The following is a 57,671-nucleotide window of genomic DNA, read 5'->3' on the forward strand; positions in this document are numbered from 1 at the left end:
GGCACGCAGGTGGACTGGCCGGCCGTCCTGGCCGGTCAGGGCGCGCGCCGTGTCGACCTGCCGACCTACGCCTTCCAGCGCCGGCGCTACTGGCTCGAAACCCGGCCCGCCGCCGGCGACCTCGCGAGCGCCGGGCTGGGCTCGGCCGATCACCCGCTGCTGGGCGCCTCCGTCGCACTGGCCGACGGCGAGGGTCTCGTCCTGACCGGACGGCTCTCCCTCACGGCCCAGCCCTGGCTGGCCGAGCACCGGGTCATGGGAGCGGCCCTGCTCCCCGGAACGGCCCTGGTGGACCTGGCGATCCGGGCCGCCGACGAGACCGGCTGCGACCGGGTCGAGGAGCTCACCCTCCAGGCCCCGCTGGTCCTGCCCGCCCAGGGCGCCGTACAGCTCCAGGTCACGGTGGCCGGCCCCGACGGGAACGGGCGCCGGAGCGTCAGCGTCCACTCCCGGCCTGAGGGGACGGGCTCCGACGAGCCCTGGGCGACCCACGCCGTCGGCGTGCTCGCCCCACCGGCCGGCACCGCGGCCGCACAGGACCTGTCGCAGTGGCCGCCCGCCGACGCCCGGGCCGTCCCGCTGGAAGGCTACTACGAGCGGCTGACCGAGCTCGGCTTCGGCTACGGACCCCTGTTCCAGGGGCTCCGGGCCCTGTGGCGGCGCGGTGCGGAGGTGTTCGCGGAGGTCTCCCTCCCGCAGGACACCGCGGACGACGGGTTCGGCGTCCACCCGGCGCTCCTGGACTCCGCCCTGCACGCCGTCGGCCTGGGCGGCCTGCTGCCCGACACGGGCCAGGGGCGCATCCCCTTCGCGTGGAGCAATGTACGGCTGGAGGCGACCGGCGCCACCGCGCTGCGGGTCCGGCTGACCTCGCCCGCCCCGGACACGGTGTCCCTGATCGCCGCCGACGGCACCGGCAGGGCGGTCGTCGCCGTCGACTCCCTCGCCCTGCGGACCGTGACGGCCGATCAGCTGCCCGCCGCCGGAGGAGTCGAGCACCAGGACGCGCTCTACCGCCTGGACTGGCCCGTCCTGCCGCTGGACGCCGAAACCGTCTCCCGGGACACCGCGGTGCCCCTGGTCCGGGTCGAGGACCGGGAGGGCCTGCTCGCGCTCCTGGAAGGCCTCGGAGGCGCGGACCGGCTCGCGGACACCGTCCTGGTCCCGGCACCCCGAGGCACCCGAGGCGCACCCGAGGCGGAGCAGGTCCACACGGTCACCCGGGAGGGCCTCGCGCTCCTGCGGACCTGGCTCGGCGACGACCGGACCGCGGGCTCGCGGCTGGTGCTGCTGACCCGGGGCGCCGTCGCCCCCGAGCCCGGGGCCACCGTCACCGACCCGGCCCAGAGCGCCCTGTGGGGTCTGGTGCGCTCCGCCCAGTCGGAGCACCCCGGGCGTCTGGTCCTCGCCGACCTGGCACCCGCACCCGCACCCGCAGAAGTAGCCGCGGACGAACGGCTGCTGGCCGCGGCGCTGGCCGGCGCCGAACCGCAGTTCGCCCTGCGCGGCAGCACCGCCCGCGTCCCCCGGCTCGCCCGCCGGACCGCCGCCGACGCCCTGCGCCCCGCCCCGGGTGCGACAGGCTGGCGGCTGACCACCGGCGCCGCCGGCACCCCCGGCGCGGCCGGCACCCTCGACGCCCTCGCGCTCACCGACAACCCCGCGGCCACCGCCCCGCTCGCCGAGGGCCAGGTCCGGATCGCCGTACGCGCCGCCGGCGTCAACTTCCGCGACGCCCTGATCGCCCTCGGCATGTACCCGGGCGAGGCCACCCTCGGCAGCGAAGCCGCCGGCGTCGTCGTCGAGACCGGACCGGGCACCGTCGGCCTGGCGGTGGGGGACCGGGTGTTCGGGATGATCCCCGAGTCGTTCGGGCCGCTCGCCGTCGCCGACCACCGGATGGTGGCGCGGATGCCGCGCGGCTGGACGTTCACCGAGGCCGCCTCCGTGCCCGTCGTCTTCCTGACGGCCTACTACGCGCTGGTCGACCTGGCCGGGCTGAAGGCCGGGCAGACGCTGCTGGTGCATTCGGCGGCGGGCGGCGTCGGCATGGCCGCCACCCAGCTCGCCCGCCACCTCGGCGCCGAGGTCCACGGCACCGCGGGGCCCGGGAAGTGGGCGGCCCTGGCGGCGGCCGGCGGTCTGGACGCCGGCCACCTCGCCTCCTCCCGCGACCTCGGCTTCGAGGAACGGTTCCTGGACGCGACGGCCGGCCGCGGGGTGGACGTCGTGCTCAACTCCCTCGCCGGGGAGTACGTCGACGCCTCGCTGCGGACCCTGGCCGACGGCGGCCGCTTCCTGGAGATGGGCAAGACCGACGTCCGCGACCCCCGGCAGGTCGCCGAGGAGCACCGGAGCGCCGTCTACACCGCCTTCGACACCATCGAAGCCGGCCCCGACCGGATCGGCGCCATGCTCCACGAGCTCGTCGCGCTGTTCGAAGCCGGCGCCCTGCGGCCCCTGCCCGTCACCTGCTGGGACGTCCGCCAGGCCCCCGCCGCCCTGCGCCACCTCAGCCAGGCCCGGCACATCGGCAAGCTCGTCCTCACCGTCCCGGCCGCACCCGACCCGGAGGGCACCGTCCTGGTCACCGGCGGCACGGGGGCACTGGGCGGGCTCGTCGCCCGCCACCTGGTCGCCGAACACGGCGCGCGCCACCTGCTGCTCACCAGCCGCCGCGGCGCCTCCGCCGACGGGGCCGGCGCGCTGCGGGAGGAACTCCTCGCGGCGGGCGCGCGGACCGTTACCCTCGCGGCCTGCGACACCGCCGACCGGGAAGCGCTCGCCGCCCTCCTGGCCACCGTCCCCGCCGACCGACCGCTGACCGCCGTGGTCCACGCCGCGGGCGTCCTCGACGACGGCCTGGTCACCTCTCTCACCCCGGACCGGCTGGAGGCGGTCCTGCGCCCCAAGGCGGACGCCGCCCTCCACCTGCACGAACTGACGCGGGGCGCGGACCTGTCGGCTTTCGTGCTGTTCTCCTCGGTCGCCGCGACCCTGGGCAGCGCGGGCCAGGGCAACTACGCCGCGGCCAACGCCTTCCTCGACGCGCTCGCCCAGCGCCGCGCCGCGGCCGGCCTGCCCGCCGCCTCCCTGGCCTGGGGCCCCTGGGCCGACAGCGGAATGGCCTCGGGCATGGACACGTCCGGGCAGGAGCGGATGGTCCGCTCCGGGCTGGTCCCCTTCAGCGCGGCGGAGGGCCTCGCCCTCTTCGACGCGGCCCGGACCGGCGAGCAGGCCGTCGCCGTACCCGTGCGCTTCGCCGCCGCGGCCCCGGCGGCCGCGGACCCCGACGCGGGGCGGTCCGTACCGGCGGTGCTGCGGGGCCTGCTGCGCCCGGCCGCCCGGCGCACGGTGCGGGAGTCCGTACCCGGCGGCGGGCCGGAGGCCCTGCGCGAGCGGCTGGCCCGGCTGTCGGGGCCCGAACGGGACGCCGCCGTACTGGACCTGGTGCGCACCCAGGTGGCGGCCGTCCTCGGTCTCGGCGGCCCGCGCGAGGTGGACCGCGACCGGGAGTTCAAGCTGCTGGGCTTCGACTCCCTCACCTCGGTGGAGCTGCGCAACCGGCTGAACTCCGCCACCGGGCTGCGGCTCCCGGCCACCCTGGTCTTCGACTGCCCCACGCCCGTGGCGCTCGCCGCCCGCATCGGCACCGACCTCGCCCCGGAGCCGGCCCCGGCCCCGTCGGCCATGTCGGTCTTCGGGGAGCTCGACCGGCTGGAGCGGGTCCTCGCCGCCGTCGGGGCCGACGACGACCTCGTCCGCTCCCGGATCAGGACCCGCCTGCACGGTGTGCTCGCGGCCTTCTCCCAAGGCCCCGCCCCCACCGCCGCCCGGCCGGGCGGAGCCACCCCCGACGAGACGTCCGACGAGCGGCTCCGGAGCGCCACCGTCGACGACATCTTCGCGCTCGTCGACCAGGAGCTCGACGGCTCCTGAGCACCCCCGGAAGAGCCCGGACCAGCAGGTGCACACCACCGCGGCCGCACCACCGCACCCTTTCCTGACACTTCTTGACGGGTGAAGAAACATGCAGAACGAGCAGAACGAGCAGAACGAGAACGAACAGAAGCTGCTGGACTACCTCAAGCGCGTGACGGCGGACCTCAAGCAGACCCGGCGCCGCCTGCACGAGGTGGAGGCCAAGGACCAGGAGCCGATCGCCATCGTCGCGACGAGCTGCCGCTACCCCGGCGGCGTCGACAGCCCCGAAGCCCTGTGGCGGCTGGTCGACAGCGGATCCGACGCCGTCACCGGCTTCCCCGACAACCGCGGCTGGGACCTGGAGGGGCTCTACGACCCCGACCCGGGCGTCCCCGGGAAGTGCTACACCCGCGAGGGCGGCTTCCTCCACGACGCGGGCCGTTTCGACCCGGGCCTGTTCGGCATGTCCCCCCGCGAGGCCCTGGCCACCGACCCGCAGCAGCGGCTGCTCCTCGAAGTCGCCTGGGAGGCCTTCGAACGGGCCGGGATCGCCCCCACCTCCGTCAAGGGCAGCCGCACCGGCGTGTTCGTCGGCCTCGCCTACCAGGGGTACGCGGGCAGCGGCGACACCCGGGAGGAACTGGAGGGCTTCCTGCTGACCGGCACCGCCCCCAGCGTCGCCTCCGGCCGCCTCTCCTACACCTTCGGGCTCGAAGGTCCCTCGCTGACCGTCGACACCGCCTGCTCCTCCTCCCTCGTCGCCCTGCACCTGGCCGTCCAGGCCCTGCGCCGCGGCGAATGCACCATGGCCCTGGCCGGCGGCGCCGCGATCATGGCCGCCACCGGCATGTTCACCGAGTTCAGCCGCCAGCAGGGCCTGGCCGCCGACGGCCGCTGCAAGTCCTTCGCGGCCGGCGCCGACGGCACCGGCTGGGGCGAGGGCGTCGGCATGCTGCTCGTCGAGAAGCTCTCGGACGCCCTGCGCCACGGCCATCCCGTCCTCGCGGTCGTCCGCGGCTCGGCGGTCAACCAGGACGGCGCCTCGAACGGGCTCACCGCCCCCAACGGCCCCGCCCAGCAGCGGGTGATCGAGCAGGCTCTGGCGAACGCCGGGCTCTCCGCGGCGGACGTGGACGCGGTGGAGGCGCACGGCACCGGCACCCGGCTCGGCGATCCGATCGAGGCGCAGGCGCTGCTGGCGACGTACGGCCGGGAGCGGGAGGCGGAGCGGCCGCTGTGGCTGGGGTCCCTGAAGTCGAACATCGGGCACACCCAGGCGGCGGCGGGGGTGGGCGGGATCATCAAGATGGTCGAGGCGATGCGCCACGGCGTCCTGCCCCGGACCCTGCACGCCGAGGAGCCCTCCCCGCACATCGACTGGACCTCGGGCGCCGTGCGGCTGCTCACCGAGCCCGTGGAATGGGCGCAGGACGGCCGGCTGCGCCGGGCCGCCGTCTCCTCCTTCGGGGTGAGCGGCACCAACGCCCACACCATCATCGAGCAGGCCCCGCCGGTCCCGGACGTCCCGGAGGAGCCCGTCGCGGCCGGCGCCGCCGCCGGCCCGCTGCCGGTGGCCTGGACCCTCTCGGGCCGCGACACCACCGCCCTGCGCGAACAGGCCGAACGCCTCCTGCGGCACGTCCTGGGCCTCGGCGACGTCAGCCCCGTCGATGTGGCGCACTCCCTGGCCACCTCCCGGGCCGTCCTGGAGCACCGGGCCGCCGTGGTCGGCACCGGCCTGCCCGAACTCGTCGCCGGGGTCACGGCGCTCGCCGCGGCCGAGCCCGCCGCCCAGCTCGTCGAGGGCGCCGGCGGGCACGAGAGCGCGACCGCGTTCCTGTTCTCGGGCCAGGGCAGCCAGCGCCTGGGCATGGGGCGTGATCTGTACGCGGCCCAGCCGGTGTTCACCGAGGCCTTCGACACGGTGTGCGCCGCCCTCGACCCGCACCTCGAACGCCCCCTGCGCGACGTGGTGTTCGGGCAGGACGAGGACCTGCTGGAGCGCACCGAGTACACCCAGCCGGCGCTGTTCGCCGTCGAGGTGGCCCTCTTCCGGCTGCTGGAGTCCTGGGGGGTGCGCCCCGACTTCCTGGCCGGGCACTCCGTCGGCGAGTACGCGGTCGCCCACGCGGCGGGGGTGCTCGCGCTCCAGGACGCGGCGAAGCTCGTGGCCCTGCGGGGCCGGCTGATGCAGGCGCTCCCGGCCGGCGGGGTGATGGTCGCCGTCCAGGCCTCCGAGGCGGAGGTGCGGGAGCTGCTGGCGGGCCTGGAGGACCGGGCCGGCGTCGCCGCCGTCAACGGGCCCGGGTCCGTGGTCGTCTCGGGCGCCGCCGACGCCGTCTCCGAGGTCGTGGACCGGCTCTGCGCCCAAGGCCGCAAGACCAAGGGCCTCGCCGTCTCCCACGCCTTCCACTCGCCCCTGATGGAACCGGTGCTGGCCGGATTCCGGGCCGCCGTCGAATCCGTCGCCTTCGCACCCCCGAGGCTGCCGGTCGTCTCCACCCTCACCGGCGGCCCGGTCACCGCCGAGGAGTTCTGCTCGGCGGACTACTGGGTCCGCCACGTCCGCGAGGCGGTCCGCTTCGGCGACGCCGTGGACCACCTGGCCGCCGAAGGCGTCGGCACCTTCCTGGAGGTGGGCCCCGGCGGCGTGCTGACCGCCCTCGCCCAGCACCTCCTCGACGACACCCGCGTCCTCGTCCCCCTGCTGCGCGGCGACCGCCCCGAGCACCTGGCCCTCACCACCGCCCTCGCCCGGCTCCACGTCCACGGCACCGCCGTCGACTGGGCCGCCGTCCACGCCGGCCGCGGCGCCCGCCGTATCGACCTGCCCACGTACGCCTTCCAGCGCCAGGACTACTGGCTCGAACCCGCCGCCCCCGCCGCCCGCCGGCCCGCGATCGAGGACTGGCAGTACGAGACCACCTGGAAGCCGCTGCCCGTCCCCGCCGCCGGCCCCGTCGACGGGCACTGGCTGCTGCTGGAGCCCGCGGACGGCGCCGACCCCGCCGCCGCGGAGCTCGCCGCCGCGCTGCGGGAGGCGCTCGCCGCCCGCGGGGCCCGCACCACCACCCTCACCGCCGACCCCGCCGAGGACCGCGAGGCCCTCGCGGCCCGGCTGCGGGAGGCCGCGGCCGGCGCCGCCCCCCGTACCGTCGTCTCCCTGCTGGCCCTGGACGAGCGCCCCGCCGCCGGCCTGGCCGCCCTCGGCAGCGGGGACGCCGCCACCCTCACCCTGATCCAGGCCCTCGGCGACGCCGGAGTCGAGGCCCCCCTGTGGTGCGCCACCCGCGGCGCCGTCACCACCTCGCCCCAGGACCCGCCGACGGCCCCGGCCCAGGCCCGGATCTGGGGCCTGGGCCGGGTCGCCGCACTGGAACACGCGGGCCGCTGGGGCGGACTCGTCGACCTGCCCGCGCACTGCGACGCCACCGCCCTGGACCGGCTGCTCGGCGTGCTCACCGCCGACGGCCCCGAGGACCAGCTCGCCGTACGCCCGGACGGGGTGTACGCCCGCCGCCTCACCCGCACCCCCGACACCGAGGCGCGGCGCGCCGCGCAGTGGCGGCCCCGCGGCACGGTCCTGATCACCGGCGGGACCGGCGCCCTCGGCGGGCACGTCGCCCGGCTCCTGGCCGCCCGCGGCGCAGCCCACCTCGTCCTGGCCGGCCGACGCGGCCCCGCCGCCGAGGGCGCGGCCGAACTGACCGCCGAACTGGAGGCGCTGGGGGCCCGGGTGACCGTCGCCGCCTGCGACGTCGCCGACCGGGACGCCCTCGCCCGGCTCCTGGGCGACCTGACCGGCCCGGACGCCGAACAGCCCCTCACCGCCGTCGTGCACACCGCCGGCGTCGACACCCCCGGACTGCTGGCCGACACCGGCCCGGCCGCCCTCGACGACGTCCTGGCCGCGAAGGCCGCGGGCGCCGTCCACCTCGACGCGCTCCTGCGGGAACTGCCCGACGGCCACCCGCTCGACGCGTTCGTGCTGTTCTCCTCCATCGCCGGGGTGTGGGGCGCGGGCGGCCAGGCCGCCTACAGCGCCGCCAACGCCCACCTCGACGCGCTCGCCGCCGCCCGCCGCCGCGACGGCCTGCCCGCCACCGCCCTGGCCTGGGGACCGTGGGCCGATTCCGGCATGGCCGCCACCCCCGAGATCGCCGAGAGCCTGCGCAAGCGCGGCCTGGAACCCCTGCCCGCCGAGGCGGCGCTCACCGTCCTCGACCGGGCGGTCGGCCGCGGCGCGACCGCCGTGACCGTCGCCGACGTCGACTGGACCCGCTTCGCCCCGACCTTCACCATCGGCCGCCCCAGCCCCCTCCTCACCGGCCTGCCCGAGGTCCGGGACGCGGCCGAGGGCCCCGCCACGGGCTCCGGCGCGGCCGACGACACCGCCCTGGCCCTGCGTCGCACCCTCGCCCAGGCCGACCCCGCCGACCGGGACCGCACCCTCGTGGAACTCGTCCGCGCCGAGGCCGCCGCCGTACTCGGCCACCCCGGACCCGAGGCCGTCGAACCCGGACGGGCCTTCCGCGACCTGGGCTTCGACTCCCTGACCGCCGTGGAACTGCGGGGCCGGCTGGTCCGCGCCACCGGACTGGACCTGCCCACCACCCTCGTCTTCGACCACCCGTGCGCCCTCGACCTCGCCGGCCGGCTCCTCGTCGAACTCCTCGGCACCCGGGAGCCGTCCGAGGCCCCCGCCCCCCGGACTCCCGCCGACGGGGAGCCCGTCGCGATCGTCGCGATGAGCTGCCGCTACCCCGGCGGCGTCCGCTCGCCCGAGGAGCTGTGGCGGCTGGTCGCAGAGGGCACCGACGCCATGTCGGTCTTCCCCGACAACCGCGGCTGGGACCTCGACGCGCTCTACCACCCGGACCCCGACCACCCCGGCACCACCTACGCCCGCGCAGGCGGCTTCCTTTACGACCTGGCCGACTTCGACGCCGCGTTCTTCGGCATCTCGCCCCGCGAGGCCACCGCCATGGACCCGCAGCAGCGGCTGCTCCTGGAAACCTCCTGGGAGGCCTTCGAACGGGCCGGCGTGGACCCGGCCACCGCACGCGGCAGCCGCACCGGCGTGTTCGTCGGCTCCGGCTACCAGGACTACCTCCGGCGCGGCCTGGCCGTCCCCGACGGCGTCGAGGGCTACCTCGGCACCGGCAACGCCGCCAGCGTGGCCTCCGGACGCATCGCCTACACCCTCGGGCTCGAAGGCCCCGCCGTGACCGTGGACACGGCCTGCTCCTCCTCCCTCGTCGCCCTGCACATGGCGGCCCAGGCCCTGCGCCAGGGCGAATGCGACCTGGCGCTCGCCGGCGGCGTCACCGTCATGTCCAGCTCCGGCGCCTTCGTCGAGTTCAGCCGCCAGCGGGCCCTGTCCGCCGACGGCCGCTGCAAGGCCTACTCGGCCGACGCCGACGGCACCGGCTGGGGCGAGGGCGTCGGCATGCTGCTCGTGGAACGGCTCTCCGACGCCTGCCGCAACGGCCACCCCGTCCTCGCCGTCATCCGCGGCTCCGCCGTCAACCAGGACGGCGCCTCCAACGGCCTCACCGCGCCCAGCGGCCGGGCCCAGCAGCTCGTCATCCGCCAGGCCCTCGCCAACGCCGGCCTGTCCACCGCCGACGTCGACGCCGTCGAGGGACACGGCACCGGCACCCGCCTCGGCGACCCCATCGAAGCCTCCGCCCTGCTCGCCACCTACGGACAGGAGCGCGACGCCGACCGGCCCCTGTGGCTGGGCTCCCTGAAGTCGAACATCGGCCACACCCAGGCCGCCGCCGGAGCCGGCGGCATCATCAAGATGGTGCAGGCGCTGCGGCACAACCTGCTCCCCAGGACCCTGCACGCCGACGAGCCCACCCCGCACGTCGACTGGACCGCGGGCGCCGTCCGGCTGCTCACCGCACCGGTCGCCTGGCAGCCGGACGCCGACGGACGGCCCCGCCGCGCCGGCGTGTCCTCCTTCGGCATGAGCGGCACCAACGCCCACGTCATCATCGAGGAGGCGCCCCGCCCCGACCCCGCCGACGCGGCGGAGACCGGCCCGGCCGCCGCCCCCGCGCCCCGGCCCCTGCGGTCGGCGGCCACCGCGCTGCCGCTCGCGGCCCGCACCGTGCCCGCCCTGGAGGAGCAGGCGGCCCGCGTCGCCGCCCTCCTGCGCGAGGACCCCGCCGCCGACCTGCGCCGGACCGGCCACGCCCTCGCCACCACCCGCACCCCCTTCGCCGAACGCGCCGTGGCCCTCGGCGAGGACCGCGACGAGCTGATCGCCGCCCTCGACGCGCTCGCCTCCGGTGCCTCCCACCCCGGGGCCGTCCGCGGCACCGCCGCCGCCCCCGCCCAGCCGGTGTTCGTCTTCCCCGGCCAGGGGTCCCAGTGGCCCGGCATGGCCGTCGGACTCCTCGACACCTCCGAGGTCTTCCGCGACCGGATCGCCGCCTGCGGCCGGGCCCTGGCCCCGCACGTGGACTGGGACCTCGAAGACGTCCTGCGCGGCGCGGACGACGCCCCCGCGCTGGAGGCCCCCGACGTCGTCCAGCCCGTGCTCTGGGCCGTGATGGTCTCCCTCGCCGAACTCTGGCGCTCCTGCGGGGTCCGCCCCGCCGCCGTCGTCGGCCACTCGCAGGGCGAGATCGCCGCCGCCGTCGTCGCCGGGTCCCTCACCCTGGAGGACGGCGCCCACCTCGTCGCCCGCCGCAGCGCCCTCCTGCTGCGCCTGTCCGGACAGGGAGGCATGGTCTCCCTGCCACTGTCGGAGACCGAGGCCGGCGCACGCATCGCCCCCTGGGAGGGCCGCCTCGCCGTCGCCGCCGTCAACGGCCCCCGCACCGTGGTCGTCGCCGGGGAACGCGAGGCCCTGGCCGAACTCCTCGAAGCCTGCGCCGCCGACGGCGTACGCGCCAAGCGGGTCCGCGTCGACCTCGCCTCGCACTGCCCCCAGGTCGAATCCCTGCGCGAGGACCTCGCCGCGGACCTCGCCGCCCTGGCACCCGCCGCGCCCGCGGTCCCGTTCTACTCGACGGTCACGGGCGAACCCCTCGACACCCCGCCCGACGCCGCCTACTGGTACGGCAACCTGCGCCGCACCGTCCGCTTCGAGCGGACCGCCCGCAGGCTGCTGGCCGACGGACACAGGGTGTTCATCGAGATCAGCCCGCACCCCGTGCTGGTCTACGGGCTCCAGGACACCGTCGACGACACCCCCGCCGAGACCCCGGCCGCCGTCCTGACGACCCTGTCCCGCGCCGAAGGCGGCGCCCGCCGCTTCCTCACCTCCCTCGGCGACGCCCACGCGCACGGGGTCCCCGTCGACTGGACTACCGTGCTGGGCGAGGGCGCACCCGCCGACGGCCCGGCCGTGGCCCTGCCCACCTACCCCTTCCAGCGGCAGCGGTACTGGCTCGACGCGCCCGACGCGGCCGACGACCCGGCCCCCGCCGCCGGATCCGCCGCCGACGCCGGGTTCTGGGCGGCCGTGGAAGGCGAGGACCTCACCACCCTCGCCCGGGAACTGGGCATCGACGAGGACGCCGGCCTGCGCACCGTCGTCCCGGCCCTCAACGCCTGGCACCGGGGCCGCACCGACGAGGCCGCCACGCAGGCCTGGCGCTACCGCATCGCCTGGAAGCCCGTCGCGGACCCGGCGCCCGCCACCCCCGCCGGGGTCTGGCTCGCCGTCGTCCCCCGCGACCTGCCCGGGGACCCCGCCGTGGACCTGGCCCTGGACTCCCTCGCCGCGCACGGCGCCCGGATCGTCCGCCTGGACGTGGCGGGCGACGCCGACCGGCAGGGCCTCGCCGACGCACTGCGCGCGGCCGGACGAGAGGCGACCGGCGTCCTGTCCCTGCTGGCCCTCGACGAACGGGCCCACCCCGAGCACCCCGCCGTCCCGCTCGGCCTGGCCACCACCCTGCACCTCGTCCAGGCGCTCGGCGACGCGGGCCTGGACGCCCCCCTGTGGTGCCTGACCCGGGGCGCGGTCTCCACCGGCCCCGCCGACCCCGTCCGCTCCGTCCGCCAGGCACCCGTCGCCGCCCTGGGCCGGGTCGCCGCCCTGGAACACCCCGGCCGGTGGGGCGGCCACATCGACCTGCCCGACGGCGTACGGGCCACCGACGGCCGCACCGGCCGCAGGCTGGTCGCCGCCCTCACCGGCGGCGGCGAGGACCAGCTGGCCCTGCGGGCCGACGGTCTCCTCGCCCGCCGGATGCTGCGCGCCGACGGCGCCGAGGCCCCCGACGGCCCCGGCTGGCAGCCGCGCGGCACCGTCCTGGTCACCGGCGGCACCGGCCACATCGGCGGCCACGTGGCCCGCTGGCTCGCCGGCGCCGGCGCCGCCCACCTGGTGCTGGCCGGCCGCCGCGGCCCCGACGCCGAGGGCGCCGCGGAACTCGCCGCCGAACTGGAGGCCCTGGGCGCCGGCGTCACCCTCGCGGCCTGCGACACGGCCGACCGCGAGGACGTGGCCCGGCTCCTGGACTCCCTCGACGCCCTGCCCCCGCTGAGCGCCGTGGTGCACGCCGCGGGCACCGGCACCCCCGCCATGCTCGCCGACACCACCGTCGCCGAACTCGGCTCCCTGCTGGGGGCGAAGGCCGCCGGAGCCGCCCACCTCGACGAACTCCTCGCCGACCGGGAACTCGACGCCTTCGTGCTGTTCTCCTCCGGAGCCGCGGCCTGGGGCAGCGGCGCCCAGGCCGGGTACGCGGCGGCCAACGCCTTCGTGGACGCCCTCGCCGAGGACCGCCGGGCCCGCGGCCTGACCGCCACCTCCGTGGCCTGGGGCGCCTGGGGCGGCGGAGGCATGGTCGACCGGGCGGCCGAGGAACGGCTGCGGCTGCGCGGACTCGACCCCATGGACCCCGGCCTCGGGGTCCTGGCCCTGCGCCGCGCGGTCGAACGGGACGACACCACCGTGGTCGTCGCCGCGGTGGACTGGACCCGGTTCGTCCCCGGCTTCACCGCCGCCCGGCCCAGCCCCCTGATCGCCGACCTCCCCGAGGTGCGCCGGCTCCTGGCCGCCGAGGACGGCGGCGGGGACGCCCCGGCCGACGGCGAACCGCCCCTGCTGCGCCGCCTCGCCGGGCTCGCCGGGGCCGACCCGGCCCCGGCCGTGCTGGAGTTCGTACGCGCCGAGGCGGCCGCCGTACTCGGCCACCCGTCCGCCGACGCGGTGGGGGAACGGCAGGTCTTCCTGGAACTCGGCTTCGACTCGCTCACCGCCGTCCGCCTCGCCAAGCGGCTCGGCCGGGCCACCGGAATGAAGCTGCCCGCCACCCTGGTCTTCGACCACGCCACCCCCACCGCCCTGACCGCCCGCCTCCTCGAACTGCTCGCCCGGCGCCCCGGTTCCGGAGGCCGCGCCACCCCGGCCGGGGAGGGCGCCGCCGCCGACGCCCCCGGGGAGGACCTCCTCGTCGGCCTCTACCGCCGGGCCGGCGAACTGGGCCGCCTCGCCGAGGGCATCGAACTCGTCACCGCCGCCGCCCGGCTGCGGCCCGTCTTCGACGCCGCCGAAGCCGAAGCCCACCAGCCCGTCCCGGTCCGCCTGGCCCACGGCGACGAGGGCCCCCACCTGGTCTGCTTCGGCCCCTACATGGCACCCTCCGGCGTCCACCAGTACGCCCGCTTCGCCGCGGCCTTCGGCGGGCGGCGCAGCATCTGGGGGCTGCCCGAGCCGGGCTTCGGCCCGGGCGAGTCACTGCCCCGGGACGTCGGGGCCCTCGTCGAGGTCCACGTCAGGGCCGTCACCGCCTGCGCGGCACAGGAGCCGGTCGTCCTCGTCGGCTACTCCTCCGGCGGCTGGGTGGCCCACGCCGTCGCCTGCCGCCTGGAACAGCTGGGCCGGCCCGTCGAAGGCATCGTGATGCTCGACAGCTTCACCCGCGCCCAGGGCCTGGGGGAGCGATTCCAGGCCGCCGTCGTACGGGAGCAGTCCGACCGCTTCGAGTTCATCTCCGCACCCGGCACCCAGCTCACCGCCATGGGCGGCTACCTCGCCCTCTTCCGGGACTGGAACGCCCCCGAGGCCGCGGCCCCCACCCTCGTCGTCCGCGCCGCCGACCGGATGGCGCAGGACGCGGATCCGGCCACCGACCGGACCGACGACCGGCCGCCGGCCCCCGAACACGCCCAGACCGTCACCGAAGTGCTTGGGAACCACTACACGCTGATGGAACGCCACGCCGAGTCCACGGCCACCGCCGTCGACGAGTGGATCCTCAAGCTGCCCTGATCCGCCCCGACCCGCCCCGACCCGCCCCTCACCTCCCTTCCGAAAGGACACGATCCGCTCCGTGAACACCCCGACCACCACCACCGACGGCAGCCTGTGGATCCGCCGCTTCGAGCCGAGGCCCGACAGCTCCGTCCGGCTGGTCTGCCTGCCCCACGCGGGCGGCTCCGCCAGCTTTTACCTGCCCGTGGCCCGCGCCATGCCGGACTTCGCCGACGTCCTGTGTGTCCAGTACCCCGGTCGGCAGGACCGGCGCGCCGAGCCCCTCGTCGACAGCATCCCCGAACTCGCCGACCAGGTCTTCACCGCCCTGCTGCCCTGGGCGGACCGGCCGCTGGCCTTCTTCGGGCACAGCATGGGCGCCTCCGTCGCCTTCGAGGTCGCCCGCCGCTTCGAACGGGAGAAGGGCATCGTGGCGGCCGCCCTGTTCGCCTCCGGCCGCCGCGCCCCCTCCGCGTACCGCCACGAGACCGTGCACCTGCGCGACGACGACGGCCTGATCGAGGAGATGAAGAGCCTCAGCGGCACCGACAGCCGGCTCCTCGGCGACGAGGAGGTGCTGCGGATGGTCCTCCCGGCCATCCGCGCCGACTACCGGGCCGCGGAGACCTACACCCCCGAGCCGGGGGAGCGGCTGCGCTGCCCCCTGCTCGCCATGGTCGGCACCGGGGACCCCAAGGTGACCGTGGCGGAGGCCGAGGCCTGGGCCGAGCACACCGAAGGCCCTTTCGGCCTGCGGGTGTTCTCCCCGGGTCACTTCTACCTGGTCCGCGACCACGCCGAGGTCATCGGGGCCATGGCCGACACGCTCCGCACCTCTTTGGGCAGGTGACGGAGCGCCACGCCTACGGCCCGACCTGCCCGTTCTCGAAGTAGGCGGCCAGCAGCGGATCGAGCGGCGGGACCCTGCGCGGGGTCCCGCCGTCCCGCAGGGACCGCGTGGCCCCGTACCCCGCGGCCACCGCCGTCCGCGCGGCGACCGGAGAGGTGTCCGTGGGCCCGCCCTCCCGGACGAACCGCAGGAACTCGTCGATCAGCAGCGGATCCACACCGCCTCCACGGTCCCGACCGCCCCCCCCCCGCGCGATCAGCTCCCGCATCAGCCGGACCACCGGCAGGTGGCGTGTTGTGCCCGACGTACAGGCCCCGGTCACCTCTCCCGGGTCGGCGCACATCCGCGCGCCGGGGAACGCCCCGGCCGCTCCCGCGCGGGCCCCGCCGGGGGGTGCCGGGGCCCGTGCCCCCGCTCAGCGGCCGGCGCCGCTCCGCTGGATCTCGAAGTGGTCGATCCGCTCGCCGGTCTCGGCCAGCGCGCTCACCTTCAGCTTCGGGAAGCGCCCCGTCTCCACCTCCACCGCGAGGAAGGAGTAGTTCGTGTACCGCACCCGCGACCACTCCACCGTCTCCGCCGCCTTCGCCGCGCCCTTGACCCACCGGAAGGTGTCCACGCTGTCGCGGTCGGCGACGTGTCCTTCGTACGAGTCGGGGACCGGGAAGGCGTACAGCGAGCGCCCGGCCGCACCGGCCGTCACGTACACGATGCCGTCCCGGGTGGGGTCCGTGCGCTCCCCGATCGGCACCCTGCGCCCGACCTTGTTCCCCTTGATGGCGTCGGTCCGCTCGTAGACGTGGTTGTGGCCGTTGATGACGAGGTCCACCCCGTGTTTTTCGAACAGCGGCACCCACACGTCCCGCACCCCGCCCTCGGAGGCGTGCGCGCTCGTCGTGGAGAAGGCGCAGTGGTGGAAGAACACCACGATGAAGTCCACGTCGCGGTGGTGCCGCAGCTCACCCAGCCGCCGGTCCAGCCAGGCGGTCTGCCTGCCGCCGCTGATGCCGAAGTTGACGGGGATCTCGTAGGAGACGTCGTTCGCGTCGAGCGCCACGACGCCGACGTTGCCGTGCACGAAGGAGTACACGCCCGGCTGGTTCACCGGGTCCGGACCGTTGTCCGGCAGCGACCAGCGGGCCTTCTGCCCGCCGTAGCCCTGCGGCGAGTACCAGGCCTCCATGTCGTGGTTGCCGGTGGTCACCATCCACGGCACGGTCCTGGCGACCGTCTCCGTCTGCGCGAGGAACTGGTCCCAGGCGCGGGCGTCGTAGGTGTCCCCGGCGCCGCCCGCACCGGAGGAGTCGGCGTAGCAGATGTCACCGGCGTGCAGGTGGAAGGCGGGGTTCTGGGCGAGGAGCACCGCGTCGTTGCCCAGCGCGTGGTAGCTGACCCCCTGGTCGCCGAAGGCGGTGAAGGTGAAGCCCTCGGGGCGCGCGGGAGCCGTGGTGAAGGTGCCCAGCGTGCCCGGGTTGCGGTGGTCGGCCGGGTCGAAACCGTCGTGCCCCACTCCGTAGTAGTAGGTCTGGCCGGGCCGCAGCCGGTCCAGGGCCGCGTGCAGGTAGAACTGCTCCGCCGCGGCGATCCTGCCGCCGTTCAGGACCGGGGTGCTCAGGTGCCGCACCTCGGCGTCGATCTTCACACTGAGCGCCCAGGGGCTGGTGCCCACCCGCAGGTACGGCTTCCTCACCGCGAACGGGACCTGCCAGGAGACCCGCATCTGCGTCTTCGGGTCGGCGCCGTACTGCAGGTGCCGGCCGAACGGCGCGGCCGTCGAGCCCTCGGCCCCCCGCCGCGCGGAGGAGGCGACCAGGGTGGGGGCGGCGTACGCGGGCGAGGCCGCCCCCGCGCCCAGGCCCAGCCCCGCCGCGGCCGCCGTCACCGCACCGGCGCGCAGCGCGCCGCGGCGGGTGAACTGCGCGCGCAGGTACTCGTGCTGCTCGGCCATGCTCATCCGGGCGGCGAGCTTCCGAGGGATACCGAAATCGGGTACGTCGAGGTCCATGGGGACGAACTTCCTCTCCGGAGGCGACGGGCGGCCCCCACCGGGTGAACGGCGGGCGTACGGACCCCCATGAGAGTCCACGGACTTCCGCCCGCGCCGCCGCCCCGCCGCCCGCGCCCGGACTTCGCCGACTGCAAGGCGATGCCGAAGTACGTCGTCTCCAGCCCCCTCGCCGAGGACGACCTGGTGCCGAACCGGGGCGAGACCACGATCCTGCGCCCGACCGACGAGGCCGCCGCGCTCAAGGACCGGCGAGGGCGGCCCGATCATCGTCCACGGCAGCGCGTCTTCGACGTCGTCCGCTGACCCGCCCCCGCACCCGGGACACCGGCGTGACGCCCCTCAGGGGCGTTCGAAGGCCTGGAGGACGCCGCCGATCGAGAAGCACAGCGCGCCGCACAGCGTGCCCCAGTTGGCGATGTCGGTGTTCACCAGGCTCCCGGTGGCCGGCCGGGTGTACGCGGCCAGCGCCGAGACCATGAACAGCGCCGACCCGAGCTGGTTCACCGCCACGACCCACCAGCCCAGGCTGCGCGAGCGCAGGCAGGGCCGGGCCCGGTGGCAGATCTCGACGAACGCCATGTGCCCCGACGCCAGGAACAGCACGCATCCGACCACGTCCGGCGTCCAGATCAGCCGGTTGGTCTGCTGGATGCTCAGACCCTGGAGGAAGGAGTTCAACAGGTTGACGCCGAACACGAGCGTTCCGGCGAACAGCAGGAAGGCGCTCAGCCAGGCCACACGCATCGGCTCGTACCCCCACCACCGCCAGCCGGTGGTGACCAGGGGGTCGCCCCCGGGAGAGTGGCGGGGCGCGTTCAGTACCTGGAGGAGCGAGGTGTAGCCCCCGGTGTTGAAGAACAGGCCGCCCGTGAAGTAGACGACGGCGCTCTCCAGCGGGTCGCCCGAGCCGAACTGGGCGACCGCGGCGCCGAGGGCGAAGAGTGCGCCCCCGATGACGAACGCACCCGAGGCGAGGGCGTTGAGCCTGCGCAGACGGCCGAGGGCTTCGGCATCGGCCGTCTGCGACAGCGTGAGGGCGTCGCCCGGCCCGCGCACCGACAGGACGCCGCGCCGGCGGGCGACCCGCGACTCCCACACCACCGTTCCCCCTTCGGGGCGGTGCCAGGTGAGCCGGGTGGTGAAGGGTCCGGCGCCTTCAGCGCGCCGCTCGGGCTGTCCCACGGCCCCGAGCGTAGCCCCGCGGACGGCTCCGGGCGTGGCAGGCCCGCCGTGCCGTGTCCTGGACCCGGTCGGGGACGGCGTGCCCGGGCCACCGGTGCGAGCCTCCCCACCGAACCCCGCACCGGCCGAACGGGTTCACCCGTCCGGGTCTCGTCACCCAGGTTTCCTGGTGCGGCGCGAGGGGAGGATCCCGCGCGAGGCGCACTGCCTCGGACCGGCGAGGAAGGGTGTGAAGGGTATGCCTCAGCAGGGGACCGTGAAGTGGTTCAACGCGGAGAAGGGTTTCGGCTTCATCGCCGTGGACGGCGGGGGCCCGGACGTGTTCGTGCACTACAGCGCGATCCAGTCCTCCGGCTACCGGTCCCTGGACGAGAACCAGCGGGTGGAGTTCGAGGTGACCCAGGGCCAGCGGGGCCCGCAGGCCGAGGAGGTCCGCCCGCTCTGACCCGGCCGGACCGGCCCGGCGCACCGCCGGAGCCCAGAGCCGCCACGGCCGCCCGGACCAGGCGGCCGTGCTTCGGTCTCACTTGTAGACGAGCAGGTGGTCGCAGGTGTCCGTCCCGGAGGGGAGGGACGCGTCGCTGTTGAGGACGTAGAAGCTCCCCGCGAATCCCGCCGCCGTCATCCTGGGCACGACGAGCAGGGTCTGGCCCGCCATGTCCAGCCCGAACCTCCGCACCACGTACAGGTTCACCAGGTCGAAGAGGTTCTGTGTGAGCGTGCCGAGGCGCAGAACCCGGTAGGTGCGGTCGCCCGATCCGTCCGCTCCCGTGATGGGCGCCTGGAACTGGGGGTCTCCCCACTGCGACGGCTGGGGGGCGACGCGTCCGGCCGCCTCCAGGGCCTGCAGCCGCCGTTGCGTGCTGTCCTGCACGCCGGCCATGTGGATGTGCATCTGGTTGAAGCGGCGGGCCGCCTGGGAGTTGATCCCCAGACCGATGTTGTCGTAGTGGACGGGGACGTCCCCTCCGCGGCGGGCGTTCTCCCACGCGTCCTGCCAGTAGTTCGCGACGCTCGTCGTCACGAGGAACGGGCACTCGATGCCGGTGATCCGGCAGCTCGGCAGGAGCAGGTAGTTGTGCTGGTTCTCGGGTTTGCCTTGCAGCACCACGTAGTCCGGCGTCGTCTTCAGGCAGTTCGGCTTCAGCCCCGACGGCGGGACGATCCCCTGTGTGCAGTACTGCACGTCCTGCCACAGCGGGTCGGTGTCGGCGGGGCTGCCGCAGAGGTTCTGGAGGTGGGGAGGAGGGCAGGGACTCTGCCCGCCTCCCGGTGGCGTCGGATCCGTGGGACAGGGGCAGCACGACGGATCCGCGGCGGACGCGCTGCCGCCGGCGCCGGTCAGCAGCGCGCCGGCCCCCAGGGCGCCGGAGAGCGCCACGAACCGGCGCCGGGGCATGTCGTTCGTCTTGCGCGTGTCGTTCACAGATGAGCTCCGATGGTCGACGACCGCTGGTCCGTTCACAACCTAGGCGGTCGTCCGTCCGATTCCCGGCAGGGAAAGGGGGGAGCGGCGGCTGTTACCCCGGAGGGCGGAACAGGCGCAGGAGGCCGGACCGGCCGGGCAGGCGCGTCGCGTCGGCACCCGATGCGCTTGCGCCCGGCCGCGACGCCCGGCATTCCAGCGGCTTCGGCGGCCTCAGAGCAGCTCGGGCGAGAGCTCCACAAGACCTCTGTCCACTGCGATCACAGCCGCCTGGAATCGGCTTGTGGCGTCCAACTCCACCATGGCCGCCGCCCAATGCCGCCGAAACGTCCGGGTGGACATTCCGAGCCGCCGCGAGGCCGCCTCATCGGTCAGGCCCAGTGCGAGGGCGTGCAGCACGGCCCCCAGGGATGGAGCCGGAGCGCCCGACCGGTCGTACGCCCCCGCCGGGTGGGAACTGCCCCGGCTTCCGCGCGTCGGGCCGGGGAAGCCCGGTGGCGGGCGGCGGGCGGGTTAGCGTCGAGCGGCATGCGACGTGGACGCACGGGAGGTATCGCGGTGCCGGCATCTGGGTCACGCACCGGCGCGGCACCCGCGCCCGTCGTCCTCGGGCTGGCCATCGCCTTCACCATCACGGTGCTCGACCCGCTGGTGCTCAGCCTGTACCTGCCCCAGGTGAGCTGGGCCCTTCACACACCGTCGCAGGTCCTCGGGCTGCTGAGCGGAGCGGCGACGCTGGTGATGGCCGCCGGCGTCCTCGCCGCGGGCAGCCTCGGCGACACCCTCGGGCTCAAGCGGCTGCTGATGCTGGGACTGGCCGTCGTCACCGTCGCCGATCTGCTGTCCGTGCTGTCCCCCGGCTACGGCTTCCTGCTCGCGATGCGCTTCCTGGCCGGGCTGGGGATGACCGCGCTGCTGGGAATGCCGCTGGCCCTGCTGAAGGCCTCCGTGGCACCGGAGCGGCGGCCGGCGGCCATCGGCGCCCTGATGGCCGTCGAGATGGTCCTGACCGGGTCGGTCCCCGCGGTCACCGGCTGGGTGGTGGCGGCGGCCGGCTGGCGGTTCCTGTTCCTGGTCACGCCGGTGCTGGCGCTGGTGTCGCTCTCCTTGACCGCCCGGTACGTCCCGGAGTCACGTGCCCGGCAGCACCGTCGCGTCGACGTGGTCGGCGTCGCCCTCTTCGGGATGACCCTGCTGGCCCTCGTCGTCGGCCTCGCCGCGGCGCAGAACGGCCTGGCCCGGCCCGAAACCTGGGTGCCGCTGGCGGTCAGCGCGGGAGCCGCCCTGCTCTTCGTGCCGCACGCACGCCGCACTCCCGAACCCGCGCTGGACCCGGCGTTGTTCCGCAGCGCGCCGTTCGACGTGGCCCTGGCGGCGACCTTCACGCTGAACTTCCTGGTGGCCGGGCTCGGCATCGTCCTCGGGCAGTTCGGCGTCGTGGTGCTGTCGCTGTCCCCCGACGCCATCGGCCTGCTGTACGTGCCCGGCACCCTGCTGATCGCCGGTGCGGTGACCCTGGCCGGGCGCCTGATCGGGAAGGTCACCCCGCGGCCGGTGATGGTCGCCGGTCTTCTGGTGATGGCCGCGAGCGGGCTGCTGATGGCGGCCACCGCCGGCCCGGCGATGGCGGTGTGGCTGCTCGTGCCGGCCGTCTGGCTGTGCAACCTCGGGTCGGTGGTCACCTCGGCATCGGTGTCCGAGACGGTGCTCGCCCAGGCGCCGCCCGGGCGTTCCGGCACGGTGGCCTCCGTGCAGATGGCCTTCGCGGTGACCGGCGCCGCTTTCGGCCCCACCGTCTACCTGCTGCTCCTCGATCTTCTCTTCCAGCAGCAGTGGCTGTCGGACGCACGGTCGCGCGGGATCTCGGCGGCACAGGCCGGGCAGGCCGTGGACGCCGTGCGCGGCGGGATGGCGCAGAGTCCGGGCAGCACCGTGTACGACCCGAACCTGCTCCGTCAGGCCTCGGGCCTGGACCTCGGACTGGACTTCACGAACGGGCTCAGGCTCACCATGCTGATCGTCAGCGTGGTGCCGCTCGTGGTGGCGGCACTGGCCTTCTGGCTGATGCCCCGCCGCGGGAAGCGCCGGGCGTAGGCCCGGTCCCGGCCCCGGCCGTGAGGGCTGCCCCGGCTGCTCCGAACCTGCGGCTGCGGCTGCGGCTGCGGCTGCGCCTGCGGGCTGTGGGCTGCGGCCGGCAAGGCGGCCCGTGAGCGGCGGACTCCATTGGTGGCGGACCGGTGACGGCGCTCCTACAATCAGAGGGGATTCGTCCTCCGCGCGGTTCCGCAGCCCCAGGAACGCCGCCTCGCTCCGAGGAGGCCCACCCATGACCGTGACACGGCATCCGCCGCCCTCCTCCCCGGGCCGTTCCCTCACCGCCCGGCCGGAACTGGATGTGGTGGTGCGCGCCGTCACGCTCCAGGACGCACCCGCCAGGATCCGTTACCGCGTGGGCGTGGGCGAGCTGACGTTCTCCTCCGCCATCTCCTACGACTCGATTCCGGCGTGGTCCGACGTGTTCGGCGCCCTCCCGGCACGGGAGAACGCTCTGCGACTGGTCAGCGCGCTGATCGCCTGGGATGCCATGCGGTTTCTCGCGCTGGGCGGCGAGCGTCTGGTGCTGCCCCCCGGACTGCCCTGCGACGCCGTGGTCGGCGCGGCCTGGCGCCGGTGTTTCCTGAGCCAGTTCGGTGAGTGGCGTTACCGCAACGGCATCCGCTACCGCGGCGGCGCGCCGGAACTGGTCTCGCCCACCCGCGCGTCCGCGGCGCGGGTAAGCGGAGGAGGAGGCAGCGCGCGCACCGTCGGCCGCGCCCTGCTGACCAACGGGGGAGGCAAGGACACCTTGGCCGGGATGCTGATCCTCGACAGGAGCGGCATCGAGTACGACGTGTACGAGGGGTACCTGCCGGTCGGCGGCGACCACGGACTGCAGCGTCGTCTGCTGGACGGACTGAGGGTCGGTGCCGCGGCGCGGCCCGCGGCGGTGGTCCGCGTGCGCGTCCGCGACGACTTCTACGGCCGGCCGACCTCCCGGTTCGCCGACGCCGGCGTGGAAGTGCGGCACTTCGGGACGGACTTCGCGGTCGGGCACACCGCCAACTACGTCGGTTACATGCCGGTCGTGCTGCACGGGGGATACGAGCGCGTCTGGTTCAACATCGAGCGGTCCGCCGACGACCCGCACGTGAGGTGGGACGGCGAGGAGATAAGTCATCAGTGGTGCAAGAGCGCGGAGTACCGCTCGCTCTCGTTGCGGCTGTTCGCGGAACTCACCGGCTGCGACTGGTTCAGGGGGTTCGACTCCACGCTCGGCGGTCTCTACGACCACACGATCTACCGGATGGTCGCCACCCGACCGGACCTCCTCCGCCGGACGCACTCCTGCAACTACGGCAAGCCCTGGTGCGGCCGGTGCCCCAAGTGCTGCTTCTGCTACCTCATGACGACCGCTTTCCTGGGCGAGGACTACGCTCGCGGACTGCTGGGTGTGAGGGAGAGCCTGTTCACCGACCCCCGTAACCTCCCGGTGTGGGAGTCCCTCATGGACGCGTCCCAGGTGGCGTGGGAGTGCGTGCCGTCCCACCTGGAGGTCGTGACCGCAGTGGACCAGTGCCTGGCGCGGGGCGTCGACCATCCGGTGCTGCGCCGGTACGCCCCGGGGCGCGCCACGGCAGCCCGGCTCCGTGCGCGCTTCGAGGAAGTCGACTGGTCGCTGGTGCCCGCGCCGATCGCGGAGGCCGTGCGGGATCTGGCGCGGGGTGACGTCAGGGCCCGTCGTCCTCCCGCCTGACCGGCAGGGCGACGGCGCGATCTGGCGCTGCTCGCCGAGTCGGACGGCGACGGCATGGCCGCGGAGGAGGCCGCGGCCCAGGTGGCCCGCACCGGCGATGCGGAGGCGTGGACCGCGCTGGCTGAAGCGCGCGAGGAGATCGGTGACGACGCCTGCGCCGAGCACGCCGCCGCGGAGGCGGGCACGCGCGGGTGACCTGGACGCCTGGATCACGCTGGCGCGAGCCGCGCGGGTTCGTGCAGGCCCGACGTGGTTTGCGGCGGCACCGCGCACAGAGGTCCTCGCGCCCGCGCCCAAGGGCAGACGCCTGCCGGCCGTGCCACCGGCCCGCCGGACGGCACCTCTAGAAGATGCCGGCCGGCGTGTTGCGCGTGGGGCTTTCGAGGATGGCGCGGAGCCATGGGGTGCGGACGGCGGGCAGGCGGACGAGGGTGTTCCGGAAGGTTTCCGAGTCGACGCGGAACGGCGGGTGGTGGTGAGGCGGGGGGACCGGGCAGTCCTCGCGCAGCATGCCTGTGGGCATCCGGCTCAGTGTCGTCGCGACGGACCGGCGCGGCTCGGGGAAGGCCAGCCACCGCCACACACCGAACGGAAGGGGGACCCGGTACGCGGACGCGGCCGGGCCGTCGGGGCTCCAGGTCCGCCCGCTCTGCGGATGGGTGGGTACGAGAAGGAGGCCCGCAGCCGCGTCGGGGGCGGGCAGGCCGGGGCCGGCGAGTACGGCGTGCCGGGCCGGCGGGCCCGCGGGCAGCAGGGCGTCGAGGGCTCCCTGGAACACCTCCGAGGTCAGGCCGTCCGGGACGGATACCGGCCGGCCGCCCGAGGCCACGAGGAGATGGGCGAGGGCCCGGCCCGCCGCCGCTTCCCACTCGGGGCTCCACGACGACCACCACTTGTCCGGCCTGGGCCCGCACCCCCACGAGCCGATGGACTCGAAGGGGGGAGTGGCCTCCCGGTCCGCCATCAGCTCCGGCCAGGAGAGCGGCGTTTCTTCGCCGTCACCGACGGGGACGCGGCGTACGGCGACGGGGTCGAGCCACACCGCCTGCCACAGCGAGCAGTCGTCGATCCGGGTCGCCACGGGTCGGCCGCAGGCCGCGCACCCCATGTTCGGGCCGCCCGCTCCGTCGAGGCCGCAGCAGTAGCCGCTGCCACGGTTCTCCGGGATCAGGACGGTGCCGTGGGCCTCGCCGGGTGCGATGACGACCGCGCCGGGCACGTTGTCGGAGAGCGCGTGGACGGGCGCGTGGATGCCGCGCGCCTCCGCCTCGGCCGGATCGATCTCCGCCCATCTCCGCCAGGGCGGCCCCCAGGGCTCCGGTTCCACGGCGAACGTGCCGGGGTCCATCAGTACCGGGAGCTGGGACCCGTTGCCGTACCGCTGGTGGGCGTGGACCGGCAGGGCGACTCGGGACAGCGGGGCGGTCAGGTCGGCGTCGCACGCTGCACACACGAAGACGAACAAATGTCCTCCGTCTGGGAAACGTGGGCATCATCGCATGCCGGGACCCGGACCCCCGGGCCCCGCCCGCGGGCCCTCGGCGCCGGTCCGACTTTGGCGCTGTGCCCCCGATGAGCCCGCTCCCGCAGCAGATCCTCGTCCCGAGGGCGACTCGGCCTGGGACTGGAGGACATCGGCCGGCGCGAGGCCGTCGAGGCCTGCGCCACCCGCCGCCGGAGGACGGGCGCCGCTGCCCGGAGCAGCGTCCGCCGACACCGACCGGGACCGTGAGCTGGCTCACCTTTGCGTTTGCTGGGGTGAATGCCGGGCAGGGGGGGCGCTGGAGCGGAACTCCGCGCTCCGGCTGTTCGGGCCGGCGCGCGGGGGCGCACACGGGCAGATCCCGTCCCGCTCCACGGCTCGCCGCCCCCCGGTCCTCCGGAAGGCGGCGAGTCGTTTCAGGTACGACCCGTGAGGTGTATGTGTCCACGCTCCAGACCGAGCACGTGTACAAGGTGTTCGGCAGGAACCCCGACGACTCGGCGTCCGCGGTCCGCGCGCTCGAAGACGGCGCCGACCGCGAGGCGCTGCGCGCCGACGGCACGACGGCCGCTGTGATCGACGTCTCGTTCAGAGTGGAACCGGGTCAGATCTTCGTCGTCATGGGCCTGTCGGGATCCGGCAAGTCCACCCTGCTGCGCATGCTCAACGGGCTCCTCGAGCCCACCTCCGGGCGCGTCCTCTTCGACGGCGAGGACCTCACCGCCCTCGACCCGCGCGAGCTGCGCCGCGTCCGCTCCACCAAGATCAGCATGGTCTTCCAGCACTTCGCGCTGTTCCCGCACCGCAACGTCCTGGAGAACGCCGGCTACGGACTGGAGGTCCAGGGCGTCCCCCGGGCCGAGCGCGAGCGCAGGGCCGCCGAGGCCCTGGAGCTGTGCGGGCTCGGCGGCTGGGAGAATTCCTGGCCCGACGAGCTGTCCGGCGGGATGCAGCAGCGTGTGGGTCTGGCCCGCGCGCTGGCCACCGACGCCGACCTCCTCCTCATGGACGAGTCCTTCAGCGCCCTCGACCCGCTGATCCGCCGCGACATGCAGGACCAGCTCCTCGAACTCCAGCGCACCCTGAAGAAGACGATCGTCTTCATCACCCACGACCTCAACGAGGCCATGCGCCTGGGCGACGGCATCGCCGTCATGCGCGACGGCCGCGTCGTCCAGCAGGGCACCGCCGAGGACATCCTCACCCGCCCCGCCGACGACTACGTCGCCTCCTTCATCCAGGACGTCGACCGCTCGCGCGTCCTCACCGCCGACGCCGTCATGGCACCGGCCCCCGCCGGCGCCGAGCTGTGCGGCTGCCCCACCGTGAGCACCGACACCCCGCTCGCCGACGTGTGCGCCGTCAGCGTCCGCGTCCCCCACCCGGTCGCCGTCACCGGAGCGGACGGCGCCGTCGTCGGCTCCGTCCCGCAGGGCCGCCTCGTCGGCTTCATCGGCGACGAGCGGCGTCCCCCGGTGCGCTGCGCGGAGGTGGCCGCCTGATGCCCCGCCTGCACCTCGGAGTCTGGGCCGACCACGGCGTCGACTTCCTCCAGCGCCACCTCTCCTGGCTCTTCGACGCCATCGGCTCCCTCGTCACCGGCCTCGACGACGGCATCGAAGCGGTGCTGTCCGCACCCGCCCCGCTCCTCTTCGCGGGGATCCTGGCCGTTGCCGCCTGGTGGCTGCGCGGCCTGCTCGCCGGCCTGCTCGCCTTCGCGGGCCTGGCGCTCGTCGACTCCCTCGGACTGTGGTCCGAGGCCATGTCCACGCTGTCCCTGGTCCTCGTCGCGACCCTCATCACCCTGGTGATCGCCGTCCCGCTCGGCGTCCTGGCCGCGCGTTCCGACCGGGTCAGCGCGCTCCTGCGCCCCGCGCTGGACTTCATGCAGACCATGCCGGCCATGGTCTACCTGATCCCCGGCGTCATCTTCTTCGGCGTGGGCGTCGTCCCCGGCATCATCGCCACCATCGTCTTCTCGCTGCCGCCCGGTGTCCGGATGACCGAGCTCGGTATCCGCCAGGTCGACGGCGAACTCGTCGAGGCCGCCGAGGCCTTCGGCACCACGCCGCGCGACATCCTGCTCCGCCTCCAGCTGCCGCTGGCCCTGCCCACGATCATGGCCGGCGTCAACCAGGTCATCATGCTGGGCCTGTCCATGGTCGTCATCGCCGGCATGGTCGGCGGCGGCGGGCTCGGCGGCGCCGTCTACCGGGCCATCGGCAACGTCGACATCGGCCTCGGCTTCGAAGCCGGCCTCTCCATCGTGATCCTGGCCATGTACCTCGACCGGATGACCGGCGCCCTGGGCCGCCAGGTCTCCCCGCTCGGCCGCCGGGCCCTGGCCAAGGCCCGGTCCGCCGCGGGCGGCGTGGCCCGGCTGTGGAGCCACCGCCCCCGGCCCGCTTACGCCGTGACCGGGGTCGTCGTCCTCGCTCTGGCCGCCGGCGCCCTCAACACCCTCGCCGGATCCGGCGAGGCCCACGCCGGCCCGGTAGGCGCCGCGAACACCGGCAAGGGCCGCACCGTCTCCCTCGGCTACATCCCCTGGGACGAGGGCATCGCCTCCACCTTCCTCTGGAAGGAACTCCTGGAACAGCGCGGCTTCAAGGTCGACGCCCGCCAGCTGGAGGCCGGAGCGCTCTACACCGGCCTCGCCGGCGGCGGCATCGACTTCCAGACCGACTCCTGGCTGCCCGTCACCCACGCCCAGTACTGGCAGAAGTACGGGAACAGGCTGGAGGACCTCGGCTCCTGGTACGGTCCCACCTCCCTGGAGCTGTCCGTCCCCTCGTACGTGAAGGACGTGCGCTCCCTCGCCGACCTCAAGGGCAGGTCCGACCTCTTCAAGGGCCGGATCATCGGCATCGAGCCGAGCGCAGGCGAGATGTCGATCCTCGAGGACAAGGTCCTCAAGGAGTACGGCCTGGACGGTGAGTACCAGGTCGTCGACGGTTCGACCCCCGGCATGCTCGCCGAGCTGAAGCGGGCCTACGAGAAGAAGGAGCCCGTCGCCGTCGTGCTGTGGTCACCGCACTGGGCATACTCCTCCTACGGGCTGACCAAGCTGGAGGACCCCAAGGGCGCCTGGGGCAAGGGCGACGGCATCCACACGCTCGCCCGTAAGGGCTTCGCCGAGGGCGAGCCCGAGGTGGCGCGCTGGCTGCGCGACTTCAAGCTCACCGAGGAGCAGCTCACCGGGCTGGAGGCGAAGATCCAGCAGACCGGCAAGGGCAAGGAGCAGCAGGCGGTCCGCGCCTGGCTGAAGGAGAACCCGGACGCCGTGAAGCTCTCCTGACACTTGACCCCGACCCCCGCATCCGGCGGCGGCCGGTGCGCGGAGGGCGCCGCACGCGGGAACCCGTACGGGATCCGCGCCTGCGGCGCCCTCGCGCGTACGGGCCGTGCCGGCGCCGCCACCGCGGCGGCTCAGCAGCCGGCGGCCTCCGCCCGGCACTGCGGGTCGGCGGCCGCCTGGGTGCACAGGGATCCCTCGACCTTCTGCAGCAGCCGCAGCAGCTCCGCGCTCTCGGTGTCGTCGAGTCCGGCCAGGGTCTGGCGTTCCAGCTCGGCCCAGGCCTCCCGGACCTGCTGGAGCAGTCCGCAGCTGCTCTCCGTGGCCTCGACCAGGGAGGCCCGGCGGTCGGCCGGGTCGGGGCCGCGGCGCACGTGCCCCGCCTGTTCGAGGCGCTGGAGCATCTTCGTCACGGTGGACGGATCCAGGCCCACGCTCTTGATCAGCTCCGACTGACGCACGGGCCCGTTGTCCCACAGGTGCATCATCACGAACTCCTGCCCCGGATGTAGGCCCAGGTCCCGCAGCAGCCGCCCCGCGGCGATGCGGTGCAGCCGGGCCACCCGGCTCACGGCATGGCTGACCGGCCCGTCCAGTACCGCGCTCGGCGGCCCCGGACAGGCCTGCGGCACCGTGCCGCCCCGCTCCTGCGCGACGTGCGTCGTCATCGTTCGCTCCTCGTCCCGTCGTCGGCCGCTCGCGTTCCGGGCTCCAGCATCTCCCACGCACCCTGGTCAGATTTTACCTTGGCCGACCAATGAATGGGTGTAGGGTGAGCGTCGAGGTCAATCATTGGCCGACCAAATAATCTTGTGAGGGCAGACATGACCAGCGCATTCGAGTCGATCGGCCTCGGCGGCACCGAGCTCGCCAACCGCATCGCCATGGCTCCGATGACCCGCAGCCGTGCGGCCGCGGGCGGAGTCCCGACGGAGCTCATGGCCGAGTACTACGCCCAGCGCGCCTCGGCCGGGCTCGTCGTCTCCGAGGGGATCCAGCCCTCGGTCGTCGGCCAGGGATACCCGTTCACCCCGGGTCTGCACAGCGCCGAGCAGGTCGCGGGCTGGCGTCGGGTCACCGACGCCGTACACGCCGCCGGCGGCCGGATCTTCGCGCAGCTCATGCACACCGGCCGGATCGGCCACCCGTCCCTGCTGCCGGAGGGCCTCGTACCGGTCGGCGCCTCTCCCGTCGCCGCCACGGGCCAGGTCTTCACCGCCGACGGCCCCCAGGACTTCGTCACCCCGCGCGAGCTGACCGCCGCCGAGGTGCGCGAGACCGTTGCCGACTACGCGAGCGCCGCGCGCAACGCCATCGAGGCCGGCTTCGACGGCGTCGAGCTGCACGGCGCCAACGGCTACCTGATCCACCAGTTCCTGGCCCCCGGCAGCAACCGGCGCACGGACGAGTGGGGCGGCACCGTCGAGAACCGCATCCGCTTCGCCGTCGAGGTCGTCAAGGCCGTCGCCGCGGAGATCGGCGCCGACCGCACCGCACTGCGCGTCTCGCCCGGCAACCGCTTCAACGACATCGACGAGCCCGACCCGCGGCCCGCGTACGAGGCCCTGGTCAAGGAGCTCGACCAGCTGGGCCTGGCCTACCTGCACATCATGGAGCCCGCCGGCACCCGCGAGATCACCCTCGCCCTGCGCGAGCAGTTCTCCGGCCGGCTGATCCTCAACCCGGCCACCGAGGGCCCCACCGACCACCGCGCCCTCGACCTGATCGACCAGGGCGTCGCCGACGTCATCGCCTTCGGCAGCCTCTTCATCGCCAACCCCGACCTCCCGGCCCGGCTGCGCGCCGAGGGCCCGTACAACACCCCGGACACGGCCACGTTCTACGGCGGCGACGCACGCGGCTACACCGACTACCCGGCGCTGTAGGACACCACCGGCGACGGTTGACGGCCCGGCGCGGCCGGTACGAGCGGCACGAGGGTCCCTCCGGCATGCGGAGGGACCCTCGTGCACTGACATTCCGCCCGGCGGACCGCCCCAGGAAGGCCAGGAGGACACCCGGCCCGGCCACCACGGCGGCCGACGGCACCCGCGCGACCGTTCAGCCCCGCTCCGTCGACCCGCCGCGCGACCAGGGCGCGGATGCGTCGGCGGGGTCCGGGCGGAAGCCCAGGCCGTGGAGCTGGTTGACCGCCATCATGGCGGTGAACATCGCGTTCGGGTTGGCACCCCCCGTGCCGAGGCCGGCGACGCTTCTCGCGTACGCCGCGGCGAAGGCGCCCGGCTCGACCCGGCGGGTTCCGCGGGTCACCTCCAGGGCCGCCCGCTGGAGGGCGACAGCCTGCGCCAGAAGCCCGTCGAGGTGCGACACGGCCTCCGCGCCACGGCGCACCGCGAAGGTGTGCCCGTCGGTCAGCAGCGCGGCCCCGCCCTCCTCGAACAGTCGGGCGACCGCACCCAGTACGGTCTGGATCTTCAGCTGGTCGGCGTCGGCCATCGCCCCGCACGCGCCGTTGCCCTCGTCGGACAGGTGCAGCACGCCGCAGTCGCGCAGGTGCACGATCACGTGCCCGGCGCAGTGGCCCTGGCTGCGCAGCACCCGCACCGCGCCGTCCGCGAAGGTCCAGCCGGAGAAGCGGAGCGAGCCGATGCGGATGTGTTCCGGCGGCAGCTCCTCGTAGGTACGGGTCGACGCTCCGAAGGGCCGCATCGGCTCGAACAGGGACAGCAGCCTCCGCGCCGCCTGCTCGGGCGGCGCGCCCGGCTCCGTGAACGCGGCGATCCGCTCGAAGGCCCGCACCCAGTAGGCGACGGGGTCGCGCATCTGGTCCAGTTCGCGGGCCGGGACGTAGTGCTCGGCCGGCACGCCCAGCTCGTCCACGAGGTCGTTGTTGCCGATGTGGTCGGGGTGGCCGTGGGTGGTCAGGAGCAGCGCCCGGGACCAGGGGCCGACCCGGCGTGCCGCGTCCCGCAGGGCCGTGCGGAAGGGTTCGGTGACCCCGGTGTCGACGAGTACGAGGGTGTCTCCCGCCCGGTGCACGAGGGCGTTGCCGGCGTCCGGCCGGCCGTGCTCCACGTCCAGTTCCTGCCCCACGACCAGCACGGTGCTGGCGTCGAGGTCGATCAGGTCACCGAGCGCCGTCATGGACCCTCCCGCGGTTCCGTCCCGTCCGGGGCGATCCCCGGCCGGCCATGGGCCCCCTGCCGGCGAGCGTACGCCGCGCGGGTCCCGGCACCGGCGCGACACCCGGTGGCCGGCGCCCTCCACCGTACGGGGACCGGTGGTCAGCGGGTGTCGCCGGCCCGGTTCCGGTTCCGGGACCGTGGACGGGCAGAGCCCCGCCGCGGCGGGGCGGCCGGGTCGGCGGCCGCCCGGGTCGTGGACCGTCGCCGGACCAGGCTCATCACGAGGACCAGCGCGGCGGCCGAGCCGTAGGCGAGGTCGGCCAGGACGGTGTGGTAGCCGAAGACCGGGCCGAGGACGTAGACGGCGGCGCCCGCGAGGGGGACGCCCAGCCATTCCCAGCGCCCGTCCAGGGCGACCAGCGCGATCAGGAGCAGGGCGTACCAGGAATAGCCGGGGGTGAGGAGGAGGAAGGACCAGCCGGTGACCAGCAGGGCGCCGCTCCAGGGGCGCCGGGGGTCGCCCCGCCGCATCACGTACAGGGAGACGGCCACGACGACGGCGACCAGCACGGGCAGCGCCCAGCGGTCGGGCAGCACCAGGCGCAGGAGCGAGTACCGGGCCCCGGCCGAGGGATCGTCGTAGCCCTCCTCCGCCACGTAGCCGCCGAGGTAGCCGAAGACCGAGCCGTGCGAGAGAAGGACGTAGGGGAGGTAGGCGAGTACGGCGAAGGCCGCGGCGGGCAGCAGGACCGCGGCCGCGTCGCGGACGCGGCGGACCCCGGACAGGGCGCCGGGCAGGACGACGGCCGGCATCAGCTTCGTGGCGACGGCGGCGCCGATCAGCACGCCGCCCGCCGCCCGCCGGCTCAGCGCCCCGGAGGCGACGAGGCCCAGTCCGGCGACGGCGAGGAGGGTGCCCAGCACGTCGACGTGGGCGTTGTTGACCGCCTCCAGGGGGACGGCCGGGCACCAGGCCCAGTACGCGGCCCGGCGGGGGTCCCCGCCACGCCGCCGGAGGATGAGGAGCAGCACGCCCGTCACGCCGAGCGAGGTCAGGGCGGCGCCGATCTGGACCGGCTTGTGCCGGGCGCCGGCGGGGGAGAGGCGGTCGACGGCCAGGAAGTACGCCTCGGCGACGGGAGGGTAGATGGTGTGGACGGCGGGCCTGTTGATGCGGGTGCACCGCGGTGTGCCGCCGGCGCGGGGGATCGGGGCGAGGTCAGGGCCCTCGCAGCGGGTTCCGGTGGGGAAGAGCCAGGGGTCGCGCAGCCGGGCGAGGGCCGGGTCCTGCGGGGTGTGGTCGTACGGGGACACCCCGGCGGACTGGACGCGGCCGTCCCAGACGTAGCGGTAGGAGTCGCTGCTGGTCCGGGGCGGTCCCAGCAGCCCTGTCGCCGTGATCACGACGGCCCCCGCCGCGATGAGCGGGACGAGGCGGCGGGCCGGGGCGCGCCGCAGCACCGCCAGTGCGGCGGCGAAGAGCGCCCAGCAGGCCGCGTACCACCGGAACAGGGCGACGGGGTCGCGCAAGGAGCCGCCGTACCGGACGGTGAGGGCGAGTACCGCGGTGAGGGCGGCGAGGGCGAGGCCGGTGGCGGCCGAAGCGGTGCGAGGGGTAAGCGGCTTCACCAGCGAAAGCGTTCCAGACGACGGCCCTCCCACGGCCGTCGGCGGCGCGGGCGTCCGTGTTCCGTAAGGAGTTCGGGCACCCTGAGCGGGCGTCGTCCGGGTTGTGATGGGGGGTATGCGTCTCACCCTGCCTCCGGGGCCGCCCTTCACCTTCAAGGCGCGCCTCCACGATGCCCGTACGGCGACCGCGATCGGCCGCTTCCTCGGCCTGGCCATGGCCCTCTGCTTCGCGACCGGTGTCCTGAGCCACTTCCTCCAGCACCCGCCGGGATGGCTGGCCGACCGGTTGCCGAGCCGCCCGTACTGGGGCTACCGGCTCACCCAGGGCCTCCACGTGGCGTCCGGGACCGCGGCGATCCCCCTCCTGTCGGCGAAGTTGTGGGCGGTCTACCCGAGGCTGTTCGCCTGGCCCCCGGTGCGCTCCGTGCTCCACGCGCTGGAGCGGATCTCCGTGGCCGTGCTCGTCGCGGCCGCGCTGTTCGAGCTGTCCACCGGACTGCTGAACACCTTCCAGTGGTACCCGTGGCCCTTCGACTTCGTCGCCGTGCACTACGCCGTCGCCTGGCTCCTGCTCGGCTCCCTCCTCCTGCACCTGGCCGTCCAATGGCCGCGGATCCGCGACCACTTCACCCGTCGCTCTCCCGGCACCCTGTCCCTGCCCGAGGCCGACGGGCCGGACCGGCGCCGGTTCCTCCTCGGTGTGACGGCCGCCGTCGGATCCGTGACGCTGACCACGGCCGGCCAGTCCGTCACCGCTCTCGGACCGCTGGAGCTGTTCGGCCCGCGCAGCCCCGCCCACGGGCCCCAGGGGCTGCCGGTGAACCGGACGGCCGCCGCCGCAGGCGTCACCCGGATCTCACCGGCCGACTGGCGGCTGACCGTGGACGGGCCGCGTCCCTTCACCCTGACGCTGGAGGAGCTGCGCGCGATGCCCCAGTACGAGGCGACCCTGCCCCTCGCCTGCGTCGAGGGCTGGAGCAAGTCCGCGCACTGGGCCGGGGTACGGGTGCGCGACCTCCTGGAACGCGCGGGAGGCGGCCCGGGCTCGCGGGCCCGGGTGGTGTCCCTGGAGGCGGCGGGCGCCTACCGGGTGATGGAGATGGGCCGGCTCTACGCACAGGACCCGCTCACCCTGCTGGCGCTGCGGCTGAACGGCGAGGTGCTGTCCCTGGACCACGGCTATCCGGCGCGGATCATCGCGCCGAACCGGCCCGGTGTGCTGCAGACCAAGTGGGTCGGCCGACTGGAGGTCGTGTAGTGGGACGTCGTGCGGGAGGACGTCGTGCAGTGGGAGGGCGAGGTGTGACCGGCGGACTCGGGCTGGCGCTCGCCGGCTGGGGCGCGTGGCTGCTGCTGCGGCAGCCCGAGCCGTGGCGGATCGCCGTCTGGCTCGGGGGAGCGGTCGTGGTGCACAACGGGTTCGTCGCGCCGCTCGTGATCGCGATCGGTGCCCTCGCCGCCGCAGCGGGCCCGCGCCTGGGCTGGGTTCCGCGGGCGGCCCTGATCGTCGCGGGCTCCTTGACGGCGATCGCCCTCCCGCCGCTCCTGCGCCCCGGCGGCGTGGCCAACCCCACGGTCCTGCCGTTCGACTACCTGCGCAACTGGCTGCTCGCCATGGCGGCCGTCGCGCTGTTCACCGCCGTCCACGCGGCCCTGCGTGCCCTGAGGCGCCGGGCCGGCCGCCGGGCCTGACGAGAGGCCCCGTACAGGAACCGCCGGGGCCGGAATCCGCATCCCGTACGGATTCCGGCCCCGGCGGTCGTCCGCCGCCCACCGGTCAGCGGGTGAGGTGCACGAACCGCCTCCCCGCGACCTCCCAGGTGTCGTACGGGGTCCAGCCCGCGTTCCCCGCCCCGGCGCACAGGGCGCGGGCGCCGAGCCGGGCCCACCAGAAGGAGGCGCTGCGGCCGCCGCGGCCGTCCTCGACGTGGACCTCGACGCGCTCGTCGACGTCGGCGGTCGCCACCTCGACCAGCAGGGAGCCGCCGGGCACGGTCAACTCGCCCGCCCGGCGCAGCAGCCGGCCCGGATTCCCGCCGATGCCGATGTTGCCGTCCATGAGCAGGACCGTGCCCCAGCCCCCTTCGCCGGGGAGCGGGTCGAAGACCGACCGGCACAGGGCGCTGCCCCCGGCCCGGACCGTACGGGCCACCGCCTCGGGGGTGACGTCCACACCGAGTGCGACGTGCCCGAGCCCGGCGAGGGCGGCCACCAGGCGGCCCGGTCCGCAGCCGACGTCGAGGACGGGACCGGTGCACCGGGCCAGCACGGTGTCGTCGGCCGTGTCGGGCCCGGCGCACCAGCGTTCGACTTCGAGCGGGAGCAGCCAGCCGTCGTGACGCCGCAGGTAGAGCGGTCCCCGGCCGGCGCGCAGCGCGTCGGCGTACGGGTCGGCCTGCCAGGCCCGCGCGGTCGGCCCGGTGAGCTGGGCCGTCATCGCGCGACCGCGCACAGGTCGGAGTGCCGTGCGGCGAAGCGGGTCCACGGTGCGGCCGCGGCGACCCGCTGCGCGTCGGCGGGTGTGTCCACGTCGCAGAGCCCGGGCAGGTCCCGTACGGCCAGCCCCGCGCCGGTCAGCCGGCGGCGCTGCACCTCCCCGGTGTGCGGCACGGACATGGGGACGCCGAGCATGAGGGCCGGGTCGGGGTCGGCGAGGCCGAGGGCCCAGAACCCGCCGTCGTCGGCGGGCCCGTACCAGGCGTCCGCCTCCTCGAAGTCGAGCCCCGGCGCGAGGAGGCCGGGGGTGACCTGCGGGGTGTCCATGCCGATCAGCAGCGCCGGTCCGTCGGCCAGGGCGAAGGCCGCGGCCAGCCGGACGTCCAGACCGCCGGCGCACTGCGGGGCGACCTCGATGCCGTCCGGGACCCAGGGGCCCGGCTGCCCGTCCAGGACCAGGACCCGGCGGTGGGCCGCGGTGGCGACGACCGCGTCGAGCGTGTCCGCGAGTGCGGCCGCGGCCAGGTCGGCCGCCTGCTGCGGGGTGAACCGCGTGGTCAGGCGGGTCTTCACGCGCCCGGCGACGGGGGACTTGGCGATGACGAGGAGCGTGCTCATACGGAGATCCCCCCGGCCGGTGCGGGCCGGGCGGCCGGCGGCGCGGCCAGGACCCGGCGCATGTCGCGGACGGCGTGCCAGGTGCCCCTCCAGGTCCCGGTGACCTTGGACTTCCCCGACCTGGGCAGGTACGGGACGTCCGTCTCGGCGACCCTCCACCCCGCGTCGGCCGCCCGTACGACCATCTGGAGCGGGTACCCGCTGCGCCGGTCGGTCAACTCCAGGCCGAGCAGCGCCTCGCGGCGCGCGACCCGCATCGGCCCGAGATCGTGCAGCCGCAGCCCGGTGCGGCGGCGCAGCATCCGCGCCAGGGCGATGTTCCCGGCCCGGGCATGGGCGGGCCAGGCTCCGCGTCCCCGGGGGCGGCGGCGACCCAGCAGCAGGTCCGCCTCGCCCGCGGCGACCCGTTCGGCCATCGGGGCGAGCAGACCGGGGTCCAAGGAGGCGTCGCAGTCGCAGAAGCAGACCAGATCGGCGCGGGCGGCGAGCAGCCCCGCGTGGCAGGCAGCCCCGAAACCGCGCCGGCTCTCGTGCACGACGGTGGCGCCGAGGCGGCGGGCGATGTCGGCCGAGCCGTCGGTGGAGCCGTTGTCGACGACGATGGCCCGCCATCCGGCCGGCACCCGTGCCAGCACCCAGGGCAGGGCCTCCGCCTCGTCGAGGCAGGGCAGTACGAGGTCCGCGCGGAGCGGACCGCAGGCAGAAGAAGTCACCCTCCCCACCGTAGGAACCGGACGGCCGCCAGGGGCGGTCCGAGACCTTACGAAACGCGGACACCGCGCCGTACGGCGGCAGCCCCGGGGACGCTCCCCGGCGGTTCGGTGTCACCCTGGAGCCATGGCACCCAGCACCGAGGCCGACCCCGGCCGTCCCTCCGCAGACCTCACCGGCCGCGTCCTGGTGGTGGACGACGACCCGACCGTCTCGGAAGTCGTGACCGGCTACCTGGAGCGGGCCGGGTTCACCGTGGACCTCGCCGCGGACGGTCCGGCCGCCCTCGACGCCGCGGCCCGGCACCGGCCGGACCTCGTCGTCCTGGACCTCATGCTGCCCGGCATGGACGGGCTGGAGGTCTGCCGCCGACTGCGGGCCCGGTCGGGCGGGAGGCCTTCCGTACCCGTGGTGATGCTCACCGCGCGCGGCGACGAGGACGACCGGATCCTGGGGCTGGAGGTGGGCGCGGACGACTACGTGACGAAGCCCTTCAGCCCGCGCGAACTGGTCCTGCGCGTGCGGTCGGTGCTGCGCAGGGCGTCGGCGGCGGACCCCGCCGACGCGCCGCTGCTCGCGGCCGCCGGTCTGGCGGTGGACCCCGCCGCCCGCCGGGCGACGAAGGGCGGAGCTGAACTCGCCCTCACCCTGAGGGAGTTCGACCTCCTCGCCTACTTCCTGCGCCACCCCGGCCAGGTCTGCGACCGGGAGCGCCTGATGCGCGAGGTCTGGGGATGGGACTTCGGTGACCTCTCCACCGTCACCGTGCACGTCCGCCGGCTGCGGGCCAAGATCGAGGACGATCCGGCCGACCCGCAGCTGATCCGGACGGTCTGGGGCGCCGGGTACCGCTTCGAGACGGGCCCGCGCCCGGACGGCCGGTCGCTGCCCGCCGCGGCCGGACGCCGGGAGGAGGACAGCCGTGCGTGACCTGCTGCTGATCGCCCTGTACGCCTTCCTCGGCGCGGCCGCCGCAGGGCTGCTCGGCGCGGTGGCGCTGCGGATGCTGCGCCGGCGGAGCATCGCCGTGTCCCTCACGGTCGTCGCGGCGGTCGCGGTGTCCGCGATGCTCGCCGGGACCCTCTCCGTGGCCCGGGCGATGTTCCTGTCCTCCCACGACCTCGGCGTGGTCACCACGGTCGTGGCGATGGCCGCCGCTGTATCGCTCGGCACCGCCCTGCTCCTGGGCCGGCAGGTCGTGCGGAGCTGCCGGGAACTCGTCGGCGCGGCCCGCGACTTCGGGCAGGACGGCACCTTCGCCGCGCCCGCCGCACCGGCCCCCGCCGAACTCGCGGCGCTCAGCCGCGAACTGGCCGCCACCGGGGAACGCCTCGCCGCCTCGCGCGCACGCGAGCGCGCACTGGAGACCTCGCGCCGCGAGCTCGTGGCCTGGATCTCGCACGACCTGCGGACCCCGCTGGCCGGGCTGCGCGCGATGTCGGAAGCCCTGGAGGACGGCATGGCGGCCGATCCGGCCCGCTACCATCGGCAGATGCGCGCCGAGGTGGAACGCCTCAACTCCATGGTCACCGACCTGTTCGAGCTCTCCCGCATCCACGCCGGCGCGCTCTGCCTGAGCCCCACGCGGATGTCCCTCTACGACCTGGTGGGCGACGCGCTCGCGGGCGCCGACGCCCTGGCCCGCGCGCAGGGGGTGCGGCTGGTGGGCGGGGGAGTGGAACCGCTCCCGGTCGAGGTCGACGGCAAGGAGATGACGCGGGTACTGTCCAACCTGCTGGTCAACGCCATCCGCCACACCCCCGCCGACGGCACCGTCGCGGTCGCCGCCGAACGCCGCGCGGACGTGGTGGTCCTGTCGGTCACCGACGCCTGCGGAGGGATCCCGGAGGAGGACCTGCCCCGCGTCTTCGACACCGGCTGGCGCGGGTCACCGGCGCGCACCCCGCCCTCGGGCGCGGGTCTGGGCCTGGCCATCGTCCGCGGCATCGTCGAGGCCCACTCCGGACACGCCGACGTCCACAACGTGCCCGGCGGCTGCCGCTTCGAACTGACCCTGCCGGCCCCCGCGTAGACGGCCCGGGCCCGAAGGCCCGCTCGGTGGCCGCGGGACGGTGGGCGGCCCGGTGCCCCACCTCCTTCCCACGGGGTACGGGCCGCCCTCGCGCGTGTTTCGGCCGCCGCCGGGCGCTACTTCGGCATCAGGACGGTGTCGATGATGTAGACGTTCGCGTTGGCGGTCCGCACGTTGCCGCACACCACGCCGGCGGTGTCGTCGACCTTGTAGGACTCGCCGGAGCCGCTGGTGGTGACCGTGCCCTTCTGGAGGGTCTCGAAGGAGCCGTTCTCCAGCTGCTTCGGGTCCAGCTTCCGGCCGACGACGTGATAGGTGAGGATCTTGGTGAGGGTGGCCTTGTCGGCGAGGACCTTGTCGAGGTCGGCCTTCGGGATCTTCGCGAAGGCCTCGTTCGTCGGGGCGAAGACGGTGAGGTCCTTCGCGTTGTTGAGGGTGTCGACGAGTCCGGCCTTCTTGACCGCGGCGACCAGGGTGGACAGTGCCGGGTTGTTGGAGGCGGCGGTGGCGACGGGGTCCTTGGCCATGCCGTCGAAGGAGCCCGCGCCCTCCTTGGGGACGCCGGCGCAGGCCGGGCCGAAGGGCTGGTCCACGGGCAGCGCGGCGGCGGGCGCGCTCCCGCCGCCCCCGGCCGGGTCGCCCGCCGCCGCGGTGGGCCCGGCCTGGGGGTCGGCCGGGGAGTCGCTGCAGGCGGCCAGCGAGAACGGCAGCAGGACGGCTGCGGCCACGGCGACACCGGTACGGCGGATCTGCAGGCTGTTCATGATCGGTTCCTCCTTGGAAGGGTGGTTCTCGAACCACTGGGGTGGTGCTGCGGACCGGCCCGCCGCGGCGGGTCCGGTGGTCTGAGGGACGGTCGTCTCAGGGGACGGTGGTCTCAGCGGACGGTGACGAAGACGCTGTGCCGGCCGCTCGCCCCGTCGGGGACGGTCCGGGCCCGCCGCTCGGTCTGCACCGCTCCGGTGCCGTCGGTGGCGCGGACGGTGATCGTGTGTCCGCCGGGGGCGGCCTGCCAGCGGTAGGACCACTGGCGCCAGGCGTCGACCGGGCCCCGGGCGGCGAGGTCGGCGTCCCGCCAGGGACCGTCGTCGACGCTCACCTCGACCCGGGTGATGCCGCGGTGCTGGGCCCAGGCGACCCCGGCGATCATCACGGTGCCGGAGGCGGGGCGGGCGAAGGGCTTCGGCGTGTCGATGCGCGCCTGGGTCTTGACGGGCGCGCGGCGGGCCCACTTCCGTGTGACCCAGTACGGGTCGTAGCCGTCGAAGGTGGTCAGTTCGAGGCCGGTGATCCACTTGCAGGCCGACACGTATCCGTACAGGCCGGGGACGAGCATGCGGACGGGAAAGCCGTGGTCGAAGGGCAGAGGTTCGCCGTTCATGCCGACGGCGAGCATCGCGTCGCGGCCGTCCATGACGTCCTCCACCGGGGAGCCGAGCGTCATGCCGTCCACGGAGCGGGCTACCAGCTGGTCGGCCGGGCCGCCCCGCGACGGCGGCCGGACACCGCATTCGGCGAGCAGGGCGGAGAGGGGCACGCCCAGCCAGCGGGCGGTGCCGACATAGGGCCCGCCCACCTCGTTGGACACGCACGTCAGGGTGATGTCGCGTTCGATCAGCGGGCGGGCGAGCAGCTGGGCGAGGGTGTAGTCGCGGGGCCGGGTCACGCCCTCGCCGCGGATCCCCAGGCGCCAGGTGCCGGCGTCGACCATGGGGACGGCCAGGGCCGTGTCGACCCGGTAGAAGTCCCGGCCGGCGGTCGTGAACGGGCTGATCCCGGGCACCTTCAGCTGCGCCGCGGCCGGAACCGGGGGAGCGGGCGAGGCGGGGGCGGGCAGGACCAGGGCGTCGCGGGAGGCGACGGCGCCCCGGCCGCGCCGGCCGGCCAGGGAGCGGCCGGCCGCCCCGGCGGCGGTGGCGGCCGCGGCGGACACGGCCGCCGCGGCGAGGAACCCCCGCCGGCTCCATCCGCCCCCGGCGGCCCCGTCACCCGGCGGGCAGCCGGCGGGAGCGGCCCTGCCCGCCAGCACGAACAGGACGGCCGCGCCCACGAGGGCACCGGCGAGCGAGGGAAGCGCATCGGCGGCGCCCCCGGAGTCGGGCCTGCTCAGGGCCGCGACCGCGCCGACGAGACCGAACAGCACGCCCCCGGCCGCCCCCGCCCGCCGGTACCGCAGCGACAGGATCCCGAGCACGACCGCGAATCCGCCCAGCGCGAGCAGGATGCCGAGCCGGAGGACGGTCTTGTCGTCCTCTCCGAAGGCGCGGATCGCGAAGTCCTTCACCGCGGCGGGAGTCCCGTCGACGACCGCACCGCCGACCACCGTCACCGGCCCCGAGGCCGGACGCACCAGGCCCGCCGCGAGTTCGGCGACGGCGAGGGCGGCGAACGCGGCCAGAAGTCCGGCCACCGCGCCACGGGCGGTACGGGAGGGGGTGCTGCGGAAGCTGTTCACACCCGGCATTCGGCCCCGGCCGTCCGGCGGATTGGCCTGTCACCCGGAAGAGTGACGGCAGCCGCCGCGACGGCCGTCAGGGCCCCGGCACCGGCCCCGAGAAACCGTCCGCCCGTGGAGGTGAGCGCGCGGACCGGCGGATCCCGTCACACCCTCCACGGACCGTGCCGCAGCCGGTCCGGCCGGCTCCTCCGTCGTTGACCGGAATCCCGCCCCATCCGTACGCGCCTGCGCTACGAAGTACGGGTCGAAGGCACCCGCACGGCGTTGCGGCCGCACCGTCCGGGACGGCGGTCCGGTTCCGCCCCGAGGACGAAGGACTGCGATGCGATGGACACCCCGCCCCCGGGAGGCCGGCCCCGCCCGCCCCTGCGCCCGGTCGCCGAGGCCGGAGCCCGCCCGGTGAACCGGCCCCTCCCGTCCGGCAGTGCCGCGCACGCCGCCCCTGCCGACCTCTCCGAGGTGATGCAGCAGGTCGCGCGCGGCGACAAGCAGGCCTTCTCGGTCCTGTACGACGCCCTCGCCCCCCTGGTCTTCGGGATCGCGGTCAAGGTCGTGCGCGACCGGGCCCAGTCGGAGGAGGTCGCCCAGGAGGTGATGATCGACCTGTGGCGGCAGGCGGCCCGCTACCGGCCTGACGCGGGCAGTGTGGCCACCTGGGCGGCGACCGTCGCCCACCGCAGGGCCGTCGACCGCGTCCGCTCGGCCCAGGCGGCCGCCGACCGCGACAACGCCCAGGCCGCCCGCGAGCACCGGACCGCGTTCGACGAGGTCGCCGAGCAGGTCGAGACCCGGCTGGAGGGCGAGCAGGTACGCCGCTGCCTGCGCGGCCTGACCGAGCTCCAACACCAAGCGGTCACCCTCGCCTACTACGGGGGCCTGACCTACCGTGAAGTCGCCCAGGCGCTTCGCACACCGCTTCCCACCATCAAGACACGCATGCGCGACGGGTTGATCCGGCTCCGCGACTGCATGGGGGTGACCACGTGAACCACCACGCATCCGACGTCCACGTCCTGGCCGCCGCGTACGCGCTGGACGCCCTCGACCCCGGCGAGCGCGAGGCGTTCGACGTCCACCTGCCCGGGTGTGAGGCCTGCCGGCAGGACGTGGCCGACTTCCGGGCCACCGCCGCACGTCTGGCAGCCTCCGCGTCCCGGGCAGCGCCCGCCCCGATGAAGCAGCGGACCCTGGCGGCCGTCGACCACGTGCGCCAGCTCCCGCCCCGAGTCCCCGCCGCCGCTCCGGTCTCCTGGCGCGGCACGCTCCGCCGCAGGGCCCTCCCGGTCGCCCTGGCCGCGAGCCTGGCCGCGGCGGCCTCGCTCGCCGGCCTCGCCGTCCGGCAGGACCAGGAGATGCGGCGGCTGGAGCAGCAGGCCCGGCAGAGCGAACAGCGCCTGGACCAGGTCGGCCGCGTCCTGGCGGCCCCGGACGCGCGCACGGTCCACGGCCGGGCCGCCAACGGGGCTCTGACCTCCGTCGTCGCCTCCGACCGGCAGCACCGGGCCGTCTTCACCGCCGGCGGCCTGCCCGCCCCGGCCCCAGGCACGACGTACCAGCTGTGGCTGGACCACGGCGGCACCATGCACCCGGCCGGATTCATCAGCCGGGACGGCTCCGTCCTGCTCGACGGGGACACTGCCGGCGCCGCCCGGGTCGGCCTCACCCTCGAACCCACCGGAGGATCCCCCCAGCCCACCACCGCCCCCCTGGTCCTGATGGCCCTCCGCGCCTGAACAGACGGCCGCCCGGCCCGGCCCCCCGGCCCCCCGGGCCGGTCCCCCCGGCCCGGCCCCCGGCCCGGCCCCCCGGCCCGGCCCCGCCGGCCCGGGGCGGCCGCGTCCGGCGCAACGGACAGGACGTCAGCGGACGGCAGCCGTCGACGGACGCTGACCGGCCCGGGCGAACTCGGCCATCCCGTCGGCGAAGCCCACCTCCGGACGCCACCCCAGCTCCTCGCGCAGCCGGGTGGAGTCGGCGGTGATGTGCCGGACGTCGCCCAGGCGGAACTCGCCCGTGACCACCGGCGCCGGCCCGCCGTGCGCCGTGGCGAGCGCCGACGCCATCTCGCCCACCGTGTGCGGTTCCCCGCTGCCGGTGTTGTACGCCTCCAGCCGCCCGCCCGGCATCCCGCCGACCGCCTCCAACGCCACCACGTTCGCCGAGGCCACGTCCGCGACGTGGACGAAGTCCCGCCGCTGCGCGCCGTCCTCGAAGACCCGGGGGGCCTCGCCCCTGGCCAGCGCGGAGCGGAAGAACGAGGCCACCCCGGCGTACGGGGTGTCGCGCGGCATCCCCGGCCCGTACACGTTGTGGTAGCGCAGCGACACCGCACGGCCGTCCGTACACCGCGCCCAGGACGCCGCCAGGTGCTCCTGGGCCAGCTTCGTCGTCGCGTACACGTTCCGGGGGTCCGTCGGCGCGTCCTCGCCGACCAGGCCCGGCGCCGGCTCGGCTCCGCAGTCGGGGCAGCGGGGCTCGAACCGGCCCGCTTCGAGGTCCGCGGCCCGCCGCGGCCCGGGGCGTACCGTCCCGTGGCGCCCGCAGGTGTACCGGCCCTCTCCGTAGACCACCATCGACCCGGCGAGCACGAGTCGCCCCACACCGGCCGCGGCCATCTCCGCCAGCAGCACCGCCGTGCCGAGGTCGTTGCAGCCCACGTAGTCGGGGGCGTCCGCGAAGTCCTTCCCCAGCCCCACCATCGCCGCCTGGTGGCACACCGCGTCCACGCCGCGCAGCGCCGCCCGGACCGCGTCGGCGTCCCGTACGTCGGCGCGCACGAACCCCGCGCCGGGAAGCGGCGGGACACCTGAATGGGCGGAGGACAGCAGGGCGTCGAGGACGACGGGGTCGTGCCCGCGGGCCGAGAGGGCGGTGACGATGTGGGAGCCGATGAACCCGGCCCCTCCGGTGACGAGTACGCGCATGCTCCGGACGCTACGCGGTGCCGGGCCTCCCGGAGGCCTCCCATGCGCTCCCGTAAGACTTCCGTCATACGGGAGCCGGACGGGTACGGCCCGGCCCCGCCCCGCGGTGTGTGAGGAAGGGGCCGTGTCGTCGACGCGGCGGCTCCTCCTCGACCGACGACGTCTGATACATCCTGGTATGCGAAATTCCAGGAGGTGGCGTGTGAAGGCGGACGGCGGCAAGCCGGGCGGCAAGCCGGGCGGCAAGCCGGGCGGCAAGCCGGGCGGCAAGCCCCCACCCCCGGAGTCCGGTCCACCGCGCGCACCCGGAGACGCCTGGCGCAGCCCCCTGCGGGGGCCGTGGCTGACAGCGGTGTTCGGGCTGGTCCTGCTGGCCGGCATCACCGTCCTGTTCGTGACGGGCCTGCTGTCGTACGCCGCGTACAACCCGGATCTGGCGGCGGTGAACGACCAGACCCCGGACAAGGGGCTGCTCGGCCTGTACCTGTTCCCCTGGCCCACCTCTCCGTACTGGCTCTACCGGATCACCCAGGGAGTGCACGTCACGCTCGGAGTCGTGCTGGTGCCGGTGCTCCTGGCGAAGCTGTGGTCCGTGATCCCGAAACTGTTCGAGTGGCCTCCGGTGCGCTCGCCCGCCCACGGCGTCGAGCGGCTTTCCCTGCTCCTGCTGGTGGGAGGAGCAGGCTTCGAGTTCGTCACCGGCATCCTCAACGTGCAGCTCCACTACATCTTCCCGGGCTCCTTCTACACCCTGCACTTCTACGGGGCCTGGGTGTTCATCTCCGCCTTCGTGGTCCACGTGGTCTTCCGGCTGCCCCGGGCGTTGCACGCCGTACGCCGTCTGAGGCGGAATCCGCCGGCCGGTACGCAGGAGGCCGCCGGACTGGTCTCCCCGCGCCCGGCCCCGCCGACGATCTCCCGCCGGGGCGCGCTGGGCATGGTCGGGCTGGGTTCGCTCGCGCTGTTCGCGGTGACCGTCGGGCAGAGCGTGGGCGGCTGGTTCCGGCAGACGGCACTGCTCGCCCCGCACGGGCAGGACCCCGGCTCCGGACCGAACGGCTTCCAGATCAACAAGACCGCCGCCTCGGTCGGCATCCGGCCCAGCGACATCGGCCCCGCCTGGCGGCTGACCGTACGCGGTGCCGGCCGGCAGGTCGACCTGACCTACGGCCAACTCCTGGCCCTCCCCCAGAGCGAGTCGTCCCTGCCCATCGCCTGCGTGGAGGGCTGGTCGACCCCGGACCAGCACTGGAGCGGGGTCCGCCTCACCGAGTTGGCCGCCCTCGTCGGGCTCGGCACGGACACCCCGCGGGCGCTGGTGGAGTCGGTGCAGCGCGGCGGGTCGTTCGGCTCCGTGGTCCTGCGCGACAACCAGACCCGTGACGCCCGCTCGCTCCTCGCCGTCCGCGTCAACGGGGCCGTTCTCTCCCCCGATCACGGATACCCGGCCCGCGTGATCGTCCCCGGTGCCCCCGGTGTCCACACGACCAAGTGGGTCACCCGCCTCACCTTCGGGGAGCCGGCATGAGGCTCCCGCACCCGGACGCGGGCGCCTTCCGGCGCCGTTACGGCGCCTCACCGCTCCATCTGCTCCTCGTCCTCGCCTCCTTCGCCCTCGCCCTCTACGCGGGCGTCCGACTCCTCGCGGGCAACGCCGTCGGCGTGGCCCTGTGGTTCGTCGGCGCCGCCCTCCTGCACGATCTGGTGCTGCTGCCCCTGTACTCGGTGACGGACCGGGCCGTGCAGGCGCTCTTCGGACCCGCCGCGGGTACCGGCGGACCCGGGGTGAGGGTGAGCGTCAACCACGTCCGCGTACCGGGGTTCGTCGCCGGCGTCCTGCTCCTGGTCTGGTGGCCGCTGGTCCTTGGCCGGGTCGACCACTTCACCGTGACCACCGCTCTTCCCGCGGACGTGTTCCTGCCGCGATGGCTGCTGATCACCGCCGCCCTCTTCGCCGCCTCGGCCGCCGTCCTCCTCGTGCGCGTGTGGTGGGGCACGAGGGAGAGCCGGCGGGCCGCACGGGCTCGGGCACGGGCGCGCAGGGCCGGGAAGCGGCGGCGCACGCCGGGGGCATCCTGATCAGCCATGAGCACACCACGACCGGGACGGAGAAGCCGATCCGCCTCCCCGACGGCTCCCGCACCCTGCGCCTGGAGAACCTCGACACGAGCAACGGCCCGGACCTGCGCGTCCGGCCCACCGACGCCCCGGTGAAGGAGGGAGTGGACGGCTGGTCCACCTGCACGGTGCGTGCACGAAACCGACCGGATCACTTCCCGGCCCCCGGCCGTCCGGAGCCCGGCCTCTCGACCCCCGTGCGGCGGATCATGGTTGAATGCCGGGCGTGACAGAGCCCACAGGCCTTGCCGGACAAGGGAGTTCCCCCGTCAGGCCGCTGTGCCCCGGCGATCCCCGGACGGTCGGCCCGGACGGGAGGTCCCTGGCCGCAGGGTGCAGCGGCGGCACGAGCGCCGGGAGCAACGACACGGTGTGGCTGTGGCCGACCGGATGAGGGCCGCCCCGGCCCGGGGCCGCGTCGTCCCGTGGCGCGCCTCAGCTCACCGCCTGCTTCACCAGCACGGCGATCCGCTCCTGCGGCTCCTGGTCCGGTCAGCGGTGGTCGGGACGCAGGCGCGCGGCGGCGGCGGAGACGAAAGCCGTGGCCGCCTCCTTGGCCGCGTGCCGCAGGGTGTCCAGTTCGGTGCGGCTGGTGGCGTTGCGCAGCGCGTACGTCGCGTCGGCGGCCTGCTGGGCGGCGCGGGCCAACTCGGGGACCAGGACCTGGAGGCGGACGTGGGGCGCGGTGACCGCCGTCCGCGTGTCGTGGGACTTGGTCTGGGCTTCCAACTCGTGCGCGGTGCCGGCTCCGAGCAGGGTCAGGCGCTCGCGGTGGAAGAGCGCCGACCGGTGCGCGTCGAGGGCGGCGGCGAAGTCGGTGACGGCACCGAGCTGGTCCCGGCGGTGATCGTCGGCGCGCTGCTCGGCGCGTGCGGTGCGTGCGGCGTGGTGCTGGAGGAGCCCGGCCGTGAGGGCGCCGGCCAGGGTGCCGAGCACGGCGATGATCGAAGTCCATACGGGCACGGCCTGTCGGTTCCTCTGCGGGGTTCGGTCCGGTCGAATGGCCCGGCGGGGCCGTCGAGGGGGCGTGGAGCGAACTGTAGATCAACACACCGGACCGTGGGACGGCTTCGGCCTGCCCGCCGCGAGGTGCACGGTCAGGCCGTCGCCGCACGGGACCTCCGTCACGATCTCCGGCGAAGGGTTCAGCGCACCCCGCGACCTGAACGACGGCGAGACCACCGAGCGCCTGAACGTGGACGCGAACGGCACCTTCCTGCTCAAGCAATGGCAAGGTGGCCGGTCCGGCCACGCCGAACGCGGTTCCCAGCCCGCACCACCCGGGCACCCGCCCCCACCCGCTCCGCCGTGCGGGCGGAAACCGCCCCGCCTAGTCTGGGAAGGACTCGATGCCCCGGTCGGGTGGGAGGCCGAAGTGAGCCATGCAGACAAGCGACAGCGCCTCTACCGGACGGCCTGCGTAGGGCTCGCCACGGCAGGCCTCCTCGCCCTCCCGGCCGCCGGCGCCGTCGCCCGCACCCCGCAGCCCGCCCCGCAGCCGACCGCCTCGGCGCCGCCCTCTCCCTCGGGCGGCTTCCCCGTCCTCGACGACGCGATGGACGCCAGGCTGGACCGGACCGTCCAGGAGGTGCTGAAGAAGACCGGTGTCCCGGGCGCCATCGTCGGTGTGTCCGCACCCGGCAAGGGCGAGTACACACGGGCCTTCGGCGTCGCCGACAAGGCCACGGGACGGCGGATGACGCCCAACCTGTACTCGCGGATCGGCAGCGAGACCAAGACGTTCACGGTGACGGCACTGCTCCAGCTCGCCCAGCAGGGCAAGGTGGGCCTCGACGACCCCGTCGGCAGGTACGTCACGGGCGTCCCCAACGGGGACAAGGTGACCCTCAGGGAACTCGCGGGCATGCGCAGCGGACTGCTCAGCTACACCGCGACGGAACCCTTCTACAAGGCGTTCACCAGCGACCCGACGCGGCACTTCTCCCCCCGGGAACTGCTGGACTACGCCTTCGGTGCACCCCAGCCGGTGATCTTCGCACCGAACGCGAAGTTCAACTACTCCAACACCAACCTGATCCTGCTCGGCCTCGTGGTCGAGAAGGCGTCCGGGCAGCCGCTCTCCGCCTACATCCGCGACCGGATCCTGCGCCCCGCCGGGATGGACCGCACCAGCTTCCCCGACGACGCCTCGTTCCCCACCCCCCACGCCCAGGGCTACACCCAGCAGACCGCGTCCGGGAGGACCGAGGCCGCCACCGACTGGAACCCCTCCTGGGGCTGGGCCGCCGGAGCGATGATCTCCGACCTGCACGACCTGCGGATCTGGGCCAGGACCGTGGCCACGGGCGTCTTCCCCGACGGCACGCGGATGGTCAGCCCGGAAATGCAGAAGCAGCGGCTCACCACCCCGCCCACCGCCATCCCCGGCGCGGGCTACGGCCTGGGCATCTTCGACGTGCAGGGCTGGATCGGCCACAACGGTTCGCTGCCGGGCTACCAGTCCCTCACCATCTACCTGCCCGAGCAGCGGGCGACCATGGTCGTCCTGCTCAACACCGACATCCCGTACGGGCCCCAGCAGGAGGAACCGAGCACGGTCTTCGGGCAGGCCCTCACCGAGGTCGTCACCCCCGGGCACGTCTACGACCTGCCGGCGGCGGCACAGAAGGACACGACGCCCTCGCCGACGCCCTGACGCGCCGGACCGGCGCCTCGGGCCCGGCGGGCGTACAGGTAGGTCCCGGAGCAGGCAGACCTCCGCCCCGTGATGCGTTCGCCCCCTCGGCCCCCCCCGCGCGGCCGCACCAGGCCCTGCGCACTGCTGCCGGACTGGTACTGGCCGGCGTCTCGCCTCGACGGCCGACGGCCGCCCCGGCCGCCCCCCCGGGATTCGCCACGTCACCGGTGGCGTGCCGTCAGCTGGCCCTGCGCGTAGGGGTCGGCGTCGGGGGTGTACGGGCCGCCGTGGCCGGCGAGCACCTCGGTGATCCGGTGCCACTCCGCGAGAGCCGCCCGCGCGGCAGGGTCGGCGTCGGCCGTGGGGCCGACCGCGTCCAGCACGCTCTCCAGCGCGGCGGCCGCCTGATGGCGGGTCATGCCCGTGGCTTCGTTCCGCACCCGGTCGCGGGCTTCGACCTCGGCCGGGGACGGCTCGTGCGGCTCCAGTGCGGCCTCGACGACGGCCTCTGTTCCCTCGGACATGACGCCTCCTGTTCCCTCTTCCGTGGCCGCCCGCACCTGCCCTCCCACGGAGGGCCCTTCCCGCCGAGGGTCAGAGGGACAGGGCCGCCGAGACGACCGAGCGCGCCGCTTCCTGCACCTCGGCGAGGTGTTCGGGGCCCCGGAACGATTCCGCGTAGATCTTGTAGACGTCCTCCGTGCCCGAAGGGCGGGCCGCGAACCAGGCCTGGCCGGTGGTCACCTTGATCCCGCCGAACGCCGCGCCGTTGCCCGGGGCACTGGTGAGCACGCCGGTGACGGCGTCTCCGGCCACGGTGTCCGCGGTGACCTGCTGCGGCGACAGCCGGCCGAGGACGGCCTTCTCCTCCCGGGTGGCCGGTGCGTCGACGCGGGCGTAGGCGGGCGTACCGAACCGGGCGGTGAGCGCGGCGTACCGCTCGGAGGGGCTCTGCCCCGTGACCGCGAGGATCTCGGAGGCGAGCAGGGCGAGGAGGATGCCGTCCTTGTCGGTGGTCCACACCGACCCGTCGCGCCGGAGGAACGAGGCTCCCGCGGACTCCTCGCCGCCGAACCCGAGGGTTCCGCCGGCCAGGCCGTCGACGAACCACTTGAACCCGACGGGGACCTCGACCAGTTCCCGGCCGAGGTCGGCGGCCACCCGGTCGATCATCCCGGAGGACACCATCGTCTTGCCGATGCCCGCGGACGCCGGCCAGCCCTCACGGTGGCGGTAGAGGTAGTCGATCGCCGTGGCGAGGTAGTGGTTGGGGTTCATCAGCCCGCCGTCCGGGGTCACGATGCCGTGCCGGTCGGCGTCGGCGTCGTTGCCGGTCGTCACGTCGAACCGGGCCCGGCCCTCGATCAGCGAGGCCATGGCGTGCGGGGAGGAGCAGTCCATCCGGATCTTCCCGTCCCAGTCCAGCGTCATGAACCGCCAGGTGGGGTCGGTCTCCGGGTTGACGACGGTCAGGTCGAGCCGGTGCTCCTCGGCGATCCGCCCCCAGTAGGCGACCGACGCCCCGCCGAGCGGATCGGCACCGATGCGCACGCCGGCCGCCCGGACGGCGTCCAGATCGAGCACGGAAGGCAGGTCGCGGACGTAGGCCCCGAGGAAGTCGTACCGGGCGGTGGTGGGAGCCGCGAGCGCCCGCGCGTACGGCAGGCGCCGGACCTCCTTCAGGCCGCCGACGATGATCTCGTTGGCCCGGTCCTGGATCCAACCGGTGGCGTCCGACCCGGCGGGCCCGCCGTGGGGCGGGTTGTACTTGAAGCCGCCGTCCGCGGGCGGATTGTGCGAGGGAGTGACGACCACGCCGTCGGCCAGGGCGCCGGCGCGCCCGCGGTTGTGGGTGAGGATGGCGTGGGAGACCGCAGGCGTCGGGGTGTAGCCGTCCTCCGTGTCGACGAGGACGTGCACCCCGTTGGCGGCGAAGACCTCGAGCGCCGTCACCCGGGCCGGTTCGGACAGCGCGTGGGTGTCTGCCCCGAGGAACAGCGGCCCGTCCACGCCCTGGCGGGCCCGGTACTCGCAGATGGCCTGGCTCGTCGCGGCGATGTGGTCCTCGTTGAACGCCGTGGCCAGGGACGAGCCGCGGTGCCCCGAGGTGCCGAAGCCGACCTGCTGGGCCGGATCGGCCGGGTCCGGGTGCAGGGCGTAGTACGCGGTCACCAGCCGGGGCACGTCGACGAGGTCTTCCGCCCGCGCCTGCTGACCCGCTCGCTCGTTCGACATCCGTCCGTTCCTCCATACCGTTCGGGACTACCGATGGGATCCGTACCGTGCCGTGGCCGTGCGGCAGAAGGGAGCGACCGTGCCCTCCGCACGCCGCTTCGATCCTCCTGCCCGTACGGCCTACCCAACGAGCACCGCTCTTATCGGCCACATATACCCCCTTTCATTCGGTTTTGAGGCAGTTTGGGACAGTGAGAGGCCTCACGGATTCCGCTGATCATGTGATGCGGGCCCGCGAGCCGCCACGACCGCGTGGCGACCGCCGGACAGTCGCCGAGCGCCCACATCGTCCGGTGCTTGGCCTTGAGTGCGAGGTCGGCGTCCCGCCATGCGCGGTGGGCGAGGTGAGCCCGGTGCCGTCTTCTGCGTACGCTTCCACCAGAACAGACGCGGTGGGGGCGGTGCACATGAAATCGGAAGCAGCAGAACACCGGTGGGAGTCCACTCTCGACTCGGTGGTGGTGTACGCGCAGGGTGCGCTCTGCCGGCGCGTGGCCCGCGGCAGTGTGCCGCCCGGCGGCAAGGTGCGGGTCACCGGACTGCCCCGGTCGCTGGAGCCGGGATCGCTGCGGGCCCGGGTCCTGGGCGCCTCCGGAGCACGCGTCACCGAGGCGCGTCTGGAGGCCGAGGCAGGCCCGCCCGGTGCGGGGACGCCCGACGGGCTGCGCCGCGAGGTCGAGCGGCTGACGGACGCGCACGCGGCGGCGCAGGCCCGCCGGGACCGGCAGCTCGGCCTGATCGCCGAGGTCAGGGGCCTCAAGCCGGCCGCGCCCGCACCGAGGGAGGGCGACCCGCCGCACCGCCGCACCCCGGTCGACGCATGGCTCGGCCTCGCCGACTTCGTCGACGAGCGGCTGGCACGCCTGCACGCCCGCCTCGCCGAGCTGGAGCAGGCGCTGGACTCCGTCGCGCACGAGCTCGCCGTCGCCGGCGACCGCCTCGCCCGCGCTTCGACCGACGCACCGTCAGCACACGTGGAGACGACGGTCTGCGCGGTCCTCTCCCTCGACGTCACCGGGGCCACGGAAGCGGAACCGGCGCTGGACGCGGAGCTGGAACTGGAGTACGCGGTCCCGGGGGCGCTGTGGGTGCCGGCCTACCGGCTCAGCTGCCACCAGGGCGACACCGACGGCCGCCTCCTGATGCGTGCCTCGGTCGCCCAGCACACCGGCGAGGACTGGTCCGGCGTACGCCTCGCCCTGGCCACCGCCGACCTCCGGCGCGGCAACGACCTGCCCAGGCTCCGCTCGATCCGCCTCGGCCGCCGCCAGGCAGCCCCCGCGCCGTCCGGCTGGCGCGAGCCCCCGGCCGGGCTCGCAGACCTGTTCTCCGGATACGACGCGGCGGGCCCCCGCCCCCGCGTCCCGGCGCGGCCGGCCGCCCCCGCGGGAACGCCCGCCGGCTTCGGGGCCCGGCCCGGGCCCGGGGCCCCCGCGCCGACGCCCGCCCCGCCCGCGGTCCCCGCTCCGCCCCCCGCCCCCGCCGCTCCGGGCGGGGCAGCCGCTCCGCCGCCCGAACTCCCGCCGTCCGCCGCCCCGTCCCCGCAGCCCACGGCCCCGCAGGGCTACGGCGCCGCGCCCGGCCCCGCGCCGCGGGCCCGCTCGGCCCGGCCCGCGGGCGGCCCGCGCGCCGGCGCCGCCGCCTCCTTCGCGGGGGCGCCCGCCCCGGCGGGGCCGCCCGCGGCCCCCGGCGGCCTCCCGGTACCTCCTGCGCCCCCGGCCCCGGTGGCCGGACCGCCGCGGCCCGGCGGCGCCGACCTCGACTACTCGGCCCTCGTCCTTGGCGGGCCCGACGAACCGGGCGAGCGCCGGGGCCTGCTGTTCCCGGGAGCCCCGTCCGACCCGGTGGCGCAGGCCCACCGCCGGCGCGCCGACAAGGTGGCCTCGCTGCCGCTGCCCGGCCACGCGGTGCGGCCCCGCGAGTCGGCCGGCTCCTTCGACCACCGGTTCGACGCCGCCGCACGCACCGACATCCCGTCGGACGGCACCTGGCACACGGTCACCCTCACGGAGATCCCGGTCGGGCTGCGCACCGAACACCTCACCGTGCCGTCCGTGGAACAGACCGTGTACGCGACGCTGGTGCTGTCCAACGCCACCGACCAGGCCCTTCTGGCCGGCCCGGTCGAGGTCACCGTCGACGGCGAGTTCCTGCTGAGCACGGCCCTGCCCACGCTCGCCCCCGGAGCCGTCCGCCGCGTCGGGCTCGGCCCCGCCGAGGGCATCCGGGTCACCCGCCGCACCCATCTGAACGAGTCGACGTCGGGCCTGCGCAACAGCACGACCGTGCTCGACCACCGCGTCCACGTCGAGCTGGCCAACGGACTCGCCGGGCCCGTCACCATCGAGGTCCGCGAACGGATACCCGTCACCTCGGAGCCGGACGTCCGGATCGAGGACCGGGCCGACTGGACGGCCCCCGAGACGGGCACCGGGCCCGAGCACCACGCCCCCGGCACCCGCCTCTGGCGGCTCGACCTGCCCGCAGGCGCCACCGCCGCCCTCGAAGGCCGCTACGAGATCCGCATCCCGACCGGCAAGGCCCTGGCCGGCGGCAACCGCAGGAGCTGACAACCGCCATGACCACGGCCTCGAATCCGATCGCCCTCCCCGTCACCGCCGTCACCTGCCTCGAGGACCGCGCCCACGTCGAACGGTCCGCCGCCCTCGACCTGGAGGCCGGTGTGCAGAGGCTGCGCCTGGGTCCCGTCAGCGCGCTCGCCGTCGACCGGACCCTTCACGCCGGGCTGACCGCCGACTTCCCCGCGACCGTGCTCGACGCGCGGATCGTCCGGACCTGGACGCCCCGCGGGCCGCTGCCGTCGGCCGGGGAGGATTCCGCCCTGCGCCTGCGCGTGCACGAACTCGAAGAGGAACGCAGGGATCTCGACCTGCAACGGGACCGGCTGCACGCCCGCCTCGACGCACTCGGCCACCTCGCCGCCGACCTCCTGCGGGACATCTCCGAAGGCGCCGGCGCGGGCGAGACCGACCCGGACCGCTGGGCCGCCGAACTGGACCGGGTGGACTGCGAGCGCGACACCCACGCAGAGCGACTGCACACCCTCCAGGCCCGGTTCACCGCACTCGAATCCGAACTGGGTGCCACCCGGCGCGCCATGCTCCTCGCCGGGCAGGAGCCCGCGGAGCTGGTCGGCCACATCGAGCTGACCGTGCACGCCGAGACCGCAGGATCGGCCGGGCTGCGCCTGACGCACCTCTCCCCGTGCGCCATGTGGCGGCCCGCCTACCGGGCCGTACTCGACGGGGACTCCCTGACGCTGGAGACCGACGCGATGGTCTGGCAGCGCACCGGCGAGGACTGGTCCGGCGTGCGGCTGACCCTGTCCACGGCCCGCTCGGCGCGGACCACCACGCCGCCGCGGCTGGGCGAGGACAGGCTCACCCTCACCGACCGCTCCGCGGCGGAGCGCCGCACGGTCGACGTCGAGCTGCGCGAGGAGGAGATCGCCGACCTCGGACCGACGCCCGTACGGGGCCTTCCGGGGGTCGACGACGGGGGCGAGACGCGCGTACTGAGCGCCCCCGCACCGGTGTCCGTGCCCGGAGACGGACGCGCCCACCGGGTGCCGCTCTCCGCCTTCACGACGGGCACGGGCAGCGAGTACGCCTGCTCACCCGAAGCGGCGCCCCTGGTCACCCAGGTGGTGCGGTTCGACAACCTCTCCGGTCACGCCCTGCTGTCCGGTCCCGTGGACCTGGTCCGCGCCGGCGGGTTCACCGGCCGGGGCACGCTCGACATGACCGCGCCGGGAGCGCCCGTCGAACTGGCCTTCGGCAGCCGCGACGACCACGCGGTGACCCGGCACACCGAGGAGACCCGGGACACCGCCGGGTTCCTGCAGAAGACCGTGGTCACGCGCACCGTGCAGGTACACCTGTCCCGGTTCTCCGCCCCCGGCGAGCAGGGCGACCGGGTGGTGGTCCTCCGCGAGCGGATACCCGTCTCGGAGGTCTCCGCCGTGGAGGTCCGCCTCCGCAGGGACGCCTGCTCCCCGGCCCCCGACGCGGTCGACTCCGAGGGCATCGTCCGCTGGGACGTCCCCCTCCCGCCCGGCGGCCGCAGGACGGTCACCCTGGTCTACGAGCTGTCGGCGGACTCCAAGGTCACGGGAGTCTGAGCGGCCCGACGCCGGGTGCGGCCCGCCCCCCGCCACAGGGGCGGCGGAGGCGGGTCCGCATGCGGGGTCCGTTCGGGGGCACACGGCTGGGCAGGGGAAGGCCGAGGAGAAGGGAACCGGGGAACGATGACAGCAGATCCGTCGTCCGCCGCCGTGCCGCTGACGTCCGCGCCGCCGGCCGCCACGGGCACCGTCACCGCGGCCGTCCCGGCCCGCCTGGACCGCCTGCCGTGGTCCCGGTGGCACTGGATGATCGTGATCGGCCTCGGCACCGTCTGGATCCTCGACGGACTCGAGGTGACCGTCGTCGGCAACGTCGCCGGTCGCCTGGCCGAGGAGGGCAGCGGCCTCGACATCATCGCGTTCTTCTACGCCCTCGGCACGGCCGCCGGCGGTATCAGCGGCCCGCTGATCTTCGCCGACCTCACCGGGTCGGGCGTGGTCGACGACACCGCACTCGCCTTCCGGATCGGCGCCGCACCGATGTGCGCCGCCGGCCTGGTGGCGGCGTTCCTGGCGGTCAGGGCGGAGCGCCGCTCGCTGGAGGACATCGCCGAGCCGCTGTCGGCGGCGGAGCCGTCGCCGGCCGGGACCCGCTGACCCGGCCGGCCCGAAGGCGCCGTTCGGCTCAGGGAAGGGGTGCGTGGCGGTGAAAGCCGCACGAGGTGCCATCGGGGCACCTGCCGCGAGGGTACGTGGTCCTGGCGACGACCGCGCGCAGCCATCGAGGAGTCAACCGTGTACGCAGCAGTCCGCCGGTACGAAGGCGTGACGGATCCCGCCGAGGCGGCACGCATCGTGAGCGAGGGGTTCGTGCCGCTCATGCGCGGGGTCCCCGGATTCGTGGCCTACTACTGGATCGACGCCGGGGACGGAGTGATGCTCTCGACCAGCGTCTTCCAGGACCGGGCCGGCGTCGAGGCGTCGATCGCGACCGCGGCGGACTTCGTCCGGGACCATCTCACGGCCCTGCTCCCGAACCCGCCCCAGGTCACGTCCGGTGAAGTCGTGGCCCTCGCATAGCGGAGCACGCCGCAAGCCCGATCGCCGGCCGGAGGATCCTTGAGGGCCGCAGCCCGCCACGACCCCTTCTCGCAGAGATCGGACCGTTGCCGGGAACGATCTCTTTGTGCACACTGCACTACCGGGCGACGAGGAGGAGCGGATGAGCACGGCCCACGAGGGACGTCGGTGGCCTGACGCGGTCAGTGTCGACAACGCGAGGACGACGCTGCTGCAGCTCCTCGCGCGTGCGGGGGTCCCCTCCGGCGACGCGCACCAACTGATCGGGCTCGTCGAGGCGGGTGCCCTGGCCCTCGCGCACGAGGAACTGGGCAGCGCCGGGCCGAGCGTCCCCGGCGACAAGGGCGAGGAGTACCGGTCGGGCTGGCTCGACGGCGCCGAGGCCCTGCTGGAGGAGCTCGGCGCCGTGGCCGAGCGGACCCTGGTGGGGGTCACGGGGCCCGACGGGGACCAGGGCGGGACCGGCGCGCATCCCCGGGCCCGGCGGATGGAAGTGGAGCGGGTCAAGGTCGCGGTCACCCCCCTGTACCTGTCGTTCACCGCGGTGTCGGAGCTGGATCCGGAGGTGACCGAAGAGGTGCTCGTCGCCGTCCTAGGGACGATGAGCCCCCGGATGCGGGCCGGGTACGCCGGACGGCTGACGGAGTTCGCCACGCTCCACCGCGGCCGCCTCGAGCGGCTCTTCGCGGAGTTCGGACCGGACAGCGCCACCCAGGTCCACGGCCGCTACTCGCTCCTGCACTCCGCGACGAGCGTCGCCGTCCTGGAACGGCTCCTGGCCTCCCCGCAGGCACTGCGGGAGCAGTGGGACGCCGCGGAACTGCCGCCCGCGTGGCTCGACGGCCTGTCGACCGCCTGGACCACCTCCGCCTGACCCCGGTGCCCGCTCGGAGGAGAACCGGGCGGGCCGCCCTCCGGACGGGGGACGCGCGGGCGGACGACCGGCCGTCGGGGCCTCAGCCGTCACCTGGGCCATGCCCAGGGGCGGCGCGGCCGGCCAGCTCTTCGACTACCGGCACAACGAGGACAACGGCTACGGCGACACCGAGGTCTCCCGCATCCCCAACGACTGCATCGAGTTCGGCGGCCGCACCTACATCCAGTACACCTCGGTGTTCACCTGGGACCCGCCCGCCGGATGGGACGGGTCGCTGATGTCCGGTGTGGCCTACTCCGACGACCACGGGGTGACCTGGCACGACTACCCCTACCACTGGAGCTGCAGCTGCGGCTCGGCCGGCTTCCCGAAGCGACGGCCGAGCTGTTCGCCCTGTCGGCCGCCCATCCCCTGCACGAGCCGGTGGCGGCGTCGCTGAGCCGCACCCGCCGCGCTCCCTCCCTCATGCTCCCTCGGCGGAGTCGCCCCCGCCGGCGAGGGCGGCCAGGACCCGGTCGGGGGTCAGGGGCAGCTCGCGCAGGCGTCGGCCGGTCGCCCGGCTCAC

Annotated in this window: 42 protein-coding genes and 3 pseudogenes (1 of these 45 running past the window's edge); 27 read left to right on the forward strand and 18 right to left on the reverse strand. The window is 74.9% G+C overall.

Going from position 1 to position 57,671, the window contains the following annotated elements:
- The 3 genes from ACFY15_RS33610 to ACFY15_RS33620 all read left to right on the forward strand — a co-directional run.
- Positions 1 to 3,939, forward strand: a 3,939-nt coding sequence (locus ACFY15_RS33610) for an SDR family NAD(P)-dependent oxidoreductase (protein ID WP_390691787.1), incomplete at its 5' end; no start/stop codon positions are given.
- 91 nt (positions 3,940 to 4,030) lie between these two features.
- A complete protein-coding gene (locus ACFY15_RS33615; RefSeq protein ID WP_390826701.1) occupies positions 4,031 to 14,164 on the forward strand; it encodes a type I polyketide synthase in 10,134 nt (3,377 codons plus the stop codon).
- A gap of 61 nt (positions 14,165 to 14,225) precedes the next feature.
- Positions 14,226 to 14,996, forward strand: coding sequence for a thioesterase II family protein (locus ACFY15_RS33620; protein ID WP_390690787.1), 771 nt, complete (start codon positions 14,226 to 14,228; stop codon positions 14,994 to 14,996).
- Positions 14,997 to 15,009: 13 nt separating this feature from the next.
- Here the strand turns inward: ACFY15_RS33620 and ACFY15_RS33625 are convergent.
- Positions 15,010 to 15,219 (reverse strand): annotated as a pseudogene (locus ACFY15_RS33625) (gfo/Idh/MocA family oxidoreductase); the annotation flags it as partial.
- Between the two features lie 192 nt (positions 15,220 to 15,411).
- Positions 15,412 to 16,998, reverse strand: coding sequence for a purple acid phosphatase family protein (locus ACFY15_RS33630; protein ID WP_390826702.1), 1,587 nt, complete (start codon positions 16,996 to 16,998; stop codon positions 15,412 to 15,414).
- A gap of 120 nt (positions 16,999 to 17,118) precedes the next feature.
- Between ACFY15_RS33630 and ACFY15_RS33635 the strand changes: the two are divergent.
- Positions 17,119 to 17,299, forward strand: a pseudogene (locus ACFY15_RS33635) (deaminase); the annotation flags it as partial.
- A gap of 41 nt (positions 17,300 to 17,340) precedes the next feature.
- Here the strand turns inward: ACFY15_RS33635 and ACFY15_RS33640 are convergent.
- A complete protein-coding gene (locus ACFY15_RS33640; protein WP_390826703.1) occupies positions 17,341 to 18,183 on the reverse strand; it encodes a hypothetical protein in 843 nt (280 codons plus the stop codon).
- 238 nt (positions 18,184 to 18,421) lie between these two features.
- Between ACFY15_RS33640 and ACFY15_RS33645 the strand changes: the two genes are divergently transcribed.
- Complete coding sequence (locus ACFY15_RS33645; RefSeq protein ID WP_390690784.1) at positions 18,422 to 18,628, forward strand: cold-shock protein; 207 nt, start codon at positions 18,422 to 18,424, stop codon at positions 18,626 to 18,628.
- Between the two features lie 78 nt (positions 18,629 to 18,706).
- Here ACFY15_RS33645 and ACFY15_RS33650 read toward each other — a convergent pair whose 3' ends face one another.
- Positions 18,707 to 19,609 (reverse strand): CDP-diacylglycerol diphosphatase, encoded by a 903-nt coding sequence (locus tag ACFY15_RS33650; RefSeq protein ID WP_390690783.1) that lies wholly within the window; start codon positions 19,607 to 19,609, stop codon positions 18,707 to 18,709.
- Positions 19,610 to 20,167: 558 nt separating this feature from the next.
- Between ACFY15_RS33650 and ACFY15_RS33655 the strand changes: the two genes are divergently transcribed.
- The 3 genes from ACFY15_RS33655 to ACFY15_RS33665 all read left to right on the forward strand — a co-directional run bounded on the left by ACFY15_RS33655 (position 20,168) and on the right by ACFY15_RS33665 (position 23,597).
- Positions 20,168 to 21,703 carry an MFS transporter gene (locus ACFY15_RS33655; RefSeq protein ID WP_390690781.1) on the forward strand — a complete coding sequence of 512 codons (1,536 nt, stop codon included), beginning with the start codon at positions 20,168 to 20,170 and terminating at the stop codon, positions 21,701 to 21,703.
- 232 nt (positions 21,704 to 21,935) lie between these two features.
- Positions 21,936 to 23,402: a hypothetical protein gene (locus ACFY15_RS33660; protein WP_390826704.1), complete on the forward strand. Its 1,467-nt coding sequence runs from the start codon at positions 21,936 to 21,938 to the stop codon at positions 23,400 to 23,402.
- Between the two features lie 54 nt (positions 23,403 to 23,456).
- Positions 23,457 to 23,597 (forward strand): hypothetical protein, encoded by a 141-nt coding sequence (locus ACFY15_RS33665; RefSeq protein WP_390826705.1) that lies wholly within the window; start codon positions 23,457 to 23,459, stop codon positions 23,595 to 23,597.
- Between the two features lie 148 nt (positions 23,598 to 23,745).
- Here ACFY15_RS33665 and ACFY15_RS33670 read toward each other — a convergent pair whose 3' ends face one another.
- Positions 23,746 to 24,867, reverse strand: coding sequence for a hypothetical protein (locus ACFY15_RS33670; protein ID WP_390826706.1), 1,122 nt, complete (start codon positions 24,865 to 24,867; stop codon positions 23,746 to 23,748).
- Between the two features lie 458 nt (positions 24,868 to 25,325).
- On the opposite strand from ACFY15_RS33670, the gene ACFY15_RS33675 reads away from it, so the two are divergent.
- A complete protein-coding gene (locus ACFY15_RS33675) occupies positions 25,326 to 26,387 on the forward strand; it encodes a glycine betaine/L-proline ABC transporter ATP-binding protein (RefSeq protein ID WP_390826707.1) in 1,062 nt (353 codons plus the stop codon).
- Positions 26,387 to 28,183 carry an ABC transporter permease/substrate binding protein gene (locus ACFY15_RS33680; protein ID WP_390826708.1) on the forward strand — a complete coding sequence of 599 codons (1,797 nt, stop codon included), beginning with the start codon at positions 26,387 to 26,389 and terminating at the stop codon, positions 28,181 to 28,183. Before ACFY15_RS33675 ends, ACFY15_RS33680 begins: the two co-directional genes overlap by 1 nt.
- Positions 28,184 to 28,314: 131 nt before the next feature.
- Here the strand turns inward: ACFY15_RS33680 and ACFY15_RS33685 are convergent, their stop codons facing one another.
- Complete coding sequence (locus ACFY15_RS33685; RefSeq protein ID WP_390690776.1) at positions 28,315 to 28,848, reverse strand: MarR family winged helix-turn-helix transcriptional regulator; 534 nt, start codon at positions 28,846 to 28,848, stop codon at positions 28,315 to 28,317.
- Between the two features lie 156 nt (positions 28,849 to 29,004).
- Here ACFY15_RS33685 and ACFY15_RS33690 point away from each other — a divergent pair, with 156 nt between their 5' ends.
- Positions 29,005 to 30,066: an alkene reductase gene (locus ACFY15_RS33690; protein ID WP_390690775.1), complete on the forward strand. Its 1,062-nt coding sequence runs from the start codon at positions 29,005 to 29,007 to the stop codon at positions 30,064 to 30,066.
- Positions 30,067 to 30,241: 175 nt separating this feature from the next.
- On the opposite strand, the gene ACFY15_RS33695 is transcribed toward ACFY15_RS33690, so the two are convergent.
- Both ACFY15_RS33695 and ACFY15_RS33700 read right to left on the reverse strand, forming a co-directional pair.
- On the reverse strand, positions 30,242 to 31,285 hold the full coding sequence (locus ACFY15_RS33695) for an MBL fold metallo-hydrolase (protein ID WP_390826709.1): 1,044 nt from the start codon (positions 31,283 to 31,285) through the stop codon (positions 30,242 to 30,244).
- 140 nt (positions 31,286 to 31,425) lie between these two features.
- On the reverse strand, positions 31,426 to 32,895 hold the full coding sequence (locus ACFY15_RS33700; protein ID WP_390690773.1) for a glycosyltransferase 87 family protein: 1,470 nt from the start codon (positions 32,893 to 32,895) through the stop codon (positions 31,426 to 31,428).
- A gap of 106 nt (positions 32,896 to 33,001) precedes the next feature.
- On the opposite strand from ACFY15_RS33700, the gene ACFY15_RS33705 reads away from it, so the two are divergent.
- Together ACFY15_RS33705 and ACFY15_RS33710 are read left to right on the forward strand one after the other, a co-directional pair.
- On the forward strand, positions 33,002 to 34,153 hold the full coding sequence (locus ACFY15_RS33705) for a molybdopterin-dependent oxidoreductase (RefSeq protein WP_390690772.1): 1,152 nt from the start codon (positions 33,002 to 33,004) through the stop codon (positions 34,151 to 34,153).
- Positions 34,154 to 34,197: 44 nt separating this feature from the next.
- Positions 34,198 to 34,587 carry a hypothetical protein gene (locus ACFY15_RS33710; RefSeq protein ID WP_390826710.1) on the forward strand — a complete coding sequence of 130 codons (390 nt, stop codon included), beginning with the start codon at positions 34,198 to 34,200 and terminating at the stop codon, positions 34,585 to 34,587.
- 85 nt (positions 34,588 to 34,672) lie between these two features.
- Here ACFY15_RS33710 and ACFY15_RS33715 read toward each other — a convergent pair whose 3' ends face one another.
- Genes ACFY15_RS33715 through ACFY15_RS33725 form a run of 3 tightly spaced genes read right to left on the reverse strand, consistent with a single transcriptional unit; the run spans position 34,673 to position 36,671 of the window.
- The gene (locus ACFY15_RS33715; protein WP_390826711.1) at positions 34,673 to 35,332 is read right to left on the reverse strand and encodes a class I SAM-dependent methyltransferase; all 660 of its coding nucleotides are present in this window, start codon (positions 35,330 to 35,332) and stop codon (positions 34,673 to 34,675) included.
- Positions 35,329 to 35,949 (reverse strand): DUF2064 domain-containing protein, encoded by a 621-nt coding sequence (locus ACFY15_RS33720; RefSeq protein ID WP_390826712.1) that lies wholly within the window; start codon positions 35,947 to 35,949, stop codon positions 35,329 to 35,331. The genes ACFY15_RS33715 and ACFY15_RS33720 overlap by 4 nt, the downstream gene beginning before the upstream one ends.
- Positions 35,946 to 36,671, reverse strand: a complete 726-nt coding sequence (locus tag ACFY15_RS33725; RefSeq protein ID WP_390826713.1) for a glycosyltransferase family 2 protein — start codon at positions 36,669 to 36,671, stop codon at positions 35,946 to 35,948. Before ACFY15_RS33725 ends, ACFY15_RS33720 begins: the two co-directional genes overlap by 4 nt.
- A 115-nt stretch (positions 36,672 to 36,786) precedes the next feature.
- On the opposite strand from ACFY15_RS33725, the gene ACFY15_RS33730 reads away from it, so the two are divergent.
- Both ACFY15_RS33730 and ACFY15_RS33735 read left to right on the forward strand, forming a co-directional pair.
- Positions 36,787 to 37,590 (forward strand): response regulator transcription factor, encoded by an 804-nt coding sequence (locus tag ACFY15_RS33730; RefSeq protein WP_390826714.1) that lies wholly within the window; start codon positions 36,787 to 36,789, stop codon positions 37,588 to 37,590.
- Complete coding sequence (locus ACFY15_RS33735; RefSeq protein ID WP_390826715.1) at positions 37,583 to 38,692, forward strand: sensor histidine kinase; 1,110 nt, start codon at positions 37,583 to 37,585, stop codon at positions 38,690 to 38,692. Before ACFY15_RS33730 ends, ACFY15_RS33735 begins: the two co-directional genes overlap by 8 nt.
- A 116-nt stretch (positions 38,693 to 38,808) precedes the next feature.
- Here the strand turns inward: ACFY15_RS33735 and ACFY15_RS33740 are convergent, their stop codons facing one another.
- Positions 38,809 to 39,456: a fasciclin domain-containing protein gene (locus ACFY15_RS33740; protein ID WP_390826716.1), complete on the reverse strand. Its 648-nt coding sequence runs from the start codon at positions 39,454 to 39,456 to the stop codon at positions 38,809 to 38,811.
- A gap of 113 nt (positions 39,457 to 39,569) precedes the next feature.
- Positions 39,570 to 41,156 (reverse strand): molybdopterin-dependent oxidoreductase, encoded by a 1,587-nt coding sequence (locus tag ACFY15_RS33745; protein ID WP_390826717.1) that lies wholly within the window; start codon positions 41,154 to 41,156, stop codon positions 39,570 to 39,572.
- 393 nt (positions 41,157 to 41,549) lie between these two features.
- Here ACFY15_RS33745 and sigK point away from each other — a divergent pair, with 393 nt between their 5' ends.
- A complete protein-coding gene (sigK, locus tag ACFY15_RS33750) occupies positions 41,550 to 42,137 on the forward strand; it encodes an ECF RNA polymerase sigma factor SigK (RefSeq protein ID WP_390826737.1) in 588 nt (195 codons plus the stop codon).
- Positions 42,134 to 42,883, forward strand: coding sequence for an anti-sigma factor (locus tag ACFY15_RS33755; RefSeq protein WP_390826718.1), 750 nt, complete (start codon positions 42,134 to 42,136; stop codon positions 42,881 to 42,883). The genes sigK and ACFY15_RS33755 overlap by 4 nt, the downstream gene beginning before the upstream one ends.
- Positions 42,884 to 43,009: 126 nt before the next feature.
- Here ACFY15_RS33755 and ACFY15_RS33760 read toward each other — a convergent pair whose 3' ends face one another.
- Entirely contained in the window at positions 43,010 to 44,074 is a 1,065-nt protein-coding gene (locus tag ACFY15_RS33760; RefSeq protein ID WP_390826719.1) for an NAD-dependent epimerase/dehydratase family protein, read from the reverse strand.
- Positions 44,075 to 44,402: 328 nt separating this feature from the next.
- Here ACFY15_RS33760 and ACFY15_RS33765 point away from each other — a divergent pair, with 328 nt between their 5' ends.
- From ACFY15_RS33765 to ACFY15_RS33775, 3 genes and pseudogenes are all read left to right on the forward strand, one after another.
- Complete coding sequence (locus ACFY15_RS33765; protein ID WP_390826738.1) at positions 44,403 to 45,602, forward strand: molybdopterin-dependent oxidoreductase; 1,200 nt, start codon at positions 44,403 to 44,405, stop codon at positions 45,600 to 45,602.
- The gene (locus ACFY15_RS33770; protein ID WP_390826720.1) at positions 45,599 to 46,153 is read left to right on the forward strand and encodes a hypothetical protein; all 555 of its coding nucleotides are present in this window, start codon (positions 45,599 to 45,601) and stop codon (positions 46,151 to 46,153) included. The genes ACFY15_RS33765 and ACFY15_RS33770 overlap by 4 nt, the downstream gene beginning before the upstream one ends.
- Positions 46,135 to 46,308: pseudogene (locus tag ACFY15_RS33775) on the forward strand (electron transporter); the annotation flags it as partial. The gene ACFY15_RS33770 and the pseudogene ACFY15_RS33775, both read left to right, overlap by 19 nt.
- Positions 46,309 to 46,684: 376 nt before the next feature.
- Here ACFY15_RS33775 and ACFY15_RS33780 read toward each other — a convergent pair.
- A complete protein-coding gene (locus tag ACFY15_RS33780; RefSeq protein WP_390690759.1) occupies positions 46,685 to 47,155 on the reverse strand; it encodes a hypothetical protein in 471 nt (156 codons plus the stop codon).
- A gap of 412 nt (positions 47,156 to 47,567) precedes the next feature.
- Between ACFY15_RS33780 and ACFY15_RS33785 the strand changes: the two genes are divergently transcribed.
- Positions 47,568 to 48,848, forward strand: coding sequence for a serine hydrolase domain-containing protein (locus ACFY15_RS33785; protein ID WP_390690758.1), 1,281 nt, complete (start codon positions 47,568 to 47,570; stop codon positions 48,846 to 48,848).
- Positions 48,849 to 49,051: 203 nt separating this feature from the next.
- Here ACFY15_RS33785 and ACFY15_RS33790 read toward each other — a convergent pair whose 3' ends face one another.
- On the reverse strand, positions 49,052 to 49,354 hold the full coding sequence (locus ACFY15_RS33790) for a hypothetical protein (protein ID WP_390826721.1): 303 nt from the start codon (positions 49,352 to 49,354) through the stop codon (positions 49,052 to 49,054).
- Between the two features lie 70 nt (positions 49,355 to 49,424).
- Positions 49,425 to 51,065, reverse strand: a complete 1,641-nt coding sequence (pgm, locus tag ACFY15_RS33795) for a phosphoglucomutase (alpha-D-glucose-1,6-bisphosphate-dependent) (protein WP_390826722.1) — start codon at positions 51,063 to 51,065, stop codon at positions 49,425 to 49,427.
- Between the two features lie 407 nt (positions 51,066 to 51,472).
- Between pgm and ACFY15_RS33800 the strand changes: the two genes are divergently transcribed.
- The 6 genes from ACFY15_RS33800 to ACFY15_RS33825 all read left to right on the forward strand — a co-directional run bounded on the left by ACFY15_RS33800 (position 51,473) and on the right by ACFY15_RS33825 (position 57,545).
- Positions 51,473 to 53,635, forward strand: a complete 2,163-nt coding sequence (locus ACFY15_RS33800; protein ID WP_390826723.1) for a DUF4139 domain-containing protein — start codon at positions 51,473 to 51,475, stop codon at positions 53,633 to 53,635.
- A gap of 8 nt (positions 53,636 to 53,643) precedes the next feature.
- A complete protein-coding gene (locus ACFY15_RS33805; RefSeq protein WP_390826724.1) occupies positions 53,644 to 55,206 on the forward strand; it encodes a mucoidy inhibitor MuiA family protein in 1,563 nt (520 codons plus the stop codon).
- 126 nt (positions 55,207 to 55,332) lie between these two features.
- The gene (locus tag ACFY15_RS33810; RefSeq protein ID WP_390826725.1) at positions 55,333 to 55,806 is read left to right on the forward strand and encodes a hypothetical protein; all 474 of its coding nucleotides are present in this window, start codon (positions 55,333 to 55,335) and stop codon (positions 55,804 to 55,806) included.
- Between the two features lie 138 nt (positions 55,807 to 55,944).
- Positions 55,945 to 56,229 (forward strand): hypothetical protein, encoded by a 285-nt coding sequence (locus ACFY15_RS33815; protein ID WP_390826726.1) that lies wholly within the window; start codon positions 55,945 to 55,947, stop codon positions 56,227 to 56,229.
- Positions 56,230 to 56,371: 142 nt separating this feature from the next.
- A complete protein-coding gene (locus ACFY15_RS33820) occupies positions 56,372 to 57,103 on the forward strand; it encodes a hypothetical protein (RefSeq protein ID WP_390826727.1) in 732 nt (243 codons plus the stop codon).
- A gap of 100 nt (positions 57,104 to 57,203) precedes the next feature.
- The gene (locus ACFY15_RS33825; RefSeq protein ID WP_390826728.1) at positions 57,204 to 57,545 is read left to right on the forward strand and encodes a DUF4185 domain-containing protein; all 342 of its coding nucleotides are present in this window, start codon (positions 57,204 to 57,206) and stop codon (positions 57,543 to 57,545) included.
- Between the two features lie 24 nt (positions 57,546 to 57,569).
- Here the strand turns inward: ACFY15_RS33825 and ACFY15_RS33830 are convergent, their stop codons facing one another.
- Positions 57,570 to 57,671, reverse strand: the 3' portion of a protein-coding gene (locus ACFY15_RS33830; RefSeq protein ID WP_390826729.1) for a xanthine dehydrogenase family protein molybdopterin-binding subunit. 2,043 nt of this gene lie beyond the right edge of the window; the window shows 102 of its 2,145 coding nt (coding positions 2,044-2,145); its start codon lies beyond the right edge, outside the window — the gene reads right to left on this strand; it ends in the stop codon at positions 57,570 to 57,572.

Origin of the sequence: Streptomyces sp. NPDC001373, assembly GCF_042895815.1 — a bacterium.
Taxonomy (GTDB): domain Bacteria; phylum Actinomycetota; class Actinomycetes; order Streptomycetales; family Streptomycetaceae; genus Streptomyces.

What these genes read in the sequence shown, in the direction of transcription:
- ACFY15_RS33740 (WP_390826716.1), bottom strand. Translation starts at nt 39,456, where the DNA reads ATGAACAGCCTGCAGATCCGCCGTACCGGTGTCGCCGTGGCCGCAGCC.
- ACFY15_RS33685 (WP_390690776.1), bottom strand. Translation starts at nt 28,848, where the DNA reads ATGACGACGCACGTCGCGCAGGAGCGGGGCGGCACGGTGCCGCAGGCC.
- ACFY15_RS33745 (WP_390826717.1), bottom strand. Translation starts at nt 41,156, where the DNA reads ATGCCGGGTGTGAACAGCTTCCGCAGCACCCCCTCCCGTACCGCCCGT.
- ACFY15_RS33800 (WP_390826723.1), top strand. Translation starts at nt 51,473, where the DNA reads ATGAAATCGGAAGCAGCAGAACACCGGTGGGAGTCCACTCTCGACTCG.
- ACFY15_RS33660 (WP_390826704.1), top strand. Translation starts at nt 21,936, where the DNA reads ATGACCGTGACACGGCATCCGCCGCCCTCCTCCCCGGGCCGTTCCCTC.
- ACFY15_RS33690 (WP_390690775.1), top strand. Translation starts at nt 29,005, where the DNA reads ATGACCAGCGCATTCGAGTCGATCGGCCTCGGCGGCACCGAGCTCGCC.
- ACFY15_RS33630 (WP_390826702.1), bottom strand. Translation starts at nt 16,998, where the DNA reads ATGGACCTCGACGTACCCGATTTCGGTATCCCTCGGAAGCTCGCCGCC.
- ACFY15_RS33805 (WP_390826724.1), top strand. Translation starts at nt 53,644, where the DNA reads ATGACCACGGCCTCGAATCCGATCGCCCTCCCCGTCACCGCCGTCACC.
- ACFY15_RS33810 (WP_390826725.1), top strand. Translation starts at nt 55,333, where the DNA reads ATGACAGCAGATCCGTCGTCCGCCGCCGTGCCGCTGACGTCCGCGCCG.
- ACFY15_RS33695 (WP_390826709.1), bottom strand. Translation starts at nt 31,285, where the DNA reads ATGACGGCGCTCGGTGACCTGATCGACCTCGACGCCAGCACCGTGCTG.
- ACFY15_RS33720 (WP_390826712.1), bottom strand. Translation starts at nt 35,949, where the DNA reads ATGAGCACGCTCCTCGTCATCGCCAAGTCCCCCGTCGCCGGGCGCGTG.
- pgm (WP_390826722.1), bottom strand. Translation starts at nt 51,065, where the DNA reads ATGTCGAACGAGCGAGCGGGTCAGCAGGCGCGGGCGGAAGACCTCGTC.
- ACFY15_RS33715 (WP_390826711.1), bottom strand. Translation starts at nt 35,332, where the DNA reads ATGACGGCCCAGCTCACCGGGCCGACCGCGCGGGCCTGGCAGGCCGAC.
- ACFY15_RS33825 (WP_390826728.1), top strand. Translation starts at nt 57,204, where the DNA reads ATGCCCAGGGGCGGCGCGGCCGGCCAGCTCTTCGACTACCGGCACAAC.
- ACFY15_RS33820 (WP_390826727.1), top strand. Translation starts at nt 56,372, where the DNA reads ATGAGCACGGCCCACGAGGGACGTCGGTGGCCTGACGCGGTCAGTGTC.
- ACFY15_RS33680 (WP_390826708.1), top strand. Translation starts at nt 26,387, where the DNA reads ATGCCCCGCCTGCACCTCGGAGTCTGGGCCGACCACGGCGTCGACTTC.
- ACFY15_RS33645 (WP_390690784.1), top strand. Translation starts at nt 18,422, where the DNA reads ATGCCTCAGCAGGGGACCGTGAAGTGGTTCAACGCGGAGAAGGGTTTC.
- ACFY15_RS33615 (WP_390826701.1), top strand. Translation starts at nt 4,031, where the DNA reads ATGCAGAACGAGCAGAACGAGCAGAACGAGAACGAACAGAAGCTGCTG.
- ACFY15_RS33790 (WP_390826721.1), bottom strand. Translation starts at nt 49,354, where the DNA reads ATGTCCGAGGGAACAGAGGCCGTCGTCGAGGCCGCACTGGAGCCGCAC.
- ACFY15_RS33665 (WP_390826705.1), top strand. Translation starts at nt 23,457, where the DNA reads ATGGCCGCGGAGGAGGCCGCGGCCCAGGTGGCCCGCACCGGCGATGCG.
- ACFY15_RS33705 (WP_390690772.1), top strand. Translation starts at nt 33,002, where the DNA reads ATGGGGGGTATGCGTCTCACCCTGCCTCCGGGGCCGCCCTTCACCTTC.
- ACFY15_RS33760 (WP_390826719.1), bottom strand. Translation starts at nt 44,074, where the DNA reads ATGCGCGTACTCGTCACCGGAGGGGCCGGGTTCATCGGCTCCCACATC.
- ACFY15_RS33770 (WP_390826720.1), top strand. Translation starts at nt 45,599, where the DNA reads ATGAGGCTCCCGCACCCGGACGCGGGCGCCTTCCGGCGCCGTTACGGC.
- ACFY15_RS33730 (WP_390826714.1), top strand. Translation starts at nt 36,787, where the DNA reads ATGGCACCCAGCACCGAGGCCGACCCCGGCCGTCCCTCCGCAGACCTC.